Raw genomic sequence first — 57,671 nt, forward strand, 5'->3', positions numbered from 1 at the left:
CGGTTGATAACACCACTGCTTTCCCTGACCTCTCTCGCAGGCCTCACATAGTTTGGGACAATCCCCATCATACCGGCACTCCCCTTCTGCCAGAGGAAGGCACCGGCGTAACTCCAGATCACACTTAAACCGATCCTTGCAGTCACTCATTAGGAGGCAATCAACACAGATACCTTTTTCGATATCACAGAGTGGTTTGTCGGTTTGGCAATTTTCACAAGCCGCCGTACAATCCTCTGCCGTTCCGCACTGGAACGAATCGATTTTTCCTTTCACTAAAATATCTTTTTTGGCTGCCTTAAGCGGCCTAACCACTTCAAGCTCTTCACGTCGAATCTCCAAGCTATCACAATCTTTTTTGAACTTCTCCTCCAGGGTGGCGCAATCATAAAGGGTGAGAGAAAAGGAATATCTCCCCTCCTCTCGAAAAAACGGCTGATCACTCTCCAGGTAGCCACCCGACAAGAGGTAAAAAGGAGATAGTGATTCAAAAATTTCTCCCTGCCCCACAACTTTTTTCAGAATCTGATCACCGGATGTCTGAATCCCCTTTTTAGCACGTGAGACCATGAGGACTCCGACAAACGGCTCATCGGAGTAATGGACAGAATAAAATCCACCCTCCATCGGCTCACCACGACGATACTCCTTTTTAGGAATATGAATCTCAAGCTTAAGCCCCTTCACGGAAGATGGTTTTTTGGCAATCCCCTTGAATCCCTCCCGACCTTGATCCCCCTCTTTTCTAAAAAGGACGTTAAAGACAGGTCCCTTACACTTTTGTAAAACATCATGATACCAGATCGCCGAACGGCTTGCAGAAGGGTCAAATTGACAAGTGACCTCCTCCTCTAAAGAAAAATGAAGCTTCACCTGACAGATCTTTTCTTTCTTGCCTGTGATTTCAAGATTCGCCTTGGCGGTCGTCTCAAGAAGGCCCAAATGAAACGGGTAGGTCGCCGGCGTACAATGTTGAATCGCCTTCTCGATACAATCATACTCCTTACAGGCGATCGGACCCTCTTGCACTTGACCTAAAAGAAGCGACTCCGCGCCAGCAAAAAACAACAGAGTCAGAATCGTAAGAAGCGGTCGGGTCACTGAATTTTTTCAAGGGTCGTTCGGCTGGTCGTCTCTTTCTTGACCGGGGCCGGCATGTAATCCTTGGAGAAACCTTTCATGCATTTGTAAAGATACTCCTCCTGGACATACTGGCATCTATAGTCTTTCTTACAATTGACCTGAAAATCACAATCGACACACGTACTTGTCTTGGGACTGCAATGCTGTTTTCCACCCGGGCATCCCTCACAACTTTTTACACAATCCTTGTCGCTCTCACAATCCAGTCTCTGCGTGACAAACACCGTCTTGTTTACATCCTTCAATGGTTTTAGCATCCGGATATCATCAAACGTCAGGGTCGGATCAAAACACTTTTTCTTGGACTGCCTTTCCACAGAATCACAATCGTAGAGAGCCAAATAGTAACTGTAGGAGCCTTCTTCAGAAAACGAATCGAGGAACATCTCGGTTTTTTCTGGCCCAACAGAGAACGCCTTAAAACGACGGTTCAGGAGAGATCCCTGCCCTTCACGAATCACCCCCTGCAAAAAGGAATCTTCCTCTCCATACCGTCCGCGGTTGTGGGCACGCACCGAGTAGAGTATCAACCCCTCAAACGATTTGCCGGTATATTGAAAGGTATACTCTCCCCCCTCAAACGGTTCTCCTGCCTTATAGGACTGTTTTTCTGGAACCCGAATCTCCAGACTGACTTGATATCCCCTCTCGGGCGCCTTTGGCATCGTGGCACAGGCCCCCAAAACAGAGAGCGAAGACAGAAAAAGAAGATGAACTTTTTTCATAGAGCCCCCCTTGAAAGCGATGAGGGTCCAAAAGTGCCTCTTTTTTACATTCTAATCAATCCTTTTTCTTTCGTCCAAGAAGCTCTCTCCACTCAGCCTCTTTCATCCATGAATAATCGTTGGGGCAAAAATAAGGACCGATCTCTTGAGACTCAAACGTGATGTTATGAAATTCGATGCCTGAACCGTAGGACTCTGCCTTGATCACAAGATTATTCAGATCCTTCCCCTTCCAGATCGTTTGACGCTGTTTTCCGCGAGAATAGGTCGACCAGTAAACCTCACATCTCTCAGTCGCCTGACCATCGATCGATTCCCCCGTCTCACAGATCTCACTCATCCCGGGAAACTCATGAAACAGACCGTAGGTCGGATAGTGATTCTGTAGTTCAACACAGGCCTTCTCCTCATCCACCGGCATCCGGATCCAGTTGTTTTCGGTATCGAGTCCCCAAATCTGCCTGCCCTGATCCGTTTCCAATTCAAAGCGGGCCCAACGGTCGCCAACAAATGCCTTGCCTGAAAGAGTTGTTCCGCTTTGTAAAAATTGAACCTCGGCCGTAAAGGGACGGTAACGCCTCCTCCGTGTTGCTTGAAAGGAATTTATATAAACCGTCTTTTGAGTCACCTTCCCCTCTTCGATACGGATCGAAATCTGAAGTTCTTTCTCCCCCACTGTCTTGATCCGGGGATTTTGAAGATAAACGGAATAAGATCCAGGCTTAAGATCCATTTGAATCCGGCTGGAAGAACCTTTTCTCCCCTTCTCGTTCACCCTTCCGTCGAGCGGTTCGGACGAGAGACAGGTTTTATAGCCCGGCATCGGTTCAAACGGAACGCAGCCTCCCGCCGGCCCAAGAATTTCATAGTCAACGACCACCGGTTTTCCCTCGGAGCTCATCACTTTAAGTGAAAGGGTGCCGTTTTTGAGAACTTTCGATTCCTTATTCTTCTGATCCATTTTGAGGGCGTCATCCGGAGGAGGATTCTTTTTAATCCAAAGATATCTTGCCACCCCTTCACTGCTTGGAACCACTTGAACAGTCATATTTCCCAAATCTTTAAGAAAATAGATCCCCTTATCGCCTGGTTTATGAATCTCACTTTCTCGATAGTTTTCAAAGCAGCGTTCCACCTTGGGATTGATTTTGATTGTTTTTAATCCGGGAATTTCAGAATCCACCTCTTCTTCTTTGATAAGGCGATCCAGTTTACTGTAGTCATATTCGTAAAAGACCAGCTTGAGGTAGACAGCCTTAACCCCCGGCTTCAGCGTCCCCATCACCTTGAGCGGGGCCTGATACCGTTTCTCATCATAACATTCCGTTTTCTTGACACGGCCCATTTTCTCGACCGGCGACCCTATCTCCCCCTCAACCACGAGATCCGCCTTCTCCATAAAATCCTTCTCCTGTTTTTCCCAATAGTCCGGGGGGGGTGGTGCTTCGAGGGCCAAGAGAGATGAACTCAAAAGTAAAAAGAGAACGGAGAGATTTTTCCTATTCATGCTGACCTTCTTTCTTCGAAAATAATTCCTCAATCAAAAATTTGGCCTTGGCTGGAATCTGCCCCGCCGGATAGTATTGACCCACAATTTTAAAGACCTGTTCTGGTTTAGTCAGATCGAGATAGCGGAGAAGAAAAATAAGATCATCCCGATCATGGGTATCAAATCGGGCAGAGACACATTTCATAGCAAGGAGATATTGGGCTTTTGGAGCCCAGACACGCAAATTCGAAAATTCCAAGACAACCTCACGCGGGGGGTCAACATGAAAATACACCTTGGCAGCATCATTGAGCCAGTCTTCATCAAGACCAAATTTTTTGGCAACCCGCTTGCTTGCCTCGCGAATTTCCTTGGTCGGCTCAAAAATTCCATCAATATCCTTGGTTGACCGCCGCGCCTGAAAAACAAGACACATGACAGCACCACCACAAATCCCGACCTCCCCCTTGACCCCTTTTTCTTTGAACTCTTCATTTAAGGCCTTAAAAAGTTTCTTAATGAGAGGAGTTGTCAACATCGTTTTAGACCCTGTCCAAGAAATTCCCCAGGACGAAAATGTTTCTTTTTCTAAAAAAAACCGGACTCTCCACGAGGGCCGATGCCTTGAGGCTTTCTACTCCAGACACAAACCAGGGCTCAGTCAGTGGAACAACCATCTCAATCCAATCAGGCGGAGGGAGTTCGAGCTCTGCACAAAGCGCCTCCACAGTGGAGGCCAGGAGCGCCTTGATTTTTGGAGCTGTTTTTGAGGCAGGCATTTCCTCAATATAGCGCGGGTCACGCTTTTTTCGAAAGGTATCGACAAACTGGGGAATCCATCCTCTCCAGGACTCTTCCCCCTCCTCCAAGATCCACTCGGAGATAATCGCAATCGACTCCGGTGGTTGGTAAAAAAATCTGTTTAAGCATCCTTGAACAGCATGCACGGGATAACCGATCGCCGAAGCCACCTTTTGCAACGTTGAGATTTGAGGATCATGCCGGTCCGACTCCAATAGTTGAACTGACCGAAAAGAGATCCCCGCTTGCCTCGCCAAATTTCTCTGAGAAAGTCCTTTTATATTTCTTAAAAATGTTATTGATTTCATTATGCAAATTATAAACTGACTTAATATAATATGTCAATATAACATTGCGATGCGTAACGAGATACTAGTGTAGTGTCTCCAACACTTCTATACAGTACTGTTTCAGAAACTTCTTTAAACAAGGCGCCCGTGAATGAGCGACCGGAGCGTACTTCGTGGTACGTGAGGATCGCGAGTGAACGGGCAACGCCGTGTAAAGAAGTTTATGAGACAGTACACTAGCGGATCAGGCTACAGCCAGAGCCCTCACCCGCAGAGTCTTCGGTAGAATCATCCGTGCCATCGGTTCCGCTCGTCGTCGCCCCTTTGGTCGTAACGATCGTTGTCGTTGCATCGGTTCCGGCAGATATCGTCTGGCCGGCCGAGGAGCAGGAAAAGGTACCCAGAACAGTCTTCTCCTGAAAACCGCTTTGTGGGGGATCACACGGTTCAATGCTCGACCCTCCCGTAAAGGCACGGCTGATCTTTTCAACCGAGAGCGTATAATCAACCTCTGGAATTAAGCCATGGATGGAAAACCCCCCTTCGGGGGCATCACAGTTCGAATGGTCCCCCGTATAAAGTTGCCCTGAGACAAAACTGGTTGATTCAGCGAGAGGATTGTCGACCCGCCTCGCAACGACATTAACCCCCTGAAGCTCCGTTGTTTGATCTGCCTTGTAAACCGTCCCTTCCAGGGTGCAAAAACTTCGATCGAGATTCGACGACGGATAGAGGGAGGCGAGAGAGACAATATCATCATAGTGGGGAGTGCTCTGTGCCTCCCCGTCAATCAAAATGGGAAACATCGTCGGAATCCCGTCAAGTTCCGAGCCGTCCCCTGAAAGCGCCTTGAGGGCGGAGGAGAGATTCACCTGGGAGTGATCCAATCCAAGAAAATGCCCGATCTCATGAAAAATGACCCCCTTATAAGAATTGAGCGAGACCTCCGGGCTCTGACAATCATCAGTTGCGGAGGCCTCTTCAGGACAGTCAATAAAAATACCATTCAAGACCGCCTGTCCCTCAACGATCACCTGAATTCCATCGACCTCATCAAGGACACGGGGACCGGCAAAACCGAGCACACTCTTTTTTGCTCCCTGTCCCTGTATCAGATCGGTGATCGAGCCGTCCGTGTCAAAAATAACCGGACTCGCCCCCGATTTGGCAGAGCCCAGGACAAAAGGGGGATCTTCGCCGGAACAGCTCTCGGAGGGAGGACAATAGGTAAAGTGATCGTCCACATTAGAGGCGCTAACCGAACCAAGCCCCTCTCCCTCGACCACAGAGAAGTTAGCAACGGAGATGCCGTCAATCGTCACCTCCTGCCAGTCAGAAAAAAGACCGCGCAGGAGATCAAGCGCCTCTTCGTTGGAAAGGCGCCCCAGCCCCCCCTCATCCCCCGTCTCAGGATTATACCGGACCATCTGATCCTTCCAGACAATCGCCCTCCCTGTCTTCTCCGTATCAACCAGGATAGGCCCCGCCCCGTTCAAAAGGGAGGCAAGCAAGAAGAAAAAAAATAGTTTTTTAATCCTCCCCATGAGAAACCCTTCTCCTCAGATCTCTCAAAAGAGACTCCAGGTCGAGATCCCCTATCTCTCTTCTCAAATGAGCGAAGGGGGTCAGAACGACCTTAAGACCGTTTGAATCGGTCTGAATAACAAAACGCCCCTGTCCCAATCCAATCGCCGACGTAAAACCGTATTCGCTTTCGGGATATAAAAAGAGAAGGGCCTCTTCCCCCTCCTGACACCCCCCCTTCTGGCCTGCCCCGAATTGCTTGATCAGGACACTCTCTCCTTCTGCCACACCCCGAACAGGGTGGGTCACCTGAAACCGACACCAAAGGGAGGGGAAACCTCTCTGGTCAAGCTCTGGCGACGCCTCCAGGCATCTACCAACAAAAATCTTGTCCGACTGTTTAATAAGATTATCAAGGTTGAGAGGGATCGCTATCCCCCCAAAAACGGCGGAGGCCCACAATAATAGAATTATAACCCCCCGAAACATGGGGAGGATTTTACCGCTATTTGATAGAACTTTCACCTTGAAAAACATCGCCCCTCCAGTATGAGATGGAACCATGAACAGGCGATGGCTCTATCTATTTATAGTGCCTTTTTTTCTCCTTATTCTCTTTGCTGTTGCTAGGAAAATTCCGGCCCCTGCCGATTCAGAAATCTCCCAGGTGGACGCCCCGATCTTGGGGCGAACCCTTCACCATATTGAACGAAATTATGTCGATCACGACCTCATCAGCCCGCTCAAACTGCTCGACAGCGCCTTAAAAGAGCTTGAAATCACAATTTCCCCGTTTCTAGCACGTGTCGAAGAGAGTGGAATTTTTCTCAAATACGCCAACAAAAGCGGCAAGATTCCAGTCCCCTCCCCACTTTCCATGGACGATCTCCATCTCCTGCTTCGGAAAACCTTGGGCTTTCTGAATGTCAACTACAAGGGGCAGTTAACACTGAAGGAGATTGAATATGCCGCCGCCCGGGGGCTCACCAATGGACTCGACGTCCACTCCACCTTCCTTCCCCCAAAGATGTATCAGGAATTCAGAATCAGCACGAAGGGAAGGTTTGGCGGATTGGGGATCGTTATCGGTATTCGGGAAGGGCATCTGACCGTCATTTCCCCCCTCGAGGATACTCCCGCCTGGAAGGGCGGCATTCAGGCCTCCGACAGGATTATCCAGATCAACGAAGAGCCAACAATCAACATGTCACTGACCGAAGCGGTTGAGAAATTGCGGGGACCGATCGGAAGCAAGGTGACCATCCTTGTGGAACGGACCGGGCAGGCGACCCCACAAAAGTTTACGCTGAAAAGAGACCTGATCGAAATCCATTCAGTCGCCGGCCGCTTTATCAAGGAGGGGGATGTTGGGCTGATGAAGATAAAAAATTTTCAGGAAGATACGGTCCCCTCTTTTGAGCGCCTGCTTCACAAAATGCAAAAGGAAAACCCGACAATGAAGGGACTCATCCTCGACCTGCGCAACAACCCGGGAGGCCTTTTGGATCAGGCCGTTGAGCTTGCGGACCGTTTTCTCTCCCACGGAACTATCGTCAAGACCGTGGGGCCTGAGATCAGTGAGAATGAAGAGGCTGAGGAAGGGGATATGGCCGAAAAGATTCCCTTGGTGGTCCTGGTCAATGAAGGCAGTGCCTCCGCCTCCGAGATTATCGCCGGGACCTTTCAAAATAATGATCGTGCCCTGACTCTCGGGGCTCGAACCTTCGGCAAGGGGACTGTACAAACCATCTACGACCTCCGGGATGACTCAGCGCTGAAACTGACAATCGCCAAATATCTTACGGCAGGCGATCGTGAGGTTCAATCGATCGGCATCCTCCCTGATATCGAGCTTTTGCCAGTTGTTGTTGGTAAGGAACAAATCAACTACTACGAGGACCCCGTCAAACGCGAAGGGGAACGGACCGATTTTCCAATGGCGAGTCTCCGGCTCCGCTATCTAAAGCCCGTCAAGGAGAAGAAAGAGACCGACGATGACGAGTCCTACAAGATCGGTCTGGAGGAAGACTTCCCGATTCTGCTTGCTCAAGAGCTGTTGCAACTTCCACAGGAAGTCACAGCGCTAAAGTCATCCTGGCTTCAAAAAGTCTCCCCCCTTGTTAACAACCTGCGCCAGCAGCAGTTGTCCCTCATTGAAGAGGCCCTTCAGACAAGAAAAATTGACTGGGGATTATCTGAGGCAAAAGGGGATCCCTCCTTAAGTGCTAAAATAAACCTCAAAGACAAAGACGGGATTGAAAAGAAATCCTTTCGACCAGGTGATGAAGGACGTTTAGTGATGACTGTCGAGAATAAGGGGGACGGCACTTTTTACCAGTTAGGGACCGTCAGCGAATCGGAGGATCCGCTTTTTGATGGGCTGGAATTCCTCTTTGGACGCCTGGCGCCAGGTGAGCAAAAACAGTGGGAGGTCCCTATCAAAATCCCCGAGTCCTCCCTACCACGCAGCGAACCGATCCATTTCCGCTTTGAAGAAGGTTATGGGCGCGTCCCCAAATCGATTGCCCTCAACCTCCATATTGAGGAGATTCCCCATCCGATATTTGCCTATCAGTATGAAATCCGGGACGGTAATCTTCCGGGTACCCAGGGAAACCGGAACGGCCGCCCCGATCCGGGAGAGACCGTTGCGATCCGTCTGCAAATACAAAATCTCGGGGAAGGTAAAAGTATAGAACCTGTCGTTAACATCAAAAATCTCGGCGGCACTGAGGTTTTTATCGAGAAGGGGCGCGCCCTCTTAAAGACGCTCGCTCCTCACAAGAGAGACGAAGCCACTCTGATGATCCATATTGCCAGGAAGTTCAACGAGAAAAACCCGAAAGTCTCGCTCGCCCTCTCCGTTTCAGACAAGTTCCAGTCTCACGAGCTGGAGGACCGGCTTAAATTCCCACTCACACCCAAAGAGGCATTAGTTCCTTCCACCGGAGAATGGCAGATCCCTCCCCTCTTGGGCATCTCTTCCATGCCACTCCGCGTTGAAAAAAAATCGTATCTCCTCGAGGGACTTGCCTCTGATGATAAGAAGGTTCAACACTTCTTTGTGTTTGTGGGAGCGACCAAAGAAATTTATCTTTCCCCCCTTCAACAAGACCCCCATTCCTTTCCTTTCAAAACGAAACTTAAACTCAAGGAGGGGATGAATGTGATCACCGCCGTCGCCCAGGATGACAGGGAGTTGACGACAAGACGTCGATGGATCGTCTGGCGAGATTAAAAAGGGCGTGTCAATATGCCAAGAAAAAACATTGTCACCCTCGGTGTTTTTGACGGTATTCACCGAGGGCACCAGCACCTCTTACAGACCGTTATCAATAGAGCCAAAAGGAGAGGGGCCGTTCCGGTTGTCTATACCTTTAATCCCCACCCGGCACACATCCTCGTGCCGAAAGCCTGCCCCCCCATGATTATGACGATGAGGCAAAGACTGGACTTCCTAAAAAAGCTTGGGATCAAAAAGGTTGTTGTTCAAAAATTCACGCGGCGATTCGCCCGACTTTCACCGGAGTCCTTCTTCGAGAAGATCCTTCAAAAAAAACTGCGAGCAAGCGAGATCGTGATTGGTTATAATTTCACGTTTGGTTATCATCGGAGGGGTACCGCCGAACTCCTGGAAAAAATGGGAGAGGAAAGAGGTGTAACAGTAACAGTGGCCCCCCCTTTTCTTTTTGGAGAGACGCTTGTTTCAAGCACACGGATCCGAGAGTTTCTTCGCGACAGCAAAATTGGAGAGGCCTCTGATCTTCTGGGACACCCCTACGCCCTCACCGGGACAGTTGTTCGGGGGCGCGGAATCGGAGGCAAGGTGCTAAATCTTCATACGGCCAACTTAAAGCCGGAGAATGACTCGATACTGCCAATCGGCGTTTATGCGACCCGAACGACGATCAACGAAAAAAAGTTTGACAGTGTTACTAATATCGGACCCAATCCGACCTTTGGGGAGGGACCGGTCTCACTTGAGACGCATCTGTTCCATTTTTCAAAAAATATCGTGGGCAAGAAGATTCAGGTGGAGTTTATCAAAAAGATCCGGGAGGAGATCCGCTTCCCAAACCCGCGGGAATTGATGGCACAAATACAGAAAGATATACAGACCGCAAAACAATGCCTCCAAAAAAATCGACATGGAAAATAGCAGGGGTCATCGGCGATCCGATTGACCACTCCCTCTCCCCGCATTTCCAGAATGCCCTCTTCACTTCATGCGGCCTTAAGGTCTTGTACCTCCCCTTTCTTGTAAAACCGGAACATCTTGGAAAGTTTCTGAAACAGGCAAAAGAGAGCCGCTTTCTTGGCTTAAATATCACTATTCCCCACAAGGAAACGATCTTAAAGTACCTTGACCAAATCGATGAGACGGCTCTCAAAATCGGGGCGGTCAATACGGTGGTCTTTCGACGAGGCCTCTTGGTCGGTTACAACACAGATGCCCCCGGCTATGTTCAATCTCTCAAAAACGAAACAGGTTTTGTCCCCAAAAACAAAACGGTGCTCCTCCTTGGGGCCGGTGGAGCAGCAAGAGCCATTCTGTATATCCTTGCGCAACAAGGGGCCTATCAAATTTATCTGGCGAACAGAACCGTCTCAAAGGCCGTTTTACTTGCCAAACGGTTTAAACGCTTTTTTCCAAAAACAGCCATGGAGCCTCTTCCTCTCACAAGCCATTCCTTGTCGAAGATCCTCCCCTCCGTTGATCTCCTCGTCAATGCCACCTCCATCGGCATGGGAGGAACCCAAGGGACAAAAATACCTCTGGAGAGGCTCCCCCATCGGTCTGTTATTTCCGACCTTGTCTACCGACCTATACTGACGCCGCTGCTTTCCCAGGCAAAAAGGAGGGGGCTCAAAATTCACCCGGGATGGGGCCTCCTGCTATCCCAGGGTGCCTTAAGCTTTGAGCTCTGGACAGGCATCGTCCCAAGGCTTGATATCATGAAAAAAGCGCTTCTTGACGCCTTAGTCCTTCGATTCATAAATTCGGCGCCGAATTTATTTACTCAGGACTAGTGCTGAGCGAGTAATTTTGTTGATTTTTTTGGCTTTGTATATACGTCATAGTAATTACGAGTCGAAGTACTTAGGCGAAGCTTCATTAGAAGGAGCTCACCATGACCCACATAGATAAAAAATCCGGTTTCTCGTTGATCGAACTAATGGTCGTTGTTGCCCTCCTCTCGGTCGCAGCGGCCCTGCTTGTTCCCCGCTTCATGAAACACCAGCAGGAGATAAAAACCGAAGAGGCGGGCCAACCGTCAAAATAACAGCTGTAACTGAGTTTCTTTTCACCCCTCTTCTTGTAAAAGGGGGGGGGTGAAAATTAAAAAATATGTTTAATATCATAAGGATACATTTAACGCCTTGCGTTGTCCTAGAACAAAAAAAATGGCCCCCCGATTGCAACCTTGGCATTCATGATGGCGACCGAGGGAAATAAGAGCAGAGATTCGGAACCCCTCAAAAAGATTATCGTGGTCGACGACAATGAGGTGCTTTTGCGGGCATGGTCAAGACTTCTCGAGAATCATCGTTGCGACTGCTACACGACCACCGATCCACAAACGGCGCTTGATCTGATAGAGCTCGAAAAGGTGCAAGTACTGATCACGGATATTGTCATGCCTGAAATGGATGGTTTCGAACTGATCCGGAAGGCGGAACAGTTAAACCCGGATATTCGCATTATTTTGACAACCGGTTATCCCTGTGATTTCAGCCGGATTCGGCTCAATATGGATACGCCCAATATCCATGTCCTTCTCAAACCATATAACGATATCCGTGAGATCCGAAAGTTTGTCGATCGTGTCATCGAGGACGACGACACACTCGATACGGAGGATTCGTTCAAGAATCCGGATGATATCCAGATCCATCTCTGGAATCTATAGAACTTGTAACCCCGCGAACTTAACCATCAAGGTCTTCACCCGCCCATCCTGAAAATAGACCGTTACCTTTTGCTGCTCCCCCCTCCCCTCCTTCTTTTTGACAACACCAAGACCAAACGCGGGATGACGGACGCTCATACCGATTTTCATAAGAGAGGACTCATCCAGGAGCTGGGAATAGTCTTCCTCAAAAAAAATCTGTGAATCGACACGGACCGGTCGAGCCGGCTCTTCTGCTGCAGCCTTCTCAAGGAATTCGGATGGCACCTCATCTAAAAAACGGGAGGGGAGATTGAATTGATCTCCTCCAAACAGACGCCGTTTCAGCGCCTGTGTAAAATATATTTTTTCCTTTGCCCGCGTAATCCCGACATAGCAAAGCCGCCTTTCCTCCTCCAGATCTTCCGTCTCTTCGAGGGAACGACTATGAGGGAAAAGCCCCTCCTCCATTCCAACCAGAAAGATCACCGGAAATTCGAGCCCCTTGGAGAGGTGGAGCGTCATCAGGGGAACAGCTCCCTGAGAAGAATCATAGCGATCGGTCTCTTGAACAAGTGCCACCTGTTCCATGAACTCGGAGAGCGTCCCTCCATGGGATCTCTGAAAATCTTCCAGTACGTTGAGCAACTCCTGCAGGTTTTCAAGACGCCCCTCCGCCTCAACCGTCCCCTGTTTTTCCAGATCTTCCACAAGTCCCGACTCCTCCATCACCCTCTTGGCAAAAACAGCCACCTTTTCCTTGCCCAGAAACCCCTCCCACTGTTCAAAAAGCTTTCTGAATTTTTTCAAGCTCTCCTTTTGGGCCGACGGGAGCTTGGGAACCTGGTCCAAGGAGAAAAGCGTCTCATAAAGTGAAATTTCCCTCTGGACCGCAAACGCTTCGAGGACAGCAACCGTCTTCTTTCCAATACCGCGGGCCGGGGTATTGATAATCCGTTTAAGGCTCAAATTGTCTCTCGAATTCACCAGCAGTCGGAGATAGGCAAGGGTATCCTTGACTTCCGCGCGGTCGTAAAAACGAACTCCCCCAAAAATTGTGTAGGGGAGCTTGAGTCGCCGCAGTTCTTCTTCAAAGGTTCGTGACTGGGCATTCGTCCGATAGAATATGGCGAACTCCGACAGCCTTCTCTTCCCTTCGCGACAGAGCCGCTCAATCTCAGAAACAACGTAGCGGGCCTCATCTTTTTCATCCTGCGCCACATAGTGTGTGGCTCCCTCTCCCTCGGCGTTTTCAGTCCAGAGAGTTTTTTCTTTTCTGGCCAGATTGTTTGAGGCAACCCCGGAGGCAATCTTCAATATTTTTTGGGTCGACCGATAGTTCTGCTCAAGACGGATCACCTTGGCCCCGGAAAAATCTTTTTCAAAGGAAAGAATATTGTTAATATCTGCCCCACGCCAGGCGTAGATCGATTGGTCATCGTCCCCCACAACACACAAATTTCCGCTCTTGGCTGAAAGGAGGCGAATCAAGCGGTACTGCGCCTGATTGGTATCCTGATACTCATCCACAAGAATATATCGAAAGAGGTCCTGATAATAACTCAAAACTGACGGGTTTTGTTCAAAGAGCTCCACCGTCTTCATGAGGAGATCCCCAAAATCCATTGCATTGTTCTGCCGAAGCTTCTGCTGATACATTTGATAAATCTCCGCACGTCGCCTTTCGAGATAATCCGCCGAAAGCCCAATCGCCTTGTCGGGGCCGATCAGCTGGTTTTTCCAGTGGTCAATCCGAGAGAGAACACCGCGTGGCTGGAAGGCCCTTTCCTGGATCTGCAATTCCTCAAGGCAGTCCTTGACCATGTCAATTTGGTCGGCGTCATCGTAGATAACGAAATCCTTTGTGAATCCCAGTTTTTCAGCACTCTTCCTTAACATCTTGACACAGCTTGAATGAAACGTACTGATCCAGAGCTCGGTCTTTTTCCCCAGCAACGCCTGAACGCGATTTTTCATCTCCTCAGCCGCCTTATTGGTAAAGGTGACCGCGAGGATGTTCCAAGGCTGGACCTTTCGTTCTTGAATCAGGTGGAGGATCCGGTGCGTGATAACACGGGTCTTGCCGCTCCCCGCGCCGGCCAGAATAAGCAACGGCCCCTCTCCATGCTGGACCGCCTTCATCTGTTCGAAATTCAATTGCACAAAAGGGTCTCCTAGACAGATCGCTCCCCATATGACAAGAAGAAGATAATAAAATTGCCTTTTTAAATAATGCATTGAGTCAACCGAAGGAGGAACCGTGCCGATTCAGCAAACAACACCGGATAAAGCAAAGGAAATGCTCGATAAGGACCCCGAAGCGATTTACGTCGATGTCCGCTCCATCCCCGAGTTCACACAAGGACACCCGATCCGGGCGGTCAATATCCCGCTGCTTCATATGACAGGCGGCCAGATGGCCCCGAACGCTGAGTTTCCAAAAGTCGCCTCTGCCGTACTCCCCAAGGACAAGAGATTGCTGGTCGGTTGCAAGATGGGCGGGCGTTCACAAAAGGCGTGCGAGATCCTGGACCGTCTCGGTTTTACCAACCTCTATAACGTGCATGGCGGTTTTGGCGGAGCACCGGATCAGCTCGGTTGGAACGATTTGGGGTTGCCGGTCAGCACAGAAAACGGAGACGGCGTGAGCTATGAGTCTCTTTCCAAGAAGGCATTGAAATAGTCGATGCCTGCTATCGAATCCACTTCCCAAACCGCTGCCAGCGGAGACGGCCTGCCTCAAAGTCGAGTGAAAGCCAGATGAACATCGCCTTTCCCTTCACATTTTCGATGGGAACAAAGCCCCACTCGCGGGAATCCGAGGAATTGTCCCGATTATCCCCCATCACAAAAAGATGGTTCGGTGGGACCGTCAAAGTCCGATCGTCATAGGAGGGACTCGCTTCGTACTGAACGAGATAATGATGGCTTCCGTTGTTTTCCAAATAATAATTATAATCATCCCATCCCGGATGGTAGGGAATCGTCTCTATCCCTGACTCGGAAGCCGTGGCGTCGGGAACAACCTGAAGCAGTGAGGTATGCGGATTTTGTCCGGGCTTTATCGAAATCGCCTGTCGTTCCAGCTCCTGGCCATTGACAAAAACATTCTCCCCATCCATTCGAATCTGATCACCCGGAAGACCAACAACCCGCTTGATAAAATCTTTGCTCTCATCAATGGGGTAAATAAAGACAATCGCCTCCCCCCTTTCCGGGCTCTTGAAGTGAACAAGCTTTTTCTTGGTAAAGGGGATCCGGAGACCATAGACGAATTTGTTGACAAAAAGATGGTCTCCTACAAGCAGGGTTGGAATCATCGACCCGGATGGGATTTTGAACGCCTCGACCCCGAAAGAGCGGATAAAGAAAGCGATCAGAAGCGCCACGAGGAGGGATTCCGTGTATTCCCTCCATTTCGATTTCTTCTTCGGAATTTCTAGTTTAGCGGGTAAATCGGATTCCATTTTCAGTCAACCTTTAACACGTTGAAAAACGCCTCCGGTGGAATTTCCACACTCCCGACCTGTTTCATCCTTTTCTTACCGGCTTTTTGTTTCTCAAGCAACTTTCTCTTTCGGGTGATGTCGCCGCCGTAGCACTTGGCGGTGACATTTTTCCGGAGCGCACTGACACTCTCCCGGGCAATGATCCGGCTCCCGATTGCAGCCTGAATAGCGACTTCATACATCTGGCGAGGAATCTCTTTGCGCAATTTTTCGGCGATTTCCCGCCCCCGTTGATAGGCATTTTCGCGGTGGAGGATGATTGACAGGGCATCGACCATCTCTCCGTTCACGAGGATATTGAGGAGAATCAAATCGGAGGGGCGCCACTCCAGAATCTCATAATCAAAAGAGGCATAGCCTTGCGTGATCGATTTGAGACGGTCATAAAAATCGAACATGATTTCCATAAACGGAATCTCATAAACAAGAAGCACACGTTCCGGGCTCAAGTAGGTCATTTCAGTTTGTACCCCACGCCGGTCGACGCAAAGCTTGATAACGTTTCCCAAATATTCCGTGGGGAGCTGGATCTTGGCCCGAATGAACGGCTCCTGAATTTCGGCAATCTCCTGCTCCGGCGGAAGATCCTGAGGATTGTCGACCTCCAGCTGTTCCCCCCTGATTGTTTTCACACGAAAGGCAACGGTCGGGGCCGTGGTCACCAGAGCAAGCGAGTATTCGCGCCGAAGCCGCTCCCGGATAATATCCATATGCAGGAGGCCTAAAAATCCCAGCCTGAACCCAAACCCAAGCGCCTTCGAGGTTTCCGCTTCATAATGAAACGAGGCGTCGTTCAAATTCAGTTTTTCCAGCGCCATTTTGAGGGCCTCGTACTGAACTGTTTCGACCGGGTAAAATCCGGCAAAGACCACCGGCTTGACCTCCTTGAACCCGGGGAGGGGAGTGGAAGCCGGTCGGGAAGGCTCGGTGATCGTATCCCCGATCTTTGTTTCATGAACTGATTTGATCGTTGCCGTAAAAAAACCGACCTCTCCGGTTTCAAGCGCCTTGATCATTGTCGGGTGCGGCGAAAAAACGCCAAGCGTCTGTATCTCATAATCCCGCTCTGTTGCTATAAAACGGATCTTCATCCCGGGCGTCAACCGGCCGTCCACGACGCGAACAAGCACAACGACCCCCAGGTATTGGTCAAACCAGCTGTCAAAGAGGAGTGCCCGCAACGGTCCTTCCGGATTCCCCTTCGGAGGAGGGATTTTTTTTAAAATGCCCTCGAGGATCTCTGAGATGCCTGTGCCCGATTTTGCAGAGGCAAGGATCGCCTCCTTGGCGGAAATCCCCACAATCTCCTCGATCTGTCTCTTGACCTTCTCCGGGTTGGCAGTTGGGAGATCCATTTTATTGATAACCGGAAGAAGCTCTAGATTATTATCTGCCGCCAAATACGCATTCGCCAAGGTCTGCGCCTCGACCCCTTGAGCGGCATCAACAACCAAGAGGGCCCCCTCACAAGCGGCAAGGGACCGGGAGACCTCATAATGGAAATCAACATGCCCCGGCGTGTCGATCAAATTGAGCAGATAATCTTTTCCATCCTTCGCACGGTAGTGCAAACGAACGGTCTGGGCCTTGATCGTAATTCCGCGCTCCCGCTCAAGCTCCATCTTGTCCAAGAATTGATCTTTCTTTTCACGATCGGAAATCGCCCCGGTCAATTCAAGAATCCTGTCGGCAAGTGTCGACTTTCCATGGTCGACGTGGGCAATAATGGAGAAATTGCGGATAAGCTCTAAGGTCACATTGGAGACTTCCCATTAGTCCATGGGAATTGATCAAGAAAACTGATCTGGCCGGGAAGGGTCTGATTGTTCTTTTCAAGAACCAGATCGATTCCCTGGCGAATATATTCCGCAATCGGAACCTTCGTCTTCACATGGAGAAGCTTGAGCTTCTCATTCTGTTCCGGAGTGATATAGATCGTCGTGGTTACTTTCTTACGCGGCATCTTTAAATCCTCGAGGAGACAATCAGCGCATCCGTCTTTTCCTTGCCTTTGAATTTCTGGAGGAAACCCTGTGCCTCCTCCTTGGTCACAAAACGTCCAATACGAACGCGGTACCAGGTCCCCTTTTTGGGGACCTCCGCGACCATCATAAAGCTCGAATATCCCTTTCCTTTCCATTGGGCAACCGCCTTCATCGCCTCATCGGCAGCACGGTAGGATCCAACCTGGATCGAAAACTGCCCAACCTCCTCCTGTTTGGCCGGTTCAATCACCCTGGGCCTCTCCGGAGTCGGCATGACAATCGGCTCAACCTTTTCCGGTTTTTCCGGGGCCGGGACGATAATCGGCACAGTCCTCTCATCCGTCATTTCACGAATCTTGTTTTCATACTCCTGAGCCGTCATTCCTGACGGCTTGACCCGAACCGCCCCCCTTTCCTTTTTGGCATCATCAAGGAGCTCCCGGGGGAAGGTATAATCAACCTTCTTTTCGCTATTTTCTCCGGAGGCAGATAACTGTTTTTCCTGGGAGGTCTTGGCAATTTCCCGATTTCCTCCAATGAGGTCGGGACCGTAGCGAGCCCCAAGGTAGAAAACGAAGAAGAGGGTGACCAGTTCAATCAGGATGAGCGTTACAAACTGCCCAAACGTAAATTTGCAAAAATAATCCTCGAGGTCTTTGGAAAACTCAGTCATGTCTCATCTCGGAGGGAGCTGAAACTCCCATTAATTTCAAGCCGTTCGCGATGGTTCGCTTGAGAATGCGGCATAAATACAGTTTCACGCGTGTGGTGTCAATATCGCTTCCGACAACCTGATACCGGAAGTCGAGCTTCGCTTTGGCGTAATAGGCCTGAAAGGCCTGGGACAGTTCCAGAAGATAGAAAGGAATTCGATGGGGTTCCAGAAGAGAGGCGGCACGAGAGACTTCGTCTGGAAATTTGTGGAGAAGTCGTATCAGTTCTATCTCTTCCGGAAGATCAAGGTGGGAGAGATCAAGATCTGCGGGAATCTTCCCGATCCCCTTCTCCTCTGCCTTTCGGAAGAGACTGGCAAGCCGGGCATGGGCATACTGAACATAATAAACGGGATTTTCCTGGCTCTCTTTTTTGGCGAGATCAAGATCGAAGTCTAGATGGGATTCGGCAGCCCTCATGAGAAGGAAAAATCGGAAGGCGTCTCTGCCAACTTCTTCCAAGACCTCTTCCGCCGTCACAAAAGTACCGCCCCTCTTGGACATCTTCACCGCCTCGTTCCCTCGCTTGATTCGAACATACTGATAAAGAACGACCTCAATCTTCGTCGCATCATACCCCAGACTCTGTAAGGCCGCCTTGATGCGTGGCACATGACCATGATGATTAGAGCCCCAAATGTCGATGATTCGGTCGTAACCACGCCCATACTTGCCAGTATGGTAGGCAATATCATTGGCAAAATAGGTAGGCCGCCCATCCGAACGGACCAGAACGCACTCACGATCCTCAAGAAATTCGTCCTGCGTCGCAAGCCACAACGCCCCCTCCTTCTCAACAGTGACCCCTTTTTTCTTGAGATCCTGAAGAATGTTCCCCGTTTTCTCTGAAAGAACCTCCTTTTCATGAACCCAGGAATCAAACTCGATCCCCATCCCGTCACAGGTCCGTCGGATCTCTTGCAAAAGAAGCTCTATCCCGAGTTTCCCCAAAAGGCCGGCTGCCTCCGTCTCTTTTTTCTCCTGAATTAACCGATCGACGGCAGTGCCAATACTTTTTTTTGCCTCATGAGCCAGTTGATCAACATGAACTCCCTGGTATTGCTGTTCACCCAAGGAGACTCCCCACCCGGCCGTTAAAATGCTGGCGCCGAGCTTGTCAATCTGCCCTCCCACATCGTTGACATAGTATTCGCGAGTCACCTGATAGCCGGTCGCTTCGAACAGTGAGGCAATCGCATCCCCTAGCGGCCCTCCACGAGCGTTCCCAATATGAACCGGCCCTGTCGGGTTCGCACTCACAAATTCGACAAGAACCTTTTGTCCCTTCCCCACCTCCGAACAGCCAAACGAATCCCCTCGAGACTCGATCTCTTTTAGTGAATCCCGCCAGGCGTTCTTGAAAAAGGTGAAGTTGATAAATCCGGGGCCGGCCACCTCAACCTTTTCGAGAAGATTCCATCCTTTCGCACGAATCATGGCAACAAGTTCGTCCGCAACCGCCTTGGGATTCTTCTTTTCCTGTTTTCCTAAAAGAAGGGCGAGGTTAGTGGACAGTTCGCCATGCTCTTTGACTTTCGGACTCTCAATCTCAAAAGGGAGCGATGTTTTTGGAAAAACATCTTGAAGAAACCGGCGAAGCTTCTCTCTCATTATTTTACCCGCTTGAACGACCCAAACGGCTTGAGTCTTTTCTTAACCGACGGATCCGTAATAACAAAGGTCTTCCTTTCACCGGAATGAAGATACTTTCGGATGACCCGTTCAAGATCCTCACGGGTGAGAACGCTTATTTTGTGCTGAAACTCTTCGAGGTAGTTCTCCGGATATCCCAGAAGATCAAGTCGGGCGAGATCCTTGACGAGCTGAAACGACGTTTCATAACTGAAAAAGAAGGAACGAAGAATCGAGCTCTTGGCACGATCCAGCTCCTCTTCGGTAATCTCCGGCCTTTGTACAAATTGTGTCAGCATCTCATCAAGTAATTGCAATACCTCACCTGTCTGTTCTGCTGCCGTCTGTGTCGCAACGTAGAACATTCCAGGCTCCTTCTCAAAGGTCCATTCGGACCAGATGCCATACGCCTTCCCCTCCTTGACACGAACTCTGTCCCCTAAGCGCGAACTGAGACTCCCACTTCCCCCAAGGATATAATTCATGACCATCAGGGCAAAACGATCGGGATCGCTTCGATCCGTTCCCAGATGACCGGTGAGAATTGTCGATTGGGTCAGTCCTTTTTGAACCAGAAGCCAATTTTCCTTTTTAAACTTTTTTTCAACCGGTGGACAGGAAGGAAGCGGAGAAGAAACGGGCTTCCAGCCTGCCGTTTGCATTTTTAAAATTCGGGTCAATTCCAACTTCGAAAAATCGCCGCTGGCCGCTACAATCATTCTGTCAGGACCTATCAACTCACGATGAGTGCGGATCAGATCGTCACGGCGAATCTTTTTAAGAGACCGAACCGTTGGGCGCCGTCCGAACGGATTTTTGGACCCGTAGATTATTTTCGGAAAACGGCGAAAGGCCATCCCCATGGGCTTTTCCGCCTCCCGAGACAACGCCTCAATTTTTCTCTTTCGGACGGTTTCCACTTCCTGGGATTCGAAGGCAGGTTCCCTTAACAATTCAAAAAGGATGGCCAATCCGTTCTCCAAGTCCTTGCTCAGGAGCTTAAGGGAGATCTGGGCAAACTCCTTTTCAGTCCCCATCTCGAGACTTGCCCCCATGAATTCGAGCCGCTCCTCTATCTCTTTGGACCTGTTTTTAAGACTACCACTGGCCCGAAGCGCCCCATAAGTCAGTGAGACCAGCCCTTCCTTTCCAGCGGGATCTCCCAAACTCCCTCCCCTCACATAAATCTGGATCTCAGCGGTCGGCAGCGTCGCATCGGTCATGATAAACAACTTCATCCCGGAAGGAAGGGTCTCTCTTTCGGGTTTCGGAGGGACGAAGAAAGGAGTTTCAGCAGAGAGATTGGCGGAAAAAAGAAAAAGAAGAATGAGGGAAAGTTGTTTTATCATCTCATGATCCCCACAATGCGTGGCGGGCTACAAAGATATTTTTGACTCACACGAACAATTTCCTCACGAGTGATCCCCTGAATAACATCCGTGTAGGTTTTGAGATATTGCCAGTCACCAGCGGCAATCTCAAAAAAAGAGAGCCGCCAGGCAAGATCCTCATTGGTCTTCAGACCCCAGACCATTTCGACAAGCAGCCGGTTAATCGCCCGCTGGACCTCCTGCTCTGTCGGCCCCGTCGCACAAAAATTTTTCATCGCTTCATCAAAGAGTTGCAACGCCTTTTCGGGAGAGGTTCCCGTCAGCGGCTCAATCTCCACAAAGAAAAGATTCGGCCCACGATTCCCCGGAAACTGGGTTGATGCCTCTACCTCAGAGGCCACTTTCTCATCCAAGATCAGGGATCGATAAAGGCGTGATCCCCTCCCCTCTCCCAAGATCTGATGGATCAGATCAAACACATAATCATCACGATCGGGCAGTGGGGGCTTCAAGTAACCGATCTGTATCCGCGATCCGTTCCCTCCCTCCACTTCAAAAGAGAGACCCTTTTCAAAGGCATGCTTTTTAAACACGGTCTCTTTCTGCAATGGCCTTGATGGAATCTTGCCGAAGGTCTCTTGAAGGATCTTTTTTGCCTCTTCAAGGGAGAACTTTCCAACGATGACACCCACCGCGTTGGCAGGATGATAGTGACTCTCCCAAAAGGAGCGAAGATCGTCCAGAGTAATCCTCTTTAAATCCTCGGGATAACCAAGGACAGGCCACTCAAACGGGGTATCGGCAAATGCCTTTTCGACAAATTCCTCCGCCAGTCTCCCATGAGGATTGTTATCAACCCTCATCCGGCGTTCCTCCAGGATGACATTCCTCTCTCGATCAAAATCACGAAAGACCGGATGAAATATTCTTTGCGATTCGATCTCCGCCCAAAACCGAAGTTTGTCCGACGGGAAACTGACCATGTAGCTGGTCATGTCCCGAGAGGTGGTTGCATTGAATTCCTTTCCCCCCTCTCTTTCAATCAACTGGACAAGCCCCTTCTCATCCAAACTCTCGGTTCCCTTAAACGCCATATGCTCCACGAAATGGGCAAGACCTGTCTTTCCTTTCTCCTCATCCATTCCACCGACACGAAAGCGGATATAGGAGGTGAAAATCGGAGCCTCCCCCCTTGGCAGAAGCAAAAATTTCATTCCATTCCGAAGTTCGAATTCAACCACCCGATCGAGATCGGTGGCAGAAAATGAAGAAAGGCTGATGAGACAAAAAATGGCAATGAAAACAGACCGGATCTGCATGAGAATCAATATCTTTAATGATTTGTTTCTGATTCTTCAAGGAAAGACAGGGACCTATTTTATATTAAATTATATATAATTATAATTCTCTTGACATATTTTATTCATTTTATAGCCTAATTTTACCTAGTCATAGCGATCCAAGGCTATTTCGAAGGTCTTAAGACTCCCTTTCGGGGGAAAAGGAGGCTTCAAGTGACCCAAAAAGAGCGCTGGCTTCGTGACCTCTGTATTGAGATTGCCATCGGCAACATCGGCGGTGATCGCTTTAACGATCTCCTCATGAAGACAGGCATTCTTTTGGACGAACGTGAGTGGGATACTGCCAACAAAATCCTGGGTCAGTCTGAGATTCTCATGAATCTCGTTGATACACCTCCTCCCCCCTGCTAAAAGCACCATCCGGTGAAAACGAGTCCCGCTAAAAATCAGGAACCCTTTTCCTTTGAAGAAGCGGTTTTTAAGGCGAGGGAGGCACTGCTTTCGGATCAATCCCCTAAAGGATACTGGTGGTACACCCTTGAGGCGAATGAGACGATTGGGGCCGGCTTCATCCAGCTGATGCATTTTTTAGGTGATGTCGATGCCGAGGTCGAAAAGGGTCTCGCCAGAAGAATTCTATCGGAACAGCGGCAAGACGGCTCTTGGGCCATTTTTTACGGAGGGCCAGCGGATCTTTCGACATCGATTGAATGCTATTTTGCCCTCCGTCTTGCCGGCCATTCTCCGGATGAGCCGGCGCTGGAACGTACAAGACTGTTTATTCTCTCTCACGGTGGGCTTGAGAGGGTTCGGGTTTTCACCAAAATTCATCTGGCGCTTTTTGGGTTGATTACATGGGCGAAGTGCCCCTCAATGCCGCTCTGGTTTATCCACCTGCCCCACTGGCTTGGAATTTCAATCTATGAATTCTCCAGTTGGGCAAGGGCATCGATTGTACCACTGTTAATTATCCTGGATCGAAAACCAGTCAGGCCTCTTTCTTTTGATCTGAAGGAGCTTAAAGTATCCCCTCCCTTACTCTCTCCCCTTAAAATAAGGGGAGGGATGGGGAGGGGATATCAGTTTCCATGGAGGAACTTTTTCCTTCTTTTAGACAAAATCTTCAAAGCTACGGAAAAACTTCCTTTTCATCCCGGTAAACAACATTTTCTAAAGAAATGTGAGGAATGGATCAGACGTCATATCGAAAGGACGGAAGATATCTACCCCGCAATGGCCTATGCCGCCTTGGCCATGAAGGCGCTTGGGTATCCCAATAGTGATCCAACAATCCAGAAGGCGTTAGCAGGCCTTAGACGATTTCAACAAAGTCACCGGGGCACTGACTTACCGATGGTAAGTGATAAGTCGGTAGGGGGCGGAGCCCCCTCCGAGTATCTTATCCATCAACAGTGTTGCATCTCCCCCCTATGGGATACCCCCTGGGCCTGTCATGCCCTCTTGGAATCGGGCCTTCCGGCCGACGACCCCCATCTGAAAAGGGCCGCAAAATTTCTCATTTCAAAACAGATTGTGGACTTTCATGGCGACTGGTCCCTCAAAAACAGCAGCGCCAAACCAGGTGGTTGGGCGTTTGAGTTTCAAAATGACTATTTTCCCGATGTCGACGACACGATTGAAATCCTCCGCTTCATGAAAAGGGTCGATCTGCCGGTATCAGAGAAGAAGGGGACAATCGATCGGGGGCTTGAATGGCTCCTCTCCATGCAATCAAAAAACGGTGGTTGGGCCGCATTTGACAAGAACAATCTTTCTACCTGGGTCAACAAGATTCCATTCTCCGATCACGGGGCCTGCCTCGACCCGCCAACCCCGGATATCACGGGTCGAATGATTGAATTGTTGGTCTTGTTTAATTATTCAAAGGAGGATCCAGTCATCCAAAACAGCTTGAATTTTTTGTTTAAAACCCAGGAACCGAATGGATCCTGGAGGGGGCGATGGGGGGTCAATTACCTTTACGGAACCTGGTGTGTCGTTCAGGGACTCGCCATGATCCACGATGAAAAAACAGGGCTCGCGATTGGCCGCGCGATACGCTGGCTCCAGTCGGTCCAGAACCCGGATGGCGGTTGGGGAGAATCCTGCCTTTCAGACAAGGAAAATCGGTATCTCCCCTTAGAGGTTTCAGTTCCTTCTCAAACCGCCTGGGCCGTCATGACCCTGATCGCCGCCGGCAAAAGAAGTTCCGAGTCGTGTCGCCGCGGAATTGATTTTCTTATTGCCTCACAAACAGCCGACGGCCGATGGGAGGAAAGACACTTTACAGGAACGGGATTCCCGGGACATTTCTACATCCGCTATCACGGCTACCGACAGTATTTTCCGCTGCTCGCGTTGGGGAAATATCGAACGGACAAAAGAGAGCTGAAAACTATCGCTTGTCCGGCTTGATTCGGATCTCAATGGTTAAACCCTGCAGCGCCTTCCGAATCTCTTTATGGAGATCGACCCGTCGTAAGAAGTTTGAGAATTCTCGGGCAATCCGATTGGCAATCTCCTGCTTTCTCTGCTGAGCCTGCTTTGAAATGTATCCCTTGATCCCCTCTTCGGTGATCAGGGCGGCCCCTAACCCTGTACGAAGTATCTTTTCAAGCGCACCCATTCTCAATTCTTTCCTTGAAACGTCTGAGCATGCCGGGAAGATTGGAGCCGATGAGTTTAGAGGTAATCATCGAAGGGACAAAAATGCCAAAATCGATATCGACGGAATAGGTCGCCTCTGTCTTGCCATTCTTCTCCTTGAGAGACCACCCTCCATCATTCTTTTTAAAAAAATCCCCTTTGAGCAAACTCCAGGCCACTTTCTTCCCAGGGGTGCCGCTAACTTTAAGCGAATAATTAATCTTCTTTATAACCTGGATCTCAAACTCCACCTCAAGTGAGTTCCCTTTCTTAGAAAGGAGGGAGGCCTCTTTCACGTCCGGCAGAAAATCGGGGTATTTCTCAAAATCCATGATAATGTCGTAAACGGTCTTGGCAGGGGCCTCGATGAAGATTGTTTCAGACGCTTGCGTCATTAGAATACCGGCTTGATATCAAAATGATGTTCCGTTTCAATGTAACGAACGGTCCCTGTCTTTGATCGCATGACGATGGAATGCGTCTTGGCGCCACCTGCACGGAATCGCACCCCTTTTAAGAAGTCACCTGTCGTTACTCCCGTCGCAGCAAACATGACATTGTCTCCGGCCAGTTCATCAATCGTATAAACCTTGTTAAAGTCGGAAATCCCCATCTTTCTGGCCCTCTCCATTTCGCTATCATTTCGGAATTTGAGTATCGCCTGGATCTCTCCGCCAACACATTTTAAGGCAGCGGCTGAAATAACCCCCTCAGGAGCCCCACCGGTCCCCATGAGGACATCAATACCACTTTGACGCCAGCAAGTTGCCAGCGCCGCCGAGACATCACCATCAGGGATCAGACGGATCCGTGCCCCCGCCTCTCTCACCCTGCGAATCAGCTCCTCATGACGTGGCCGCTCCAGAATAATAACGGTCAGATCGCTCACCATGCATTTTTTCTTCTTGGCAATCTCCTTAAGATTCCACTCCGGCGATTGTGTAATGTCGATAACTCCCTTCGCCTCAGGCCCAACGGCCAGTTTTTCCATGTAGGTATCGGGGGCATGGAGAAAATCACCATGGGACGCCAGGGCAATGACGGAGAGGGCATTGGGTCCTCCCTTGGCGGTCAGGGTGGTTCCCTCAAGCGGATCAAGGGCAATATCAACATGGGGACCGTTTCCTATCCCGACCTTTTCACCGATGTAGAGCATCGGGGCCTCATCCCGTTCCCCCTCTCCAATAACAACCGTTCCCTGAAAGGCAATCGAGTTGAGAGCCCGTCGCATCGCATCGACAGCCGCCTGGTCCGCAGCGTCGTTATCGCCCCTTCCCATAAGACGCGCCGCCGAGAGGGCGGCCGCTTCCGTTGCCCGAACCACTTCCAATGCAAGATTTCTGTCCATAAATCCTCGCTTGCTATTTAGCAGGATGATTAACCTTCTCTTTTAATTCCTTACCCGCCTTGAAAAAAGGAACCCGCCTCTCCCCTAAAGTGACTTTCGTCCCGAGCTTCGGGTTGCGGCCGAGACGGGGAGGTCGGACCCTCACCTCAAAGGTGCCGAATCCCCTCAACTCTACACGATTCCCTTTCCGCAGGGCGCCCGTCATCAGGTCAAAAAATTCGTTCACCACCTTTTCCATCTCTTTATAGGATATATTTGGAACCTTTTCCGTCAGACATTGCACCAGATCACTCTTCGTCATTTCACGCCTCCTTGCCTTTCAATAGAGGTAAACAAACTGGCCTGTTACCGCCTGCCCACTTTTTCCCAAAGGCGGGATCTTGTCAATCGCTTCTCCAAGGACCTTCTCTATCCAATTCCTGTCATCAATGGAAGGATAGAAAACATCGGGCTCCCCTTCAATGCCAGAAAGCCTTGCGGCGACCTCAATCGCCAAGGGGAGGTTGCCTATTTCATCAATCAGTCCCAACTCCTTCGCCTCTTCTCCCGTGTAAATTCGACCATCGGCAATCTGCTCCACCTTTTGCGCCGGCAATGCTCGGCCCTCGGCCACCGCCTTCATAAATTGGTGATGCATCTTTTTTAAGACCTCCTCGAGGTAGGCCTTCTCCTCCGGACTCATCGTCCGAATCGAAGAACCGGCATCTTTGAGCGACCCGCTCTTGAGCGTCATCGGATGGATCTTTGCCCAACGGAGCAGCTCCTCCATGTTGACATACTCCATCCGGACTCCAATGCTACCGGTCACGGTTCCCGCATTCGCAAAAATTTTGTGAGAGGGAAGCGCCAGATAATACCCCCCAGACGCCGCGACACTGCCAAAAGAGGCAACGACCTTTTTGGACTCGCGGAGCTTCTTGACCGCTTCATGAATTTCCTGGGAAGCGCCTACCGTCCCGCCTGGCGAATCGACCCTGAGGACTACCGCCTTGACCTTCTCCTCTTTCCGCAACAATTCCAATCTTCGCACAACCGGATCGGGCTCAAAAATCCCCCCCGTTATTTTCACCACCGCCAAGTTGCCACTGTCAGGGGAATAAATAAGAAAGAAGCCGGCTGCCAACGCCAACAGTAAAATCCAGCGTAATCGTTTCATCGTTTGGAACGTTTCTCTGACCCCGCAACAACCATCCCCAACAAGATTTTACGATCTCTCTCGTCTAGCGAATGGACAATGACAGAAAGTGTATCCCCCAACTGAGGTAATGTCCCCTCATCCGTTGGATCACGTTCAATGAACCCCTCTATTTTTTCCTCAAGCTCCGCCGCAATGCCACGGTCACCGACCCAGACGACCTTTCCTTCATGCTTTGTCCCAATCGCATACTGCTCACGAACACGCGGCCAGGGATCTTCAGACAACTGCTTGATCCCGAGCGACGTCCTTTCCGCCTCCTGATCCATATTCAGAACAACCGCCTCCACCTCCGTCCCCTTGGGATAAAGGTCAGCCAGCGGGCGGGCCGGGCGGACCGATCGAATATCCGATATATGGACCAATCCATCCACCTCAGGGGCCAAGCCGACGAAGATACCAAAGTCAGTGATGCTTCGAACCGGCCCCCGGACCGTCGAACCAATAGGGTACTTTTCGGCAATAACTTTCCATGGATTTTCGTGGATCTGTTTCATCCCCAGCGAGATCCTTCTGGAAGAGAGATCCATGTCCAAAATAACAACCTCCACCGTATCACCAAGGTTAACTATCTTTGAGGGATGCTTCGCCTTACGGCTCCAGCTCATCTCAGAAACATGGATCAGACCTTCCACACCCGGCTGCAGTTCCGTAAAGGCACCGTAGTCTGTCACATTCACAATCTTTCCCTTGACCCGTGAACCGATCGGATACTTTTCAAAAACATCGGCCCATGGATCGGGCGTTGTCTGTTTCAACCCGAGTGACACACGGCCGTTGTCAGGATCAATCTTGAGAATTTTGACTGTTATCTCCTGCCCCACCTGAAGCAGTTCCGAGGGATGTCCAACCCTTCCCCAGCTCATATCAGTCACATGAAGAAGACCGTCAATCCCGCCTAAGTCGACAAAGGCACCATAATCGGTCAGATTTTTAATAACACCTGAGATCGTCTGTCCCTCTTTAAGATTCTGAAGGACGTCCTGCCTGGCAAAATCCTTGTTCTTTTCGAGCAATGTCCGGCGTGAAACAATGACATTCCCCTTCCTCTTGTTCAATTTAATAATCTTGAATTTGAATTTCTTACCCAGAAGGCGATCCAGGCTTCCGCTCGGCCTTACATCAATCTGGGAGGCCGGGAGAAACGCCTTCACACCGATATCAACGGAGAGCCCCCCTTTGACCTTGCACAAAACGTTCCCCTCAATCGTTCCATCACTTTCAAATATCTCCTCCAACTGATCCCAGATCTTGTAGGAAGCAGCTTTCTCTCTGGAAAGAATGGCAAGACCATCATCCGTATCAAGTTTTTCGAGATAAACCTCAAGCGAATCACCGACCTGGAATGGGACCACCCCGTTGGAATCCTTCAGTTCATAGAGGGGGACAAGCCCCTCCAGCTTAAAACCAAAGTCAACAATCGCATAATCTTTTGTTAGGCTGATGATCTGACCCTGAACGATATCTCCCTGAAGTGGAATCTCCTTTTGAAAACTCTTTTCGAGCAGCGAGGCAAAATCTTCTTCTTCAACCATAGGGGTCGGGGGTGTAGTACATGGCCCCCCTGCTTGTCAAAGAGTTTTTCCCTCTTTTTCAAGAGGTTAATTAACTTGTAAGCTTGATCGAGACCCCTATCGATTTCATGAGGGAGAAGAATTCCGGCAACGATGTTTTGATACAGTCCGTATCGTTGACCCTGGTCCTCCCAGGGGCAACCGTTCCCAAGATAGCGAGGGACATCGCAACCCGGTGATCCCCTAATGAATCTCCCTTGGCTCCATAAAGCCGCCCTTCTCCCTCGATGCTGAACCCCTCTTTATATTCGGTCATCGGAATACCAAATTTTGGGAGCTCATGGATCAGTGCCTCAATCCGATCGGTCTCCTTAATCCGGAGCTCCTTCATATCACGAAAAGAGCTTTTCCCTTCGGCGCAGGCAGCCGCCACGGCCAAGATCGGCACTTCATCAATCAGGCTCGGAACAATCTTCCCCCCAACATGAGTCGCCCGCAATCGACAAGGAGTAACAACAAGATCCGCCACCGGTTCGCCACAAAGATATTTCTCGTGATCAATCCGGATCTCCGCCCCCATTTTTTTAAGAACCGTTAAAAATCCGGTACGGGTTGGGTTTAAGCAGACTTTCTTAATCGTAAGCCGAGTGAATCGGTCTGGATTGATCAACGCCGCAACGGTAAAAAAGGCGGCTGAAGAGGGATCTCCCGGAATGATCAGGCGCCTCCGACCAGGTGACCGCTTGAAGAACCGGCTCATTCGTTCCGTATGATCCCTCGTTTTTATCTTCTCTTTAACTGTGACCTTGACCCCCGCCGTCCTTCCCGCGAGCAGGATGGCAGACTTCACCTGGGCGGAAGGGACCGGTAGGTTATAGTGAATCCCCTTAAGATCTCCCCCCACCACTTCAATATGGCGCTCCCCTTCAATAAAAAAAGGGTGAAACTTCGCCCCCATCCGCCGGAGAGGCTCTATGACCCTCTCCATCGGCCGTCGGTTTAAAGACCGGTCACCGGTGAGAATGGAACGGAACGGTAACGCAGCCAGTACCCCCATCATGAGTCTCATCGTCGTCCCGGAGTTGCCGCAGTAGAGAATCTTGCGTGGCGCACGAAGCTCTTCGCTCCTCTTTCCTTTGACGATCCAGTCACCACTCTTGAGGCAACGAAGGAAAACACCGAGCTCCTCAAAAATCCGGACAGTTCGTAAAACATCTTCTGATTCGAGAAGATTCCGGATGACGGTCGTGCCGGGAGTCAGAGAGGCAAAAATGACCGCTCGGTGTGAAATCGATTTGTCTCCCGGCAACCGGATTTGCCCCCGGAGGGGGCCAGACGGCTTGATGACAAGCAACTCCATCTAGTATTTTTTCCTCATCGCCTGTCCCAAAGAAAGCCAGTGAAGAAGCCTTGATCTCTCTCCTCTTTCGATCATTCCAGCCAATTGATCCAGCTCCTTCTTAAATCTCACCATCGCCTGCCTGATCGATCCGCGGTTGGAGAGGAAAATATCAGCCCACATGACGGGCGAGCTGGCTGCAATCCTCGTGGTATCCCGAAGACCACCAAAGGCAAACCGGACCGCATCATGAGTTCCACAGAGACGCCCTATCGCCATCACAAGGGCGTAGGCCGCCACATGGGGAAGATGGGAAAGGTAGGCAAGCCATCGATCATGCTTTCCTGATTCCATCAATTCTACTTCCGCACCTAAAGAACGCCAGAGTTGTCGAACCGTCTTCCGATCCTCCGGCCTTGTTTCCGGAAGCGGCGTAAGAAGACAGAGACGGTTTTTAAACAACTGAGGATCCCCTGCGATCGCCCCCTCCTTCTCCCGCCCGGCAATCGGATGGGTACCAATGAATCGTAGATGTCGCCTCCTCGCCACCTTAACAATCGCCCCCTTGGTACTCCCGACATCGATAATGAGGGGGCCTTGGGGAAGGAGCCTCAGATAACTCTCAACCGACTTGACCGGCGTTGCAAGAATGATGAGATCCTGTGAGGCAAGAGAAAGATGAAGGAGATCCCGATCTCTCTTCAGGCGAAAGCCCCTTGAGATCGCCTTGCGCCGAAAGGCAATCTTCAAGTTTTGAGGTTTTATGTCGACCCCCACGATCGGAATCTTTTTTAGTCTTCGCAACCCCAGGGCGATCGAGGTGCCGATCTGCCCCATGCCGACAATGATGATGCGAGAGCTCTTCACACGGTCGCCTTGGGGTAGGAGCCCAACACTTTTACAAAGAGACAGTACTGATCGAGTTCCTTCAATGCCTTCTGGAGTCGTTTCTCTTCGAGATGCCCGTCCATATCGAGATAGAAGATATACTCCCAAACCTTCTTCTTCAGGGGACGCGACTCAATTTTTGTGAGGTTGATCTTGTTCCGATAAAACGGCTCGAGCATCCGGTAAAGAACTCCCACCTGATCCTTGACCGAAAAAAGGATCGAGGTTTTGTCGCTCCCGGTCATACCGGGATTCTTACGTCCCAAAACCAGGAAGCGGGTCATGTTGTTCGGATTGTCCTCAATATGCCGCTCCGCAATCTTCAGACGGTAAACATGGGCCGCCTCCTCGCTCGCAATCGCCCCGGACCTGGAATCCTCGGCGGCCCGGGCCGCGGCGCGGGCCGTGCTCTCCACCTCAACGATCGGCGTGTTGGAAAATTTGTCTTCGAGCCAGGGACGACATTGGGCAACCGCCTGGGGGTGGGAATAAATTCTTTGAACCCCCCGGGTGCCCCCCGTAACAGTCAAAAAGTGGTGGGCAATCGGAAGGACAATCTCAGCACCAATTTTGAGCGAAGAATCCTGAAAACGGTCCAGAGTGGCACCCACCACCCCCTCCGTCGAGTTCTCAATCGGGACAACGCCACATTCGGTCCGTTTATTTTCCACCTCTTCAAAGACGCGTGAGATAGAGGTCATCGGGATCATCTCGCAGGAACGTCCAAAGTGCCGAAGGGCCGCCATATGCGTAAATGTCGCCTCCGGACCGAGGTAGGCGACCTTCATCGGGGCATGGAGGGAACGGGAGGCGGAAATAATCTCACTGAACACGGAAGGGATCGCACGGGTCGGGAACGGCCCTTTGTTTCTTTTTTTAAGGCGCTCCATGAGCAATTTTTCGCGGTGGGGGGTATAAAACTCCTCCCGGCTCGTTTTCTTGGCCTTCCCAACCTTCAGAACAATCCCGGCCCTCCGGTTGAGGAGTTTTAAGAATTGAGCGTCGAGCGCATCAATCTGGCGTCGAAGTCGTTCCAGCTCATTTTTTGGCACGGGATCAAACTAGGAGAAACGTCCTGAAAAATCAAAGAAAAATGAACGGCCCGTGCGCTATCTTTTTAACGAGTTTTGTTGCCATTTCTTTTGAGTCCTCCTAATGAGTCCCATCAAAGTGATGTCACTTAAAGAAGAACTCGAGGAGATGCAAAATAACGTCGCCCTCTATAAGGCAAGCGATGAGAGACATCTTCATATGGAAGGGCCTGACGCGACCGATTATCTCCAAAGAATGGTCACAAATGAGGTCAAGACCCAGCCGATCGGCGAGGGACGTCACAACGCCCTGCTCGATCGAAAAGGTCATCCCCTCTCCCTCTTCTTTTTGATTAGGCTCTCCGAAAACTTGTATCATCTGATTACACCACCCCAACTTAAGGAAAAGACCGCAGGGCTCTTGAAGAAATATAAGGTGATTGAGCGGTTTGAGATCAAAGATGTGAGTCAGGAGTGGGGGATTTATTGGGTAGTGGGATCTCCCGTGCCACCCGCTCTTCTGCCTGCTATTTGGCAAGAAACCATTTACAAAATCCCCGTTCGCAAAATTCTCTATCCCAAAAATAACCCCCCTCCACTGGGAGATCTCCCTTCTGTTTCCAGACAGGCAATTGACCTCTTAAGGATGGAGGCGGGGATCCCGGAATACGGTGTTGATATCGATGAGACGCATATTCTTCTGGAGGCCAATCTGGAGCATTGCTATAAGCGACAAAAAGGATGCTACCCCGGTCAGGAGGTGATCGAAAGAATATTGGCTTACGGTAAGGGACAGACACCGAAAAAACTTGTCACCCTGCTTGTAGAAGGAGAACGGGAGATACCCCCTAAGACAGCGATCTGGACGGCTGATAATCAAAAAGCAGGCGAAACAACCTCGGCCCTCTTTAACCCTTTAAAAAATGAGACCGTCGTCCTTGCCTACTTGGAGAATAAGTATCTTCCCCAAAGCAAGCTACATTTTGAGGATGGAACCTCTACAAAACTGCCCAGATGCTAGGCGCCCGCGAGCCAAAGACCGGAGCGTACTTGGCTGGTACGTGAGGATCTTTGGCGAGAGGGCAACAACGCAGATGGGCAGTTTTTAGAGGTTTTCTAAACCACTTCCAACGCACGCTCTAGATCCATGATAATATCATCGGGATCCTCCAGACCGACGGAGAGGCGAATCCCGTTTGAATCAACACCACGGCGCCTCTTCTCCTCCTCCGGCAAACCGGAGTGGGTCATCGAAAACGGGTTTTCAGCATCCCTGGCGATCTTGTCGATGAATCGCTCTGCCGCATGGTCATCCTTTCCCTTCAGCACAAAATAGATCATGCTGCCGGGGGCAAAGTTCCCGTGAAAGTCAGTCATCTGGGAGCGGGCCAGATCGGCCTGCGGAAAATCGGAAAGGCCTGGATAGAATACGGACCTGACCTTGGAATGATCTTTGAGGAAGGAGGCGACCTTCATCGCCACCTCCTGTTGCTGTTTCATCCGAAGCTCCAGGGTGGAGAGTCCGTAGACCAAAATCGGCCAGGCATTTTTGGGAGAAAGCACACCGCCGAAATCCTTTCGAAAAAGGAGCAACGCATTTTCATGCTCCTCCGAGCCGACAACCGCCCCTCCCATGTCGGTCCCGAATCCGCCGATATCCTTTGTGAGGCTATGGGCCACAAGATCAACCCCCAGGGAGAGCGGTCTCTGACAGAAAGGGGTTGCAAAGGTGTTATCGATAATAAGAACGATTTTATGATCCTTCTCCCTCTTTTGATTGGCCCGATCGGCCACCTTGTGGAGCGCACGAATATCAACAAGACGAAGATTCGGATTGAGAGGACTCTCAAAATAGATCACGCGCGTCTTGTCGTTGATTGCTGATTCGTACCCCTCGCTTGTCAGATCGACAAACCGGACCTTGATCCCCAATCTTGGAAACCAATTCGTAAAAAGACTGTAAGTGCATCCATACAGAATATCGTTGGCAAGGATCTCATCCCCCGCCTTCAAATTCACCAAACAGGCGGCCGCCACCGCCGCCATTCCGGAGGCAAACGCCACCGCCATTTCCGCCCCCTCGGCAAAGGCAAGATTCTCCTCGAGCATCCCGCGGGTCGGTTCATCAAGGCGGTCATAGATGTAGATCGGCAGATGCCTCTTCTGCGGTGTCTGATCACAGGCAAATTCAAAAAAGCCCTTGGCCCCCCGCTGTGAGGTGTCAAGCCGGAACGCCGTCGAGGCCGTCAAGGGTGGAATGACATGATGGCGATACTCCCACTTCTTGGAGTGAAACTTGCCGTGAATAAGATGGGTCGCCTTTTTATAAGGACGCCGATCGGATAGATCCTTCTTCTCCCCCGACATGCAGCCGGACGTAGCAGGAATCAATTCTTCTGACAACCCATTTGACAGGGTTATGGGGTGTGTTGAAAAATGGCTTTTGTGGACTGTTCAAAAATGCCCAGCTGCAAGACACCCCGAGGAGCCGCGACGCAGGCGTACTTGAGGGTACGTCGAGGAGCCGGCGACGAGGGGAACGCAGCAGATGGCATTTTTCAACAGTCCCTTATGCTTGCCGGTGGAGTCGCCCTCTTTTCATCCAACATCGGACAGGGCGAGTCTCTCCTTCCATCGTCGAAGGAGTTCCTGCTTAAGCAGGGAATGCGACAGAAGCCCCGGGTCGTTGTCGATTAACTGAAACGCCTCTTCGCGGGCGACTTTTAAAATCGGATAGTCCCGAAGCAGATTGGCCACACGAAGATCCGGCAGCCCTGATTGGCGCGTCCCCAGAAAATCCCCCGCCCCACGGATCTTTAAATCCTCCTCGGCGATCCGGAAACCGTCATTCGTCGCGCACATCACCTCAAGACGGCGGTAGGCATTCTCTGTCTTGCGGTAGTCGCTCACCAGGAGACAGCTCCCGGCCTTCACCCCCCTCCCAATCCTGCCCCGCAACTGATGAAGCTGCGATAGCCCGAACCGATCGGCATGTTCGATCACCATGAGTGTTGCGTTGGGGACATCGACACCGACTTCAATGACGGTCGTGGAGACGAGAAGATCGACCTCTCCGGCACGAAACTTCCTGAAAATAGTCTCCTTCTCATCGGCCACAATCCGTCCATGAAGGAGCGCAATACGGTGTTCCGGAAGGATCTTCTTCAACTCCTCACACATCTGCGTCGCGTCCTTGAGTGCCAGTTTCTCGCTCTCTTCAATGAGGGGATAGACGACATACCCCTGCTCCTTCCGCTCCAGGGCCTCACGAATTATACCGTAGAGCATCCCGCGGTTTCGTGACTCAATAATCTGGGTTCTCGTCGGCTGTCGTCCCGGCGGCATCTCATCAATAATGGAGAGATCAAGATCCCCATAAACGGTCATCGCAAGCGTGCGGGGGATCGGTGTTGCGGTCATCACAAGCACATCCGGAACAAGCGATCCCTCCTCCCCCTTCTGACGGAGCGCCATTCGTTGCAACACACCAAAGCGGTGTTGCTCATCAATAATCACGAGACCCAACTTTGCAAACTGCACCCCGTCTGAAATCAGGGCATGAGTCCCGATAACGAGTGAAAAGAGGCCACGCCGGATGCGGGAGCGATTCCGTTCCTTCTCCAAGGCGGTCTGCGATCCGAGCAAGAGACCAGCCGGAATCTTGAACGGGGCGAGAATTTTCTGGGCGGTCCGGCAGTGCTGTTCGGCCAAGATTTCGGTTGGGGCCATCAAGGCAACCTGATAACCGTTTTCAATCGCCGCCACCGCGGCCAGGAGGGAGACGATCGTTTTGCCGCTGCCGACATCCCCCTGCAGAAGCCGGTTCATCGGGGCACCCCTCCCCATATCAGAGTAAATTTCATTGAGGGCCTGTCTCTGCGCCTTTGTGAGATCGAACGGCAGCTGGCCTTGCCAATCCGCCCGTCTTGTCTCTTCGATGGTAAAGGGGATCCCCGGCTCGCCTCTCGCCTGACGTCTCTTCAGGGCGAGTCCCAGTTCCATCAGGAAAAACTCCTCAAAAATTTCGCGGTAATGCCCGGCGGAACGGCCATTGTTCAACTCCTCCACAGAGGAATCCGGCGCTGGAAAATGAATCCCATAGAGTGCCTCCTTCTTGGGAACAAGCCGACGCCTTGTCCTTAGTTCTTCCGGGAGTGGATCTGAAAAGGAGGCCCGTTCGAAACAGTTTCGGATCACTTTACGAACTGTTTTTTGTCCCAATCCGGAAATTTGTGAATAGGTCGGGATAATCCCTGGCGCAGCCACCTCGTCTAGAAGATCCGCCTCCAGCAACTCCACCTGGGGATGCACAAATTGAGGTTCGCCGCGATAAAGGGTCACCTCACCGGAGACGAGTAGCGCTTGTCCCTTTTGAAACCGCCCCTTCATCTGTTGGGGATAAAAATGAAACCATTTGAGGGAGACCGCCCCCGTCTCGTCCCCCAGAAGAACCTCAAAGAGCCTCCTCTTGCTTCGGCCAAAGAACAGAAGCCCCGACGACAGGACGCGCCCGACAACGGACGCCTGCCCCACTTTGAGGTTTCGTATCGATTCGAGCCTACTCCGATCCAGATATTTGTAGGGGAAAAAATAGAGGAGATCCTCTGCCGTCTGGATCCCCTTTTGGAGAAAGAGCTCCGCAATCCTCGGCCCCACACCAGGGATAAACCGGATTGGAATCTCTGCTATGTTATGGGACGGCCGGCTTGGAGGGAGCGGAACTGGGGCTCGTCCCGGTGAGGGATTGACGTTCAAGGATCTTGAACTCGACGCGACGGTTCCGGGCCCTTCCCTCTTCCGTATCATTGGTATCTCTCGGTTCAGATTCACCATACCCTTTGGCGGTCAGACGACCCTCTTGAACACCATGGTCAACGAGAAAGCGCTTCACCGCCTCAGCACGCTTCCCCGACAGTTTAAGGTTGTAAGTCTCATCTCCCTTGTTGTCTGTATGCCCACCGATTTCTACCTTAAGGATTTCAGGATGGTTCTTCAAGGTCTCAATAATCGCATCGAGGATATCCTGTGAGACCTCGCGAATCGACTCCTTCCCATGTTCAAAGTGGATCTTCTTCTTGATCTCAATCTCCTTCTCGCCGATCTCAACGAGGGACGATTCCGCAGGGGGAGGTGGGGGGGGCGGAGGTGTCGCCTCCACTTTCGGTTCCTTTTTTTGGGCGACCTTCTTTTTTCTTGTCTGACCTTGGGTATAGGCAACTCCCCCAATGATTCGATAGAACGGACTGCCATAGCTGTTAATGACACCCGCAGTGACTCCGGCTGAAAGGGCGAGCCCTGGCAAAGGTGGAATCCTGAAACGGATGCCACCCCCTCCTTCGAGCGGCGACTCCGATTCACGATCATACGGTCTCTTCAAGAGAAAGGAGCTATTGAGCTCGCCGATGAGATCAATCCAGTCAACGGTCTTGATCTTCAACCCGACTCCGATCGGGATGTAATCGTCCCTCTCGGTCACGGTACCCGGGAAAATAAATCCACTCCGGGCCATCAGTCCCAGATTGAACGACATCTCAGCCCTGTCAAGAAACTCACCATCCAGAACAAGCAGACCGCCTCCCGAGAAGGTTCCATCCGCCGCAAATTGATCCTCATTCCCTGTCGGGATCGAAAGGATCGGCACAATCGCAAAACCGACATCATAATCCTTGAGGTCCACCAATCGGAATTTCATCTGAATGCGAAGATCCCCCAGACCGCGACTCGTCGTTCGTGTGACGTTGTTACTGTCGGCGGTCAGACGGGTGAGGCTCGTTGCATCATTAAAGAGGACGACCGGCAGGACAACACTAAACTCCAGCCAATCGGTCAAACCAGCCGCAACGCCGATGTCCGTCATCCAGAGATTGTCGACCATCGGGACATTGGTCACCCCTCGAAGGAGCGGCTGATGGGCATAGTTGATCCCGACCCCGCCGTGAAACTGCCACTGTCCAAGCCCGCGCGATGAGAGAACCGAAAAGTAGGAGCCCGGCCCGATCGATGGTTTGAAATTTTCGACCGAAGCGCCGATATCAGCCCAGGAAAATCGGGCCAGCAAGAGGAGAAGAGGCAAAGTACGGATCACCCGTCGATGAGGCATGTCGGCCTGTTTCTAGCAGGGGAAAAATAAAAAACAAGAATTTAAAATTCGAAGGCCGGACGTGGCCGATGGGCCTTTGTCAGCATCCTGTTAGCCCCTGACTCCTTCCTGTAACAGCTGGAGAGGAACAGCGATGATCTACTGAAGCAGTTCATTGTTATCCGCCTCCGCCAGAAAACCCTGCCGTCTTGCGGAAGGGAGCTCCATTTTTTGGATCTCTCCCGCTTTTTCTCTTCGATAATCTGCAGCAGATAATTCACATTCTGCTCGTTTAACGACTTAAGGAGTCGACGCGCCCCTTCAATGATCGGCTCCTCACCTCTGCATCTGGTAACAACCTTCATTTTCATGAACGGTAGGATAAGGGACCCGTCACTCCAAATCAAACCTTCCTCGCGATCGGGCCCCTACTTTTTCGATTTCTCACGATTCTCTTCTTCAATGATCCTGAGGAGGTAGTTGATATCCATTTTGTCCGACGGACGGATCGTGTTTTTAGTTCTGATCAATGTCTGTTTTCCAACAACGGGAATCCTCACACCATCAAGCTCTACCCATTGAAGGGACCGTTTTGCCTCGTCAAAAGTGACCCCGCATGCAGAAGCTAACAAATCAACTACGTACTCGTCTCCAATCCTAACCACTGTGTATCGTTGGACATCATCATCCTCAATCTCATGTGCGGCATTATCTGGTAAATGACCCATCGCCTCTTTGATTTTTTTTATATTTTCTGTCGAAGGATCAACGAGCAGATCGATATCTTTTGTGGTGCGAGCAGCACCGTGCAGGATAACGGCAAATCCGCCAATAACGGCGTATTTTGCCCCACGCTCGTTTAGGTATCGGCAAAGATCTACAAGGTCTTCAAGCTTCGGCGCACGTGAGTTCTTGCGATCATTTTGGTCATCCATTCGTCCGCTTCCTCAAATGTTTTGAATCGATAGACTCCTCTTGGAACAAGGGCATCACCACGAATCTGATTCAGTGTTTTCTGCAAGATCCGCGCATCTTCAATCGGGTTTTCACGACCCTTTCGCTTGGTCACAATCTTCATCGTCATGTCCAGAGAATAAGGTAGCACCTCTTCGAAGTCAAACCTTCCTCGCCATCGGGTGCCTCCGTCCCATTCCGAACGCCTTTGAGGTCACTCGAATGCCAGGCGCTGCCTGGCGCCGCTTGTATTCATTCTGGTCGACACGACGGATAACCCAACGAACTGTCATTTTTGGGAAACCAAGCGCGACGATTTCATCCTCTGACTTCTGTTCTTCAACATAAGCCTTCAAAATCGAATCCAAAACCTCATAAGGAGGGAGGGTATCCTGATCGGTCTGATTTGGCCTAAGCTCGGCTGTCGGGGCCTTGGCAAAAATTCTCTCAGGGATAACCTCCTGCCTTCTGTTGATCCAACGAGAGAGCTGATAGACCATCTGCTTTGGAAGATCGGAAAGTGCGGCCAGTCCGCCACTCATATCACCGTAGAGGGTACAATAACCGACCGCCAACTCTGATTTGTTACCCGTCGTCAAGACCAGGTAACCATGACGATTGGAAAGGGTCATGAGGAGATTACCGCGAATCCGTGCCTGAAGGTTTTCATCCGCAAGATCGGGAGATTTGTCCACACGCCGGAACAGTTGACGATAGGAGCGGTAAACCGAGTTAATGGAAATCAGTTGTGATGAAATCCCCAGATTTTTGATCAGTTTTTTTGCATCCTCAAGGCTCTCATGACCGGTATAAGGAGACGGCATGACAACACCGAGGACATTCTTTGGCCCCAACGCCTTTGCCGCTAGCGTTGCTGTGAGCGCCGAATCAATCCCTCCGGAAATCCCCAGCGCCACCTTTTTGAAACCACATTTTTTGGCATAATCCCTGATTCCTAACAGGAGGGCATGAAAGAGCGATTCCAAATCTTCCATCGCCTCCAATTCCCCCTCGCCCCCATTGGGGGGATTTTGCATATCGACAATCACCAGGTCCTCCTGAAACGCCTTCCCGCTGGCGATCACCTCCCCTTGCGCACTGATGGCAAGGGATCTCCCATCAAAAACAAGCTCATCATTTCCGCCGACAAGATTTACAAAAAAGAGGGGGAGGCGGTGTCGGACCGCATGGGCACGAAGAAGCTCCTCCCTCATCTTCTCCTTCCCTACGGAATAAGGGGAGCAGGAGAGATTTAAAAAAAAATCCGCGCCGGATTTGGCCTGTTCTTCCAAAGGGTCTTTGGAATAAAGACGCCTCTGCCAAAGCCGCTCGTCGCTCCAGTAGTCTTCACAAATGGAGATCCCTATCTTTTGATGCCAAGACCAGAGACCGGTTTCGGTCCCCGGTTCAAAATAGCGGGTCTCGTCAAAGACATCATAGCTCGGCAGAAGATTCTTGAAGTAGTGTCCACGAATCTGCCCCCCCTCCAGGAGGGCCGCCGCATTAAAGAGAGATTTTCCACTCCCTCCCCGGTTCCTCTCCAGATACCCGACAACGACAGCAATCCCGGTGGCTGAGGAGGCTATGAGATCCAACGCCTGGAGATTTTTTTCGATGAACGACGGCCTCTCCAGAAGATCACGTGGCGGATAACCGGTCGTTGTCATCTCCGGAAAGGCGATCAGATCAACTTTTTTTTCTTTCGCACGATGGACGAAAGAGACAACCTTCTTAACCGTGGCCTGAAAATCGCCAATCCTCGTGTTGATCTGGGCCAGTGCTATTTTCACAAAACACCTGATGCCTTCCAATGCCTGATCTGCCTTGTTCCAAAACCAAGTGATCTAAGAATTTTAACGTTGTCCCTCCCCATAGTGGGAAGTTTCTTTCTCCTGGAAACCCCGCACGCCTCTCCAACATCAAAAACAGGTGAGAGGCAAAAATCAAATTTTCTCTCCAAACGCTCCCACTCATTCATTCGCCGGGAACTAAAAATTTTGGCAAGCCCCGTTCCATGTCTCTGCCTCACTCTGTTGACTCCCTGACCAATGGCACCCGAAAAATTTCTGATAAATTTGGGCTCCAGGGGGGCAAAGGCGATATGCCGCTGATCTTTGGTTTTATACACACGATAATGGGGGAGTTTTTTTAGGGGGTTAATAACCCCCTCAGAAGAACAACCGGTTGCCCGGTACAGACACGCCATCTCTTTTCCCGATTCTTCCAGAGAAATGTCCAACCATTCCCCGCGGCCTGTCCGCTGGCGCCCCAGCAAGGCGGCTAGAATGCTTGAGACCGCCCGATAACCAGCCACCAGATCGGTGATCTGAAAATCGGGGATCACCGGCTTTCCCTTCGCATCATGAATCAGAGAGAGAAGCCCTGAAAGGGCAAGATAATTCAGGTCATGACCCGCCAGGCGTCTGTTCCGCCCCTTTTGTCCACTGCCACTAATAGAGCAAAGAATGATCCGCCGATGAGACCGCCGAAGGTTCCGATAAGAAAGATCCAGTTTTGCGAGTATCCCGGGTCGAAAATTTTCAATGAGAACATCCGCACGCCGGACCAGTTTCTCAAAGATTTTTTTCCCGCAGGGATGTTTGAGGTTCAGTGTCAAAAACTCCTTTCCCTCGTGAAGCTCCTGAAAATGCCCCAGATCGACAAATTCCTTTCCCCCGGTCAGGGCACGGTAGTAGTCACCCACATCCGGTTGTTCCACCTTGATGACGCGAGCACCAAGCCTTTTAAGAAGAAGAGAGGCAAAACCACCCGGAAGGAGGCGGGAGATGTCGATAACCGTAATGCCCTTGAGAGGTTTCAAAAAATTTTTTGTAGCTTGAGGGCCTGTCCCATATTCCCCTGGACCTTGAGCTTGCCCGTCATAAAGGCCATTTGGGGGTTGAGCTGACCCGAGATCATTTTTAAAAAGTTTTCGTCGGAGATCTTGATCGTACACGTCGCCTTGTCAGAGATCCCTGACTGAATCGTTCCCCCCGGCACAGTCAAATCAAGGGTCCAACAACCACCCTGATCTCCCGAAATATCAAACTGATAGATCGCGTTGATTTGAGAGAGGCTCTCCCTCCTCGTCTCAAGATTTTGGGGGATCTGTTTCTCAAAATATTCCTTTGGTGTCATACATCCTCCTTAAAAAGTCAGGCCAGTCCTGCTTGTTTTTCGGCCATCTCGCCCAAATAGGGGACCTTCCACCGCTCCCCCTGGTACGCCTTGATCATTGAAATAATCCAGAGGACCATGGCCAGTAGGACAAGAAACGGAATCAAGAGGCCGAACGTCCAACCCAAAAATCCGGCAACCAACCCCATCATCCACGAAAGAATCGCCAGAAAAAAATAGGAGGCCCAAAAGCAGAGCGACAGAAGAAGGGACTGCCAAACATGAAATTGGATCTCCTTGTTCTCCTTCTCCAGAAACATGAAGACGAGACTGGTGAATGGACTAGCAATATAACAAAGCATACCGGCAATATTTGGCGCCAGACCGGTCCCCTTGGTTCCCTCAATCCCACTCGACATATAGGTCCACCCTATTCCCTGTAAAGTTGCGACAGGACATCCTTGTACTTCTCACTCACAAACCTTCTCTTCACCTTGAGCGTTGGGGTCAACTCTCCCGACTCCTGGCTGAAATCTCCCTCCAAAATGGCAAATTTTTTGATCGTTTCAAAACTTGCCAATTTTCTGTTCTTCTCTTCAATTGATTTCTGGATCAAGGCGTAAATCTTAGGATGCCGGGTCAGTTCACTAAAATCGCCAAATGAAATTCCTGTGGAATGCGCATACTTCTCCACCTGATCACGATTGAGCGTCACGAGGGCCGAGAGGTACTTCCGTTTGTCCCCATGAACAACGACCTGACTGATGTAAGGAACCATTTTGAGTATGTTCTCAATATTCTGCGGTGCTACATTCTTCCCGCCAGCCGTTACAATGATATCCTTCTTCCGATCGGTAATTTTTAGGAAGCCATCCATATCAAATTCACCAATATCCCCCGTGTGAAACCAGCCGTCTGGTGTCAACACCTCACGGGTCGCCTCCGGTTTTTTGTAGTACCCCTGAAAAATCACCGGTCCACGAACCAGAATTTCGCCATCGGGGGCGATCTTCTCCTCAACCCCCTCAACCACCGGCCCCACAAAACCAAACTTGAAGCCGTCTGGCCGATTGCAGTTGATCGCTGCCGTTGTCTCCGTAAGACCATACCCTTCGAGGATCAGAATCCCGGCCGCGTCGAAAAATTCACCGATCTCCTGGGAGAGCGGTGCTCCTCCTGAAATCGTAAAGAGAACCCTCCCGCCCAACCGGGCCTTGAGCTTCTTAAAGACAAGGAGAGAGGCAAGCTTATGTTGGAATTGCAAAAGAAGGGGAAGTCGCTTTCTCTGCTGACGACGCTGACTCACGTCACGCCCAACGGAGGTGGCCCAGTGGAAGATCCACTGCTTGAGCTTGGAGCCTGATTTGACCTGCGCATGAATCCGTTCGTAGACCTTTTCGAAAATCCTTGGCACCGCCACAAAGAAGTGCGGCCGAATCTCGGCCAGATTATCAACCAGCTTCTCAATGCTTTCCGCATAGGCCTGAACAAATCCAACCTTCAGATGGAAGAACTGGAGGGCACGAGCCACAATATGGGCGAGCGGCAAAAAGAGAAGGCTCTCATAATTTTGTTCGATCTTGAGAACCTTTTCCAGAGACCCTACCTCAGCCATAAAATTTTTGTGGGTCAGGATCACTCCCTTGGGATTACCGGTCGTCCCGGAGGTATAAACATAAGTGGCCACATCGGTGGACTTGATCTGCTCAACCCCTTTTCTCCAGGAGGCCTGATCCCCCCTCTGGATCATGATCTCCGACCAGGTCACGACTGATTTTCCTGACGATTGGCCGGAAATGAGCAAGACCGAAACTGTTTTGTTCTCGGAACGAACCTTCTTCAGGAGATCGAGATTTTCGACAATTACAACCCCCGCCTCCGAATCTTTAATAATATAAGCGGCCTGCTCCACGGTGTTGGACTGGTAAATCGGGACCGTAATCGCACCGATGGAGAGGATTCCTAAATCGGATAAGGTCCATTCCACCCGGGTGGAGGAATAAAGGGCAACGGCATCCCCTTTTTTAACCCCGATCGACTGAAGACCACAGCCAATCTTCATGACCCGCTCTGCAGCCTCAATCCAGGAAAGTGCCTTCCAGACCTCTCCCTCCTTGTACCGAAAACAGGGCTTGCTTTTCAACAACTCGGCGGTTTTTAGAAATATCTGGACAAGATTTCGCTCCGACATCGGACCAATTTATAGGGTTGTCACACAAGGTTGTCTAGGGGAATTTAGCCCTCTCCCCTTGGCCTGCCCTGAGCGAACCTGTCCTGAGCATCGTCGAAGGAGCCGAAGGGCGGGTGAGGGGAAAAATTAGTACCCCCACTGCAACAGAAACAGATCCGGGACCCATTCGCAGAAGGGGGGTGTTTTTTCAAAATCGACAATGATCAAGGCAAAGGAACCGGCTTGGTCAACAATCTTTTTCGAGGCGTAATACTGCTGGGCAACACGTGAAATATGAAGCTGTTTCGGATACGGTACGAGCTCATAAGGTGAGACCCCTTCAAGAGAGCGACGACTCTTGACCTCTACAAAATAAAGGGCCTTCTCTTTTTCGGCAATCAAGTCGATCTCGCCTAAACGACATCGATAATTTCGTTCCCTAATCTGAAAACCCCGGTTTTTGAGGAACTGAACCGCCTCCTCTTCCCCTTCCCTCCCCAGCTTTTTCTTTAAGAAATCCGGTTGCATGTTCATTTGATCCTTGCTAGCAGGACAATCCTCTATGGCAAGGATTTGTCATTACTGCAACAAAAGGCGGCTCGTTGGCAACAACGTCAGCCATGCCAACAACAAGACCAAAAAGGTCTCTTATCCCAATCTTCAGCGGGTTCGGGCTCTGATTGAAGGGGCCGTTCGGAAGGTCTATGCCTGTACGCGTTGCATTCGCTCTGGATCTGTTCAGAAGGCAGCCTGAGCAAGCCAGCTCAATTTAGCATGTGAAAATGAGTGCCGTTGGTGAAATCTCTTTTTGACCGATAACCAGTCAACGGAGTTGTACTCTACCCCTTGGCGACCGAGTGGAAGGAGCGATACCTCAACCCGTTTCTCTTGGCCAGAATGAAGCGTGAATGTAAACCCAAGAGAAAAACCGGCGGCAGAGAGGTTTTTGGAATAAGAGAGAACCAAAAGTGCGATAAGGACTGTTAAGAAAACGATCGGTCGACGGGACATGTTCCTTGTAGGAGCAAAGAACATGCCAACAGCCGTTTGCTAACCGTCCAATAAGTCTCTATTTTTTAAGACAAATTTGAACCACCTCCAAAAAATGGGGAGAAGAGTCCCAAAACAGAGGGCCAGAAGACCTTAGCAGTCTGTTGACAAAGGGGTTTGAAAGAACGAAGTAGATGGGCCTTTGTCAACATCCTGTTAGGAGGAGAGATTATTTTTACTCTCCAATAAGCTTCAAACCAACACCACTGGCAAGCAAGACGCCGCTGGTGATAAGAGTTGCCTCATTAATACCACTCACACCTTTTCTGTTAATGAAAATGAGCAATCCAGCCGCAGCGACCGTAACGACATCTCCCACGATTACCATAACGTTCTTCTTCTTCCGTTCCGGATCTGTCTCCTTCTTGTACTTCCAGACATTGGCGGCCAACCCGACGACGGCCGAGGCAATGCCGATGTAACGAGTCCATTTTGCAAGCCGGTCAAGATAAATGGCACTTTGGCCAAAACTTCTGCTCGCTGTTACCTGCGATACGGCTGAAGTGGCCCACAGGCCTGGTGTCGCCAAGGCGGCAACGTAACCGATATCCATATTCCCCCCTTTTGTTGATGGAAACTGCTCTGCAGAGTCCCCCTCTGCAAATTTTTCACGCGGAGGATCGATTAAAATTTAGGTTGGTTGCTAAAAAAATCAGGATCTCACACGATCGACCGAGATGACACCTCTGACCTTCTCGAGCGCCTTCATGAGATGATGAAGGTGACCCAAATCCTGGATACCAACCTCAAAGGTGTTCATCGATTTTTGGTCACCAATCGAGTAGCAGGTCGCCTGGGTGATGTTAACCCCTTCTGCAGAGATCGATTTGCTGATCTCCGCCAACAATCCCGGTTTGTCGACGCAAACAACACGAATCTTGGTGGAGATCGGAACCTTCTCCTTCAAGTCCCAGGAGACCGGTATCCGTCGTGCCGGGTCGGTCGCCAAGACCTTGCTACAGGAGATCGAGTGAACCTTCACCCCCTGTCCACGTGTGATAAAGCCGACAATGGAATCCCCGGGAATCGGATTGCAACATTTTCCAAGCGAAACAAGGATGTCATCCTGACCATCCACACGAACGACCCCCTTTGACTTGAGAAAACCTTTTTTGATCAGCTGAAAAAGCCGTGATTCCTTATCCTCTTCCCCCTCCTTGGCCGTTACCAGTTTTTCGGGTGGGACCAACGCTGAGACAACTTGGAAAGGGGTGATCCGGCCATAACCGACCATCGTCTGAAGATGTTCCAGATTCTTGTACCCCTTCTCGCAAAGCAGCTTCTCAAAAGCCACCCCCTTGAAAAAAGGAGGGCTCTCGAGTCCATGCCGCACAAATTCCCTCTCCAGAAGATCACGCCCCAAGCCGCTCACCCTTTCTATCTGCTCTTCACGAATGAACTGACGGATCTTCGCCTTGGCCCGTGAGGTTCCAACAAACTTGAGCCAGTCCTTGGAAGGCTTGTGGCCGGAACTCGTCAGGACCTCCACGGTGTCACCACTTCGGAGCTGGTAGCGGAGCGGAACGATCCGTCCGTTGACACGCGCCCCGACACATTGATGCCCGACATGCGTGTGGACCGCGTAGGCAAAATCGACGGGGGTCGAGCCACGAGGGAATTCCTTCAGATCCCCCTTGGGAGTAAAAACATAAACATCATTCTGAAAGAGATCGAGCTTGACGGTGTCCAGGTATTCAGCCGGATCGGACAACTCCTTCTGCCACTCCATGAAACGACGGATCCAGCGAAACTTCACCTCATCCTTCGTATCAATTTCTCCTCCCTCCTTGTATCTCCAGTGAGAGGCGATGCCCCATTCCGCTATCTCGTCCATCTCTTTGGTACGAATCTGAAACTCCATCCTCTGACCTTTTGCATCAATCACGGTGGTATGAAGCGACTGATAATTGTTGATCTTGGGAATCCCGATATAGTCCTTGAAACGTCCGGGGACAGGCCTCCAGAGATAATGAATGACGCCCAGGGTCTCATAACACTGGGGGATCGTCTCCACGATAACACGGAACGCAATCACATCATGCATCTGATCAAAGGTAATCGACTGCTGCTCCATCTTTCGATAAATACTATAGAGGTGCTTGACGCGCCCCTTGATATCGGCATGAATTCCGTACTCGAGCATTTTCTTTGTCAGGAGTTCGTGAATCTCTCCCATGAAAGAGGTGCTCTTCTTCTCCAGCTCATCAACCCTGTCTTTTAAATCCCCCCAGACATCCGGCTTCAGATAGCGAAGGCTCAAATTTTCAAGCTCGGAACGGACCTCCTGGATCCCCAACCGGGCCGCAATCGGGGCATAAATGTCGAGCGTTTCCTGGGCGATCTTGATCTGTCTCTCCTCGGAAAGAAAATTGAGCGTCCTCATGTTATGCAATCGGTCCGCCAATTTGACGAGGATAACACGAATATCCTCCGCCATCGCCATGAACATCTTTCTGAAGTTCTCGGCCTGTTTCTCCTCTTTGGAGACGAAATTGATCTGGGAGAGTTTTGTGACACCGTCCACAAGGCGGGCGATCGTCTTGCCGAAAAGCTGTCGGACTTCGTCCAGCGTGACAAAGGTATCCTCCACCGTGTCGTGGAGAAGGCCTGTCGCAATCGACGGGGCGTCCAGACGCATCTTGGCCAGAATCGAGGCTACCTCAAGCGGGTGGATGAGATACGGCTCACCTGACATCCGGAGCTGCCCCTGATGAACCTTGGCTGAAAAAACGTACGCCTTGCGGATGAGATCCAGGTCCGCTTCGGGGTTATAGGAATGGAGCTCATCCAGGATGTCTTCCAGACGGATCATAGTTTGCGGAGCGCCTTTTCAAGCACCTTTTGAGTCTCCCGAAAGGCGTTCTCCAGATCATCGTTGATGATAACACAATCAAACTTTTCTTTCTCTCTCATTTCAACGGCAGCCGCCTCAAGCCGCCTCTTGAGCGACGCCTCCGGTTCGGTCCGACGACTCCGAAGCCGCCGTTCCAGAACGGCCTGTGACGGCGGACTCAAAAAAACGAGACAACTCTCCGGGTAGTTCTTTTTAAAGGTCAGTGCCCCGCGTACATCGATATCCAGGACAATAATCTTCCCGTTCTGTTGGGCCTTTTCCAAAGCGGCTCGGGGCGTTCCATACAGATAACCATGGACCTCCTCTGACTCGAAAAATTCGCGTCGGTCCTTCATCTCCTTGAATTTTTCTTGGCTCACAAAATAATAATCAACCCCCTCCTTCTCTCCGGGTCGGGGCGGACGGGTTGTCACCGAGATGGAAGGAACGGTATTCGGAATCTCATTCAGAATTTTACGGACGAGGGTCGTCTTGCCGGTGCCGGAAGGGGCCGAAATAACAAAAAAGAGTCCTGATTTTTCCCTACTCAACGTTCTGGACCTGTTCTTTAATTCTCTCCAGCTCCGTCTTGAAATCGATCACGCGATGAATCAACTTTGGCCCGACCACTTTCGATCCCAGCGTGTTGATCTCGCGTCCCATCTCCTGCATGAGAAAATCAAGACGCCTCCCCTTCACGCCTGAAGATCGTAGGGCAGATTGAAACTGGGCGAGGTGACTTTCAAGACGTACAATCTCCTCCGTCACATCAGCCCGATTCGCAGCGATTGCCGCCCCCTCCGCAATTTTTTCGTCCGGCAACGTGGTGATATCTTTTAATCGCTGAGCGACCTTCATACGATGTCGATGCTGGTTGAAGCCGGCCTCTTTCTCGATCGCCGAGAGAGACCGGCGCAGGACCAAAAGTTTAGCAGAAAACCATTTTCGGAGATGCTCCCCTTCCCTCTTTCTCATCTTTCGAAGACGACCCAACGCCTCATCAACAACCCGGCCAAGAGGGACCCTCAATCGAGCCGTCTCCTCCCCGCCACCGGATGAAAAGGAAGAGGTTTGCCCATAAAAGGCAACGAGGTCCGCAACCTGAATGGGACCATTCAGGTGTAGCTCCTTCTGAAACCGCTTCAAAAGACGATAGGATCTCTTGAGCGCCTCAAAAGCCGACCGCTCACGACTGACGATCTCCTCCTTGATATAAAGATCAATCTTCCCCCTCTGAAACCGGCGTTTCACCCTCTCGATAATGTCCTGCTCCAGAAGGGCAATCTTTCCGGGGAGCCTGATCGACACCTCACAAAACCGGTGATTGACCGACTTCACCTCGACGGAATAAACCGCCTCTCCCGCCGCTCCTCGTGAGGAACCGTACCCCGTCATTGATTGCATAAGGGAACCTCTAATAATTCAAATTTTCGGCACCTCGAAAAACGGCCCAGCGGTTCGACAAGCTCACCCTCCTGAGCAAAGTCGAAGGAATGCAAGGCGCCCGCAAGGCCGCGACCGGAGCGTACTTTCGTGGTACGTGAGGACGCGGACGAAGCGGGCAACACAGCAGATGGGTAGTTTTTAGAGGTGCCCATAACTACTCCAGTTTGAGTTTGGTCGACCCCAGCAAAACAACATCCCCTTTCTGAAGGAGCCGTGACTCGACCTCAGCGCCATTCACAAAGGTTCCATTTTTACTCACCAAATCCAGAATTCCGACTCCAAGGTCATCATAGAAGATCATGGCGTGGAGACGAGAGATCGAGGAATCGGCGAGTGTTACATCCCCTTTTCGTTCAAACGCCCCCAACTTTTCGCCCTCACCCACTACCGCCCCCCTCTCCTTGTGAAATTGGGTACTGACATAACTCATGACCACCTTTTTGGAGACATCATCAAGACTGATGTTTGGACTTGAACTGAAAACCCGTGTCTTCTCCGTGTCGTTCAGAGATCTCCCCAACGCACGACAACACCCTTTTTCAAGGGTAATCACCTCTCCCTTGTTCTTCCCCTCAACGACCTGAAATTGTATCGCAGGCCCGGCTGCTCCAGAGGCCTGAAATAACTGTGTCTCTTCAAAACCGGTCGCCAATTGCTGGGATTCCTCAAGAAGAAGTGTCGGGATTCCCTCTCGAACAGGGAAGCTCAACTGACAGCTGCGACAGCCAAGCTTCTCAGTCCCCGCCTCAAATTCCAACCGACCCTTGCATCGGGGACAGGCAAGGATGGAAAGGAGCTCCCGTTGAACCATAAAATAAGACTATTCTATCTTTAAGGGGCCTTTGTAACGCTTGTTATAATCCTGAATCACTCGGGTCGTTATATCATCCTTCGATTGGGCGTAAAGAACGGCATCCTGAGAGGTCTCCACAATAAGGTCATACCCCTCCTTCTTCCCGATCTCCTCACACAACACCCTCAGATTTTTTATGATGGAGACGGTCAACTGGGCCTCCTTCTGCGCAATCTCCTGGCGATAGTTGGCAAAATTCTTCTGTAAATCGATTAGCTTCTGATTAAACTCCTCCTCCTTGGTCTTGAGGGTCTCGGGGGAGAGAACAATTCTCTGTTTGGAAAGACTATCCTGCATTTTTTTAAGCTCATCCTGCTGAAGATCGAGCTTTTTCTGTTTCGCATCAAACTCTCTCTTTAAATCCTCCTTGGCCTTCTTTCCCTGTTCCACCTTGTTCAACGCCTCCTGGATGCTGACTGTCGCAATCTTCACAGCCCCCGCCGAATGAACCGGCACCGCCATGAGAAAGGCCAACAAGAGAGCCGTCACACCCGACACCTTAACTGACATATCCCGCCTCCTTTTTTTAAATAATAGGGGGTTATACGGCGTTCGTTTTCAAGATGACAAGGGGAATGTTTGAAAAATCAGGCGTGCTCGTCAGGGATGTTCTATTAAATCAGCACGATCAACCAGCATCGTAGCAAAAACGTCACCCGTTTGAGGCCCTTCTCTTGTCGCAATACCGGACAGATAGGCAATAATTTTTCTTGTATTCCAACCACGCTGACGGAGAGAAGTAACGATTGCTGGAAGATTTTCATAGGCCAAATAGGTCCGCCAGAGTGAATGGGTCGCCAAATAAGACAAAAAAGAGACCCTCTCTTGCTCAGGGGGGAAGTCCCATCGGAGGGAGGCAACCGCCTCGGGAAGGACCTTACAGGCCTCTGCGGCCATTCTTCCGCTAAACCGAATGAGGTGGGCCAGAAGGGATGCGGATCCCTGTGCGGTCAATCCACCGGCCTTCAATCCAGGAATAGTTTCCGGCAAGACCTTCAAGACCCTCCCCCGATCCTCGGCCGCCTGTCCCTCAAGGCTCGTCATAACGGCCTCGATTTCTTTCGGTCTCCACCCGACCTGCCTCATCACAAACATGAGGCTTGGAATCCTTTCGATCGTATTGATCTCGGCATTCGCCCGACGATACGCCTCTACAACGGATCTGGCCCTCTCCGGCCTCACACCCGCGACCACCATGGAGAGCCCATAAAAATCGAGCCCCATCGCTTCTGAAGATCTCGTGGCAAGAACCTGTTCAGCGTGGGGAGCAATCTGGTCCGGATGGAGTCCTTTCTCCATCAACCAGGGTGCCGCTGAAAGTACCTCATCCGCATCCTTCCCGAACTTTTTCAAAATGCGATTGGTCAGGTTCCAGGCCTGTCTCCTCAAGACCCATTGTTCTTTTGCCGTAAACGGATTGGCCACCTTGAAATCATAGCCTTTCTCACGCCGCTTTCTGTTTTCGAGCTGGTGGATCAGAAACGGAACGGCCCGATAATACCGCTCCAACGAGAATCCGTCCCGGCCTAAAACAGAAAGAAGGAGACCCCTATTTTCATCACGCGAAAAACCCCTTCGCACCAGAACAGAGGCAGCTAATTTCAACTCCTCAATCGCCTGCGGCTCATTTTTGAGGAGAAGGGTCAGGACCCGGATCATCTCCTCATCAGAGAGTCCGGCTCGTACCAAATCCGGCACAACCTCAAACGCGATCCCTCGTTGGTCCTTCAGATCATTTGAGAGCCGGAGGAGGGTGTTTTCAACCGCCACGGGTGAAAGGCCCGCCCCACGCAGAGAGGCAGGGGCCCCACTGAGGGTAAGCGATGTCGAATCCAGGGGAGGGGTCAGTCCCTGAACTAACTTTTCCAGCACTACCGTGATACGGAGCGGCTCCAATCCACCCTGATGAAGCTCCAGCGCCGCCCGAAGCGCCAATTGATAGAGCTCCTCCCGATCATGACCGACCGCCTTTTGATCAACAATTTCACGAAAGCGATCAATGTTGACAACTGAAAATCCGGCATCGTCAATAAGGGAACGGGCAATCTCCCTTTTCATACCTCCAAAACTTGCATCGAGATTTTCACCCGCTGGATCAAGGCGATGGAATCTTTTTAAGTGTTCAATCCGTTTTGGGTCAAAAAGCGGCTTTTTCCCGAACGTCTCACGCGCCTTATTGACCTGCGACATGAGCTCCCACATCTCGAGAGAGGAGGATGCATCGAGATCATAGTGGGCAACAACCTCTCCTCCCTCCGCCTCCCGGATAGACCCATCGTGGTCTTTGTCGATGCCATTAAAATCAGAAAGTAGTTCACTAAAACCCTGAATCTTATGAAGATCTCGAATGGCCATATTTTTACCCTCTCTGGACTACTATAGTATTTCCACTTTTAGCGGATACGACTGTACCCGCTAAAAGTTAGAAATACTTATGGTTTATCAACAAAAATGTACTAACCGAAAGCTGATCAATCATACATACGTTATCGTCTGGATCACACGCAAGGTTTCCTTAAATTTTGCTTATTTTGGTTATTCCTAAACCGAAACTTTTTAAGTCAACCACCGATAATCCCTAAGGATGTTTAAAGTTAATCGATCGGCCATCCTTAAGCCTCCGGGGCTAGAGACTGACGGAGAATCTCTCTCTCCACCGGTTCAAAGAGACTTAAGGGGGCCTCTAAAATACCAACCAGGGCAAGTACAGCCGGGCACAAAACTGATTTTGAGCCTCCTGTTTCTCCCGCTCGGGCTCTTTACGGCAAGGTGGGCAACCCGCCTCCGACAACTCAATAACTCGGCCAAGTCCCTCATTTGGGAGGCCCAGCCGTGGCTTGTCGGAAGGGTCGAACGATGTCCGAATCTCCCAGGATTTGTGGAGGAGCTCCTCCATCTCTCACCCGATGAGAGGAGGACGCTCCTCTCCATGGTTCGCGATCACTCGCCTCCGATTGACCGTGACATGCAACGAGTCCTCAAGTTGACCCTGTTTGATCCTGAGACGTGGGATACCGTTTTGGAGGATCTCTCAACTCATGGAACCCGTAGTGAGGCGCTGTACACAACGTTGGTCCCGCTTTTGGAGAGGATGCCCCGATCTCTACAAGATTCACTCTTTGCCAAAATTCCTACCCTTTACCCTCTTGCTGAGAAGGGAGGCTGGTTTATAGCCGAGTGCGTTTTTCCCCCCAAAAGGGCTATTGATGCCTTTGTCAGGGGAATCCTCAGGCCGGAGCAAATTATTAGCCAGGCAGTTCGGGACGGAAAGACAACCTGGGAGGCGTATCAAGTCTATCTTGAAACGGTCCGCACGCGAATTTTCGCTAACACACCGTATGGAGATTATACCATTGAAGATGTCCAGGCGGTTGTGGAATCGATAAGGGCGGTATTAAAAAAAGACCCTTCATTGGGTGAAGAGGCCTCAGTCATTTTATATGGGAGCTTCCCCAATGGGAGGGCGCTCATCGCATCCTCCGACCTGGATGTCGTCCCCTCAACCCCAAGACTCGTAGCATTCTATCACAGAATGGATGCTGCAATTTCTGAGTCACTCAGACCTCGCCATCCTGATATCGATCTGCGCCTGCAAGAATCACCCATACATTTTGACCCAACAAACATGGCAATAGTAAATCCCGTTATGTTAAGAATTAGTGCGGCAAAGACTGAACTCCTGGTCTATTCTCCCTCCAGAGAACCACTCGTCTATTCCCTTTCCTGAGGTCGAAAAGTAGATGCGCAGTTTTTAGAGGCGCCCTTATGGGTGTGTTGAAAAATGGCTTTTGGGGACTGTTCAAAAATGCCCAGCTGCAAGGCACCCCGAGGAGCCGCGACGCAGGCGTACTTGAGGGTACGTCGAGAGATGGCATTTTTCAACAGTCCCCTTATAAAAGAATCAGCGTAACCACTCCCACCCCCCAACAGTAATAGGCAAACCAGTGGAACCGGGCGGTCTGGATGATTTTGAGAAGCCACCGGATCGCGAGAAATCCGGTAACGGCAGAGACCAAAGAGCCGACGAGCAGCGGGCCCTTCGAGATCAGATCCAAAGAGGGAATATTGAACGACTCTAAGAGTCCGGCCCCAAAGATGACCGGGATCGACATCAAAAAAGAGAAGCGGGCCGCCATTCCACGACTGAGCCCACGAAAGAGCCCCGCCACCATCGTAGAACCGGAACGGGAGATTCCCGGGATCATCGCGACCGCCTGGGCAACCCCGATAACGACGGCATCCATAAGGCCTGGTGTTGAATCTCCCTCCTCTTGCTTCGTCTTCATCCGTTGCGTCACCCAAAGAAGCGTACCGGTTATGAGCAGCCCCCAACCGGTTACATCGGGTGAGACAAAGAGGGATTCGATCGTATCCTTGAAAAGAAAACCGACAACGGTGGCAGGAACGGTCGCGATACCAACGGAGAGAAGAAGCCTTGCCCCCTCGTGGCGATCCCCTTTACGACGCACGACCCATAAAAAACTGTCTTTAGCCATCCAGAAAAGATCGGCATAATAATAGACAAGAACGGAGAGAAGTGTCCCCCAATGAAGAGCAACGTCAAAGAGAAGAAGCTCCTCCGCATTGTTAATTCCCATCAAATGTTGGGTCAGGACGAGATGCCCCGAAGAGCTGACAGGCAGAAATTCTGTCAATCCCTGAACCGCCCCCAAAATAATAGCCTGAAAGTAGCTCATTAAAACTGGACCAGGATCTCATTCGTCAGGGGAATCGCCTCGCGGGTCAGAAACCAACGACCGTTTTCCTCCCCCATCGATCCTTTCTCATGCAACCTCGCCAAAACCGGTCCGTAGATCTCTTTCATACTTCTGCCAAACTTGCGACAGAAATCATCCTCACTCACCCCTACCCGTTTGCGAAGCCCCATCATCATGAATTCGCCCATGGCAGTTTTAATCGAGATCTCTTCGGTATGGTCTTCCCACTCCCCCTGAAGATACCGTTTGAGGTCGCGGACGTTTTGGCGGCGTGATCCATAACAATGGACGGGTGACTCGTTGCGTCTCCCCACAGCGCGGAGCTGCGAACGGCTATAGGAAACCGCTCCCGCCCCAAAACCGAGGTACTCCCCGTAATTCCAGTAATTCAGATTGTGCCGACACTCAAAACCGGGGCGGGCAAAATTGGAGATCTCGTAAGGAGAGAGCCCTGAGAATTTCAATCTATCCCCCTGTAAATACTCAAACATCTTCATTTGAACCTCTTCCTCGGGGAGCCTCAGAGATCCCCTGGCATAAAGCGTTTCAAACGGTGTCCCTTCCTCGATCGTTAAGCAGTAGGCGGAAAGGTGTGTTGTCTCAAAAGAGAGTGCGGTTTGAAGCTCTTTCTCAAACTCCTCTACGGTTTGCCCCGGCAAGGCATAGATAAGATCCAGGCCCAAGTTCTCAAAACCGGCCTCCCGGGCATCGGTGAGCGTTCTTTTCGCCTCATTCCCCGAGTGGATCCGCCCCATCACCTTTAAGTAATTATCCTGAAACGATTGAACACCCAGAGAGAGCCGGTTGATCCCCAACTGACGAAAAGCCCCAAGCTTCTCACGAGAAACCGTCTTGGGGTTTGATTCAAGCGTAATTTCAGTCTCCGCTCCCCACCGGAAATGTCTCTGTAACGTAACGAGGATCTCTTCGATAAGCGCTGGCTGCATCAGGGAGGGGGTCCCTCCGCCCAAAAACAGTGTCTGGATCTCCCTTGGACCGACCCTCGAGGCCCTCTCCTGAATCTCTTGAATCAACGCCTTTGTATAAAGCCCTTGAAGGGAAAAATCGTCATGCCCGCGTGGAACGGAGAAGAAATCACAGTAACCGCACTTCACCTCGCAGAAAGGGATGTGGATATAAACCGAGAGGGGCGTTGTCACTGTTGCCACTCATTCAAATTACGGGGTCACTTTTTGACGGGATAGCTTGGAGACGGGTGTTATCTCTTCTTTTCTCACCCAATGCCCGTCAACCTCGGGGTTATTAGGTAGAGTAAAAATCGTCAGGCGACCTGGCACTACCTTTCCCTGAAACATCCGATCCGGTTCGACTTGCTCGGCCGTAAAGAGCCTTTCCCCATGGACGACACGTTGAAGATGGTAGAGGGGGTCATGCCAATCATACCGCCCATCCGGCTGTTGATAATAAACAAACTGATCCGTCACGTGACAATAACTCTGCTGATAACTGTCAATCGGCCAACGGGCCTCGGGGTAATCAGGGTCGGGGACTAAAAAACGAAACTTAACCCTCTCATGACAATCATATTCAGTCTGCTTGATGGAGGACTTCCCAAGAGGCAAAGGAGCCTCCCACTTCATCGTATATTGACGGGTTACAACCAGGTCCTCTCGCCCATCCCCATTTTGATCCCCCACATTTCTAAGGCCTACTGGTCGAGCGTCACTGAATAGATCCATCGTCGCCTCCTTGGATGGGACTGTTCAAAAATGCCATCTTTCACACCCTGGATATCCCTGTGATCGGAAAAAACAGAAAACAGGTGCTAGTTTTGTTGGTTCAAATTTTGATCTTGATATGCTGAAGTGGTTACAATAGACCGCGGACTTAAGAAAGGGTCTTGCACATCGTGTCATTCACTGAAAAAATCAAGGAATTGGTCAGCCTCTCCGGGCCTCAGTATGAAAAGGGGAATCGGCGGGCGAAGGTGATTGCAATCTGCAGTCAAAAAGGGGGGGTTGGAAAGACGACAACCGCCGTCAATCTGGGGACGGGGCTCACCCACTTTCATCAAAAAAAGGTCCTCGTTGTCGATCTGGACCCCCAGGGCCATGTCGAAAAGTCGGTCGGCTCGCTCATTGTCGAAGGATCCGAGTTCACTCCGATCTCCCGGATCCTCACAACCAAAAGGTCGG

Annotated in this window: 58 protein-coding genes (1 of these 58 running past the window's edge); 12 read left to right on the top strand and 46 right to left on the bottom strand. The window is 50.8% G+C overall.

Features of this window, described 5'->3' with window-relative positions:
• The 7 genes from HYT77_08930 to HYT77_08960 form a co-directional block, all read right to left on the bottom strand.
• Positions 1-1,101: hypothetical protein (locus HYT77_08930; GenBank protein ID MBI2068118.1), on the bottom strand; the 1,101-nt coding region annotated here is incomplete at its 3' end.
• Complete coding sequence (locus HYT77_08935) at positions 1,098-1,868, bottom strand: hypothetical protein (protein ID MBI2068119.1); 771 nt, start codon at positions 1,866-1,868, stop codon at positions 1,098-1,100. The genes HYT77_08930 and HYT77_08935, both read right to left, overlap by 4 nt.
• 55 nt (positions 1,869-1,923) lie before the next feature.
• Positions 1,924-3,375 (bottom strand): hypothetical protein, encoded by a 1,452-nt coding sequence (locus tag HYT77_08940; protein MBI2068120.1) that lies wholly within the window; start codon positions 3,373-3,375, stop codon positions 1,924-1,926.
• Positions 3,368-3,895, bottom strand: a complete 528-nt coding sequence (locus HYT77_08945; GenBank protein ID MBI2068121.1) for a hypothetical protein — start codon at positions 3,893-3,895, stop codon at positions 3,368-3,370. The genes HYT77_08940 and HYT77_08945 overlap by 8 nt, the downstream gene beginning before the upstream one ends.
• Before the next feature lie 4 nt (positions 3,896-3,899).
• Complete coding sequence (locus HYT77_08950) at positions 3,900-4,466, bottom strand: helix-turn-helix domain-containing protein (GenBank protein ID MBI2068122.1); 567 nt, start codon at positions 4,464-4,466, stop codon at positions 3,900-3,902.
• Positions 4,467-4,684: 218 nt separating this feature from the next.
• The gene (locus tag HYT77_08955) at positions 4,685-5,992 is read right to left on the bottom strand and encodes a hypothetical protein (protein MBI2068123.1); all 1,308 of its coding nucleotides are present in this window, start codon (positions 5,990-5,992) and stop codon (positions 4,685-4,687) included.
• The gene (locus tag HYT77_08960; GenBank protein ID MBI2068124.1) at positions 5,979-6,497 is read right to left on the bottom strand and encodes a hypothetical protein; all 519 of its coding nucleotides are present in this window, start codon (positions 6,495-6,497) and stop codon (positions 5,979-5,981) included. The genes HYT77_08955 and HYT77_08960 overlap by 14 nt, the downstream gene beginning before the upstream one ends.
• Positions 6,498-6,534: 37 nt before the next feature.
• Here HYT77_08960 and HYT77_08965 point away from each other — a divergent pair, with 37 nt between their 5' ends.
• The 5 genes from HYT77_08965 (at position 6,535) to HYT77_08985 (ending at position 11,884) form a co-directional block, all read left to right on the top strand.
• The gene (locus tag HYT77_08965; protein ID MBI2068125.1) at positions 6,535-9,210 is read left to right on the top strand and encodes a PDZ domain-containing protein; all 2,676 of its coding nucleotides are present in this window, start codon (positions 6,535-6,537) and stop codon (positions 9,208-9,210) included.
• 15 nt (positions 9,211-9,225) lie between these two features.
• Positions 9,226-10,131, top strand: coding sequence for a bifunctional riboflavin kinase/FAD synthetase (locus HYT77_08970; GenBank protein MBI2068126.1), 906 nt, complete (start codon positions 9,226-9,228; stop codon positions 10,129-10,131).
• Positions 10,101-11,003, top strand: a complete 903-nt coding sequence (gene aroE / locus HYT77_08975; protein ID MBI2068127.1) for a shikimate dehydrogenase — start codon at positions 10,101-10,103, stop codon at positions 11,001-11,003. The genes HYT77_08970 and aroE overlap by 31 nt, the downstream gene beginning before the upstream one ends.
• 101 nt (positions 11,004-11,104) lie before the next feature.
• A complete protein-coding gene (locus HYT77_08980) occupies positions 11,105-11,257 on the top strand; it encodes a prepilin-type N-terminal cleavage/methylation domain-containing protein (GenBank protein MBI2068128.1) in 153 nt (50 codons plus the stop codon).
• A 150-nt stretch (positions 11,258-11,407) separates the two neighbouring features.
• The gene (locus HYT77_08985; GenBank protein ID MBI2068129.1) at positions 11,408-11,884 is read left to right on the top strand and encodes a response regulator; all 477 of its coding nucleotides are present in this window, start codon (positions 11,408-11,410) and stop codon (positions 11,882-11,884) included.
• Here HYT77_08985 and pcrA read toward each other — a convergent pair.
• Positions 11,879-14,101, bottom strand: coding sequence for a DNA helicase PcrA (pcrA, locus tag HYT77_08990; protein MBI2068130.1), 2,223 nt, complete (start codon positions 14,099-14,101; stop codon positions 11,879-11,881). The genes HYT77_08985 and pcrA overlap by 6 nt on opposite strands.
• A 22-nt stretch (positions 14,102-14,123) precedes the next feature.
• On the opposite strand from pcrA, the gene HYT77_08995 reads away from it, so the two are divergent.
• The gene (locus tag HYT77_08995) at positions 14,124-14,546 is read left to right on the top strand and encodes a rhodanese-like domain-containing protein (GenBank protein ID MBI2068131.1); all 423 of its coding nucleotides are present in this window, start codon (positions 14,124-14,126) and stop codon (positions 14,544-14,546) included.
• A gap of 10 nt (positions 14,547-14,556) precedes the next feature.
• Here HYT77_08995 and lepB read toward each other — a convergent pair whose 3' ends face one another.
• Genes lepB through HYT77_09030 form a run of 7 tightly spaced genes read right to left on the bottom strand, consistent with a single transcriptional unit; the run spans position 14,557 to position 22,352 of the window.
• A complete protein-coding gene (gene lepB / locus HYT77_09000; GenBank protein MBI2068132.1) occupies positions 14,557-15,330 on the bottom strand; it encodes a signal peptidase I in 774 nt (257 codons plus the stop codon).
• Between the two features lie 2 nt (positions 15,331-15,332).
• Entirely contained in the window at positions 15,333-17,129 is a 1,797-nt protein-coding gene (gene lepA, locus HYT77_09005) for an elongation factor 4 (protein MBI2068133.1), read from the bottom strand.
• Entirely contained in the window at positions 17,126-17,335 is a 210-nt protein-coding gene (locus tag HYT77_09010) for a ribbon-helix-helix domain-containing protein (protein MBI2068134.1), read from the bottom strand. Before HYT77_09010 ends, lepA begins: the two co-directional genes overlap by 4 nt.
• A 2-nt stretch (positions 17,336-17,337) precedes the next feature.
• Positions 17,338-18,030, bottom strand: coding sequence for an SPOR domain-containing protein (locus HYT77_09015; protein MBI2068135.1), 693 nt, complete (start codon positions 18,028-18,030; stop codon positions 17,338-17,340).
• Positions 18,023-19,681 (bottom strand): arginine--tRNA ligase, encoded by a 1,659-nt coding sequence (locus HYT77_09020; protein MBI2068136.1) that lies wholly within the window; start codon positions 19,679-19,681, stop codon positions 18,023-18,025. Before HYT77_09020 ends, HYT77_09015 begins: the two co-directional genes overlap by 8 nt.
• A complete protein-coding gene (locus HYT77_09025) occupies positions 19,681-21,051 on the bottom strand; it encodes an insulinase family protein (protein ID MBI2068137.1) in 1,371 nt (456 codons plus the stop codon). The genes HYT77_09020 and HYT77_09025 overlap by 1 nt, the downstream gene beginning before the upstream one ends.
• Positions 21,048-22,352, bottom strand: a complete 1,305-nt coding sequence (locus HYT77_09030) for an insulinase family protein (protein MBI2068138.1) — start codon at positions 22,350-22,352, stop codon at positions 21,048-21,050. Before HYT77_09030 ends, HYT77_09025 begins: the two co-directional genes overlap by 4 nt.
• Positions 22,353-22,547: 195 nt before the next feature.
• On the opposite strand from HYT77_09030, the gene HYT77_09035 reads away from it, so the two are divergent.
• On the top strand, positions 22,548-22,745 hold the full coding sequence (locus HYT77_09035) for a hypothetical protein (GenBank protein MBI2068139.1): 198 nt from the start codon (positions 22,548-22,550) through the stop codon (positions 22,743-22,745).
• Positions 22,746-22,757: 12 nt separating this feature from the next.
• Complete coding sequence (shc, locus tag HYT77_09040) at positions 22,758-24,749, top strand: squalene--hopene cyclase (GenBank protein MBI2068140.1); 1,992 nt, start codon at positions 22,758-22,760, stop codon at positions 24,747-24,749.
• Here the strand turns inward: shc and HYT77_09045 are convergent.
• The 9 genes from HYT77_09045 to pheA form a co-directional block, all read right to left on the bottom strand.
• A complete protein-coding gene (locus tag HYT77_09045; protein MBI2068141.1) occupies positions 24,730-24,960 on the bottom strand; it encodes a hypothetical protein in 231 nt (76 codons plus the stop codon). The two genes, shc and HYT77_09045, sit on opposite strands and share 20 nt — an antisense overlap.
• A complete protein-coding gene (locus HYT77_09050; GenBank protein MBI2068142.1) occupies positions 24,947-25,375 on the bottom strand; it encodes an SRPBCC family protein in 429 nt (142 codons plus the stop codon). The genes HYT77_09045 and HYT77_09050 overlap by 14 nt, the downstream gene beginning before the upstream one ends.
• On the bottom strand, positions 25,375-26,328 hold the full coding sequence (gene glpX, locus HYT77_09055; protein MBI2068143.1) for a class II fructose-bisphosphatase: 954 nt from the start codon (positions 26,326-26,328) through the stop codon (positions 25,375-25,377). The genes HYT77_09050 and glpX overlap by 1 nt, the downstream gene beginning before the upstream one ends.
• Positions 26,329-26,341: 13 nt before the next feature.
• On the bottom strand, positions 26,342-26,629 hold the full coding sequence (locus HYT77_09060) for an integration host factor subunit beta (protein ID MBI2068144.1): 288 nt from the start codon (positions 26,627-26,629) through the stop codon (positions 26,342-26,344).
• An 18-nt stretch (positions 26,630-26,647) separates the two neighbouring features.
• On the bottom strand, positions 26,648-27,484 hold the full coding sequence (sppA, locus tag HYT77_09065) for a signal peptide peptidase SppA (protein MBI2068145.1): 837 nt from the start codon (positions 27,482-27,484) through the stop codon (positions 26,648-26,650).
• On the bottom strand, positions 27,481-29,058 hold the full coding sequence (locus HYT77_09070; protein ID MBI2068146.1) for a 30S ribosomal protein S1: 1,578 nt from the start codon (positions 29,056-29,058) through the stop codon (positions 27,481-27,483). Before HYT77_09070 ends, sppA begins: the two co-directional genes overlap by 4 nt.
• 70 nt (positions 29,059-29,128) lie before the next feature.
• The gene (gene aroA / locus HYT77_09075; GenBank protein MBI2068147.1) at positions 29,129-30,397 is read right to left on the bottom strand and encodes a 3-phosphoshikimate 1-carboxyvinyltransferase; all 1,269 of its coding nucleotides are present in this window, start codon (positions 30,395-30,397) and stop codon (positions 29,129-29,131) included.
• The gene (locus HYT77_09080) at positions 30,398-31,243 is read right to left on the bottom strand and encodes a prephenate dehydrogenase/arogenate dehydrogenase family protein (GenBank protein ID MBI2068148.1); all 846 of its coding nucleotides are present in this window, start codon (positions 31,241-31,243) and stop codon (positions 30,398-30,400) included.
• Positions 31,240-32,316, bottom strand: a complete 1,077-nt coding sequence (gene pheA / locus HYT77_09085) for a prephenate dehydratase (protein MBI2068149.1) — start codon at positions 32,314-32,316, stop codon at positions 31,240-31,242. The genes HYT77_09080 and pheA overlap by 4 nt, the downstream gene beginning before the upstream one ends.
• Before the next feature lie 103 nt (positions 32,317-32,419).
• Between pheA and HYT77_09090 the strand changes: the two genes are divergently transcribed.
• Positions 32,420-33,316 (top strand): hypothetical protein, encoded by an 897-nt coding sequence (locus HYT77_09090; protein MBI2068150.1) that lies wholly within the window; start codon positions 32,420-32,422, stop codon positions 33,314-33,316.
• 95 nt (positions 33,317-33,411) lie between these two features.
• Here HYT77_09090 and HYT77_09095 read toward each other — a convergent pair whose 3' ends face one another.
• The 12 genes from HYT77_09095 to HYT77_09150 all read right to left on the bottom strand — a co-directional run bounded on the left by HYT77_09095 (position 33,412) and on the right by HYT77_09150 (position 45,143).
• Complete coding sequence (locus tag HYT77_09095; protein MBI2068151.1) at positions 33,412-34,662, bottom strand: aminotransferase class I/II-fold pyridoxal phosphate-dependent enzyme; 1,251 nt, start codon at positions 34,660-34,662, stop codon at positions 33,412-33,414.
• A gap of 231 nt (positions 34,663-34,893) precedes the next feature.
• Positions 34,894-37,101, bottom strand: a complete 2,208-nt coding sequence (gene recG, locus HYT77_09100; protein ID MBI2068152.1) for an ATP-dependent DNA helicase RecG — start codon at positions 37,099-37,101, stop codon at positions 34,894-34,896.
• Positions 36,986-38,395 carry an OmpA family protein gene (locus tag HYT77_09105; GenBank protein MBI2068153.1) on the bottom strand — a complete coding sequence of 470 codons (1,410 nt, stop codon included), beginning with the start codon at positions 38,393-38,395 and terminating at the stop codon, positions 36,986-36,988. The genes recG and HYT77_09105 overlap by 116 nt, the downstream gene beginning before the upstream one ends.
• A 41-nt stretch (positions 38,396-38,436) precedes the next feature.
• Positions 38,437-38,745, bottom strand: coding sequence for a hypothetical protein (locus HYT77_09110; protein ID MBI2068154.1), 309 nt, complete (start codon positions 38,743-38,745; stop codon positions 38,437-38,439).
• A 57-nt stretch (positions 38,746-38,802) separates the two neighbouring features.
• Entirely contained in the window at positions 38,803-39,309 is a 507-nt protein-coding gene (locus HYT77_09115; GenBank protein ID MBI2068155.1) for a nucleotidyltransferase, read from the bottom strand.
• Entirely contained in the window at positions 39,252-39,458 is a 207-nt protein-coding gene (locus HYT77_09120) for a hypothetical protein (GenBank protein MBI2068156.1), read from the bottom strand. Before HYT77_09120 ends, HYT77_09115 begins: the two co-directional genes overlap by 58 nt.
• 31 nt (positions 39,459-39,489) lie before the next feature.
• Positions 39,490-41,118, bottom strand: a complete 1,629-nt coding sequence (locus HYT77_09125) for an NAD+ synthase (GenBank protein MBI2068157.1) — start codon at positions 41,116-41,118, stop codon at positions 39,490-39,492.
• Positions 41,115-42,149, bottom strand: coding sequence for a CoA transferase (locus HYT77_09130; GenBank protein MBI2068158.1), 1,035 nt, complete (start codon positions 42,147-42,149; stop codon positions 41,115-41,117). Before HYT77_09130 ends, HYT77_09125 begins: the two co-directional genes overlap by 4 nt.
• Entirely contained in the window at positions 42,146-42,466 is a 321-nt protein-coding gene (locus HYT77_09135; protein ID MBI2068159.1) for an SCP2 sterol-binding domain-containing protein, read from the bottom strand. Before HYT77_09135 ends, HYT77_09130 begins: the two co-directional genes overlap by 4 nt.
• Positions 42,467-42,483: 17 nt before the next feature.
• The gene (locus HYT77_09140) at positions 42,484-42,864 is read right to left on the bottom strand and encodes a DUF4870 domain-containing protein (protein MBI2068160.1); all 381 of its coding nucleotides are present in this window, start codon (positions 42,862-42,864) and stop codon (positions 42,484-42,486) included.
• Between the two features lie 11 nt (positions 42,865-42,875).
• A complete protein-coding gene (locus tag HYT77_09145; protein MBI2068161.1) occupies positions 42,876-44,636 on the bottom strand; it encodes a long-chain fatty acid--CoA ligase in 1,761 nt (586 codons plus the stop codon).
• 126 nt (positions 44,637-44,762) lie between these two features.
• On the bottom strand, positions 44,763-45,143 hold the full coding sequence (locus HYT77_09150) for a YraN family protein (GenBank protein MBI2068162.1): 381 nt from the start codon (positions 45,141-45,143) through the stop codon (positions 44,763-44,765).
• 34 nt (positions 45,144-45,177) lie between these two features.
• Here HYT77_09150 and HYT77_09155 point away from each other — a divergent pair, with 34 nt between their 5' ends.
• The gene (locus HYT77_09155; protein MBI2068163.1) at positions 45,178-45,369 is read left to right on the top strand and encodes a 50S ribosomal protein L28; all 192 of its coding nucleotides are present in this window, start codon (positions 45,178-45,180) and stop codon (positions 45,367-45,369) included.
• A 471-nt stretch (positions 45,370-45,840) separates the two neighbouring features.
• Here the strand turns inward: HYT77_09155 and HYT77_09160 are convergent, their stop codons facing one another.
• The 7 genes from HYT77_09160 to HYT77_09190 all read right to left on the bottom strand — a co-directional run bounded on the left by HYT77_09160 (position 45,841) and on the right by HYT77_09190 (position 53,152).
• Positions 45,841-46,218 carry a hypothetical protein gene (locus tag HYT77_09160; protein ID MBI2068164.1) on the bottom strand — a complete coding sequence of 126 codons (378 nt, stop codon included), beginning with the start codon at positions 46,216-46,218 and terminating at the stop codon, positions 45,841-45,843.
• 99 nt (positions 46,219-46,317) lie between these two features.
• Complete coding sequence (locus tag HYT77_09165; protein MBI2068165.1) at positions 46,318-48,477, bottom strand: bifunctional (p)ppGpp synthetase/guanosine-3',5'-bis(diphosphate) 3'-pyrophosphohydrolase; 2,160 nt, start codon at positions 48,475-48,477, stop codon at positions 46,318-46,320.
• Positions 48,474-49,049 (bottom strand): guanylate kinase, encoded by a 576-nt coding sequence (gene gmk / locus HYT77_09170; GenBank protein MBI2068166.1) that lies wholly within the window; start codon positions 49,047-49,049, stop codon positions 48,474-48,476. The genes HYT77_09165 and gmk overlap by 4 nt, the downstream gene beginning before the upstream one ends.
• The gene (locus HYT77_09175) at positions 49,042-49,902 is read right to left on the bottom strand and encodes a YicC family protein (protein ID MBI2068167.1); all 861 of its coding nucleotides are present in this window, start codon (positions 49,900-49,902) and stop codon (positions 49,042-49,044) included. The genes gmk and HYT77_09175 overlap by 8 nt, the downstream gene beginning before the upstream one ends.
• Before the next feature lie 196 nt (positions 49,903-50,098).
• Entirely contained in the window at positions 50,099-50,755 is a 657-nt protein-coding gene (locus HYT77_09180; protein ID MBI2068168.1) for an FHA domain-containing protein, read from the bottom strand.
• 9 nt (positions 50,756-50,764) lie between these two features.
• Positions 50,765-51,307: an OmpH family outer membrane protein gene (locus HYT77_09185; protein ID MBI2068169.1), complete on the bottom strand. Its 543-nt coding sequence runs from the start codon at positions 51,305-51,307 to the stop codon at positions 50,765-50,767.
• Positions 51,308-51,397: 90 nt separating this feature from the next.
• Complete coding sequence (locus tag HYT77_09190) at positions 51,398-53,152, bottom strand: hypothetical protein (protein ID MBI2068170.1); 1,755 nt, start codon at positions 53,150-53,152, stop codon at positions 51,398-51,400.
• A 229-nt stretch (positions 53,153-53,381) separates the two neighbouring features.
• On the opposite strand from HYT77_09190, the gene HYT77_09195 reads away from it, so the two are divergent.
• The gene (locus HYT77_09195; protein ID MBI2068171.1) at positions 53,382-54,524 is read left to right on the top strand and encodes a hypothetical protein; all 1,143 of its coding nucleotides are present in this window, start codon (positions 53,382-53,384) and stop codon (positions 54,522-54,524) included.
• A 163-nt stretch (positions 54,525-54,687) separates the two neighbouring features.
• On the opposite strand, the gene uppP is transcribed toward HYT77_09195, so the two are convergent.
• Genes uppP through HYT77_09210 form a run of 3 tightly spaced genes read right to left on the bottom strand, consistent with a single transcriptional unit; the run spans position 54,688 to position 57,215 of the window.
• Positions 54,688-55,494 (bottom strand): undecaprenyl-diphosphatase UppP, encoded by an 807-nt coding sequence (gene uppP, locus HYT77_09200; protein ID MBI2068172.1) that lies wholly within the window; start codon positions 55,492-55,494, stop codon positions 54,688-54,690.
• Positions 55,494-56,675 (bottom strand): radical SAM family heme chaperone HemW, encoded by a 1,182-nt coding sequence (gene hemW, locus HYT77_09205; protein MBI2068173.1) that lies wholly within the window; start codon positions 56,673-56,675, stop codon positions 55,494-55,496. Before hemW ends, uppP begins: the two co-directional genes overlap by 1 nt.
• Before the next feature lie 18 nt (positions 56,676-56,693).
• Entirely contained in the window at positions 56,694-57,215 is a 522-nt protein-coding gene (locus HYT77_09210) for a hypothetical protein (protein ID MBI2068174.1), read from the bottom strand.
• Between the two features lie 170 nt (positions 57,216-57,385).
• Between HYT77_09210 and HYT77_09215 the strand changes: the two genes are divergently transcribed.
• Positions 57,386-57,671 carry the 5' portion of a ParA family protein gene (locus tag HYT77_09215; protein ID MBI2068175.1) on the top strand. The gene runs 611 nt beyond the window's last position, so only the first 286 of its 897 coding nucleotides appear in the window; the start codon lies at positions 57,386-57,388; its stop codon lies off the right edge, out of view.

The sequence above is a fragment of the Deltaproteobacteria bacterium genome (assembly GCA_016180855.1).
In the GTDB taxonomy this organism is placed as follows: Bacteria; UBA10199; UBA10199; order JACPAL01; family JACPAL01; genus JACPAL01.

Bases quoted from the DNA above. Each gene is read 5' to 3' on its own strand.
- HYT77_08935 (MBI2068119.1), bottom strand. From the start codon at position 1,868: ATGAAAAAAGTTCATCTTCTTTTTCTGTCTTCGCTCTCTGTTTTGGGG.
- HYT77_08940 (MBI2068120.1), bottom strand. From the start codon at position 3,375: ATGAATAGGAAAAATCTCTCCGTTCTCTTTTTACTTTTGAGTTCATCT.
- HYT77_08945 (MBI2068121.1), bottom strand. From the start codon at position 3,895: ATGTTGACAACTCCTCTCATTAAGAAACTTTTTAAGGCCTTAAATGAA.
- HYT77_08950 (MBI2068122.1), bottom strand. From the start codon at position 4,466: ATGAAATCAATAACATTTTTAAGAAATATAAAAGGACTTTCTCAGAGA.
- HYT77_08955 (MBI2068123.1), bottom strand. From the start codon at position 5,992: ATGGGGAGGATTAAAAAACTATTTTTTTTCTTCTTGCTTGCCTCCCTT.
- HYT77_08965 (MBI2068125.1), top strand. From the start codon at position 6,535: ATGAACAGGCGATGGCTCTATCTATTTATAGTGCCTTTTTTTCTCCTT.
- HYT77_08970 (MBI2068126.1), top strand. From the start codon at position 9,226: ATGCCAAGAAAAAACATTGTCACCCTCGGTGTTTTTGACGGTATTCAC.
- aroE (MBI2068127.1), top strand. From the start codon at position 10,101: ATGCCTCCAAAAAAATCGACATGGAAAATAGCAGGGGTCATCGGCGAT.
- HYT77_08980 (MBI2068128.1), top strand. From the start codon at position 11,105: ATGACCCACATAGATAAAAAATCCGGTTTCTCGTTGATCGAACTAATG.
- HYT77_08985 (MBI2068129.1), top strand. From the start codon at position 11,408: ATGATGGCGACCGAGGGAAATAAGAGCAGAGATTCGGAACCCCTCAAA.
- pcrA (MBI2068130.1), bottom strand. From the start codon at position 14,101: ATGCATTATTTAAAAAGGCAATTTTATTATCTTCTTCTTGTCATATGG.
- lepB (MBI2068132.1), bottom strand. From the start codon at position 15,330: ATGGAATCCGATTTACCCGCTAAACTAGAAATTCCGAAGAAGAAATCG.
- HYT77_09010 (MBI2068134.1), bottom strand. From the start codon at position 17,335: ATGCCGCGTAAGAAAGTAACCACGACGATCTATATCACTCCGGAACAG.
- HYT77_09015 (MBI2068135.1), bottom strand. From the start codon at position 18,030: ATGACTGAGTTTTCCAAAGACCTCGAGGATTATTTTTGCAAATTTACG.
- HYT77_09020 (MBI2068136.1), bottom strand. From the start codon at position 19,681: ATGAGAGAGAAGCTTCGCCGGTTTCTTCAAGATGTTTTTCCAAAAACA.
- HYT77_09025 (MBI2068137.1), bottom strand. From the start codon at position 21,051: ATGATAAAACAACTTTCCCTCATTCTTCTTTTTCTTTTTTCCGCCAAT.
- HYT77_09030 (MBI2068138.1), bottom strand. From the start codon at position 22,352: ATGCAGATCCGGTCTGTTTTCATTGCCATTTTTTGTCTCATCAGCCTT.
- HYT77_09045 (MBI2068141.1), bottom strand. From the start codon at position 24,960: ATGGGTGCGCTTGAAAAGATACTTCGTACAGGGTTAGGGGCCGCCCTG.
- HYT77_09050 (MBI2068142.1), bottom strand. From the start codon at position 25,375: ATGACGCAAGCGTCTGAAACAATCTTCATCGAGGCCCCTGCCAAGACC.
- glpX (MBI2068143.1), bottom strand. From the start codon at position 26,328: ATGGACAGAAATCTTGCATTGGAAGTGGTTCGGGCAACGGAAGCGGCC.
- HYT77_09060 (MBI2068144.1), bottom strand. From the start codon at position 26,629: ATGACGAAGAGTGATCTGGTGCAATGTCTGACGGAAAAGGTTCCAAAT.
- sppA (MBI2068145.1), bottom strand. From the start codon at position 27,484: ATGAAACGATTACGCTGGATTTTACTGTTGGCGTTGGCAGCCGGCTTC.
- HYT77_09070 (MBI2068146.1), bottom strand. From the start codon at position 29,058: ATGGTTGAAGAAGAAGATTTTGCCTCGCTGCTCGAAAAGAGTTTTCAA.
- aroA (MBI2068147.1), bottom strand. From the start codon at position 30,397: ATGGAGTTGCTTGTCATCAAGCCGTCTGGCCCCCTCCGGGGGCAAATC.
- HYT77_09090 (MBI2068150.1), top strand. From the start codon at position 32,420: ATGAGTCCCATCAAAGTGATGTCACTTAAAGAAGAACTCGAGGAGATG.
- HYT77_09095 (MBI2068151.1), bottom strand. From the start codon at position 34,662: ATGTCGGGGGAGAAGAAGGATCTATCCGATCGGCGTCCTTATAAAAAG.
- recG (MBI2068152.1), bottom strand. From the start codon at position 37,101: ATGATACGGAAGAGGGAAGGGCCCGGAACCGTCGCGTCGAGTTCAAGA.
- HYT77_09105 (MBI2068153.1), bottom strand. From the start codon at position 38,395: ATGCCTCATCGACGGGTGATCCGTACTTTGCCTCTTCTCCTCTTGCTG.
- HYT77_09110 (MBI2068154.1), bottom strand. From the start codon at position 38,745: ATGAAAATGAAGGTTGTTACCAGATGCAGAGGTGAGGAGCCGATCATT.
- HYT77_09115 (MBI2068155.1), bottom strand. From the start codon at position 39,309: ATGGATGACCAAAATGATCGCAAGAACTCACGTGCGCCGAAGCTTGAA.
- HYT77_09120 (MBI2068156.1), bottom strand. From the start codon at position 39,458: ATGACGATGAAGATTGTGACCAAGCGAAAGGGTCGTGAAAACCCGATT.
- HYT77_09135 (MBI2068159.1), bottom strand. From the start codon at position 42,466: ATGACACCAAAGGAATATTTTGAGAAACAGATCCCCCAAAATCTTGAG.
- HYT77_09140 (MBI2068160.1), bottom strand. From the start codon at position 42,864: ATGTCGAGTGGGATTGAGGGAACCAAGGGGACCGGTCTGGCGCCAAAT.
- HYT77_09145 (MBI2068161.1), bottom strand. From the start codon at position 44,636: ATGTCGGAGCGAAATCTTGTCCAGATATTTCTAAAAACCGCCGAGTTG.
- HYT77_09150 (MBI2068162.1), bottom strand. From the start codon at position 45,143: ATGCAACCGGATTTCTTAAAGAAAAAGCTGGGGAGGGAAGGGGAAGAG.
- HYT77_09155 (MBI2068163.1), top strand. From the start codon at position 45,178: ATGGCAAGGATTTGTCATTACTGCAACAAAAGGCGGCTCGTTGGCAAC.
- HYT77_09160 (MBI2068164.1), bottom strand. From the start codon at position 46,218: ATGGATATCGGTTACGTTGCCGCCTTGGCGACACCAGGCCTGTGGGCC.
- HYT77_09165 (MBI2068165.1), bottom strand. From the start codon at position 48,477: ATGATCCGTCTGGAAGACATCCTGGATGAGCTCCATTCCTATAACCCC.
- HYT77_09175 (MBI2068167.1), bottom strand. From the start codon at position 49,902: ATGCAATCAATGACGGGGTACGGTTCCTCACGAGGAGCGGCGGGAGAG.
- HYT77_09180 (MBI2068168.1), bottom strand. From the start codon at position 50,755: ATGGTTCAACGGGAGCTCCTTTCCATCCTTGCCTGTCCCCGATGCAAG.
- HYT77_09185 (MBI2068169.1), bottom strand. From the start codon at position 51,307: ATGTCAGTTAAGGTGTCGGGTGTGACGGCTCTCTTGTTGGCCTTTCTC.
- HYT77_09190 (MBI2068170.1), bottom strand. From the start codon at position 53,152: ATGGCCATTCGAGATCTTCATAAGATTCAGGGTTTTAGTGAACTACTT.
- HYT77_09195 (MBI2068171.1), top strand. From the start codon at position 53,382: ATGTTTAAAGTTAATCGATCGGCCATCCTTAAGCCTCCGGGGCTAGAG.
- uppP (MBI2068172.1), bottom strand. From the start codon at position 55,494: ATGAGCTACTTTCAGGCTATTATTTTGGGGGCGGTTCAGGGATTGACA.
- HYT77_09210 (MBI2068174.1), bottom strand. From the start codon at position 57,215: ATGGATCTATTCAGTGACGCTCGACCAGTAGGCCTTAGAAATGTGGGG.